The sequence below is a fragment of the Veillonella sp. ACP1 genome, from assembly GCF_000286635.1.
Classification (GTDB): domain Bacteria; phylum Bacillota; class Negativicutes; order Veillonellales; family Veillonellaceae; genus Veillonella; species Veillonella atypica.
In genome coordinates this window covers 115343-173013 of record NZ_ALKL01000007.1, presented here as the reverse complement: position 1 = coordinate 173013, position 57671 = coordinate 115343, and the positions used below count along the sequence as shown (strand labels likewise).

The following is a 57671-nucleotide window of genomic DNA, read 5'->3' as shown; positions in this document are numbered from 1 at the left end:
TGGCAGAACCTGTATTAGGATCTTTTGATGGCACAATTTTATTGTTGTGTGGGGATACGCCACTCGTAACTAAGGAAAGTTTAGAAGCTCTTTTAAAAGAACATACTGCATCTGGAGCAGCGGCTACAATTTTAACGGCCCATATGCCAGATCCAACAGGTTATGGTCGTATCATTCGTAACGAACAAGGTCATGTGGTACGCATTGTAGAACAAAAGGATGGCAAACCAGAAGAGTTAGCTGTACAAGAAGTTAATACTGGTATGTATGCTTTTGATAGTAAAAAACTATGGCCTTGTCTCGGCCAATTATCCGACGATAATGCACAAGGTGAACTGTATATTACAGATGTGGTTGGTATTCTCGTAAATGGCGGCGATAAAGTAAGCGCTTATATGACTGAAAATTTTGAAGAATCGTTAGGTGTAAACTCTCGATTGCAATTGGCTGAAGCAGAATCCATTTTAAAACATCGTAAAAATGTAGAATTAATGACCGCTGGTGTAACGATTATTGATCCTGATAATACCTATGTAGCACCAGAGGTTACTGTGGGGGCTGATACAATTCTACATCCTGGTACCGTTTTAGAAGGCAATACGGTGATTGGTGAAAACTGTGAAATTGGACCTCATACACGCTTGACGAATGTAACTGTTGGCAATAATACAGTAATTCATTTTACCTATGGCCATGACTGTGAAGTAAAAGATGGCGTAGATATTGGTCCATATGTTCATTTGCGTCCTAATACGGTTATTGGCAACAAGGTTCATATTGGTAATTTTGTTGAGGTTAAAAATTCCAATGTTGGGGAAGGCACCAAATTCCCTCATTTATCCTATATTGGCGATAGCGATGTAGGTTCTGGTGTCAATATTGGTTGCGGTACGATTACGGTAAATTATGACGGAAAAATCAAGCATCGTACAACTATCGGCGACGGTGCATTTGTAGGCTGTAACAGCAATTTGGTAGCACCTGTTACAATTGGTAATTATAGCTATGTAGGAGCAGGTTCTACGATTACTAAAAATGTTCCAGATAAGGCATTAGCAGTAGGTCGTAGCAAGCAAATTGTGAAAGAAAATTGGGTTACAGACGATACTTTCAAAAAGAAATAGGAATTTATTAAAAATTTTTCACACAAGATAGGAAAAATAGTATACAATAATAAGGCAATAAGGTTGTATATCTGTAATATTTCGTTACATATACATTGAGTAACTAACTAAGATTACGGAGAAATGAAAGGGTATCAAAATGGCATTTGAAGACGGCAAAAAACTTAAGATTTTCACAGGTAACGCAAATCCAGAGTTGGCAAAGGAAATTTGTGATTATTTAGGTTTGCCTTTAGGTGAAGCGTTTGTAGGTCGCTTTAATAATGGCGAAGTACAAATTATGATTGATGAAAGCGTACGTGGCAAAGATGTATTTATCATTCAACCAACTAGCTATCCTGTAAACGATAATTTAATGGAATTAATGGTTATGGCTGATGCGTTAAAACGTGCTTCTGCTCGTCATATTACAGCTGTAGTTCCTTACTACGGTTATGCTCGCCAAGACCGCAAAACTCGTGGTCGTGAACCAATTACTGCAAAATTAGTAGCAAACTTGATGCAAACTTCTGGTATTACACGTCTTGTAACAATTGACTTGCATGCAGGTCAAATTCAAGGCTTCTTCGATGTGCCAGTAGATCATTTATATGGTGCATCCATTTTAGCTAAATACATTAATGAAAAAAATCTTGAAGATGTTATTGTAGTATCACCAGATCTTGGCGGTGTTACAAGAGCTCGTGATTTAGCCGACCGCATTGGAGCGCCAATTGCAATCATCGAGAAAAAACGCCCTGAACCAGGTGTAGCTAAAGTTATGAACCTCATTGGTGATGTAAAAGGCAAAAACTGTATCATCGTTGATGATATTGTAGATACAGCAGGTTCTCTTGTAGAAGGTGCTAAAGCATTAAAAGAATTTGGTGCTAAATCTGTTATGGCTGCTGTTACCCATGCTGTATTAACAGATCCAGCAAGTGAACGCATTGCAAACTCCAACATTAAAGAGCTTATCGTAACAAACACAATGCCATTACCAGAAAATTGCAAATTAGACAATGTAACGCAACTATCTGTAGCGCCATTATTGGGCGAAGCAATTATGCGTATCTTTCATGAAGTTTCAGTAAGTAATTTGTTTGATAAATAATAGGTGATTCTTGAAGTTAGTAGTAGGCCTTGGTAACCCAGGCAAGCAATATGAAGCGACAAAACATAATATTGGATTTATGGTCATCGATGCCATTGCGGATAGCGTTTCTCACACTCCTTGGAGAGAAGAACAAAAGGCAGAGGTGTGCAGTATTAATGTAGCTGGTGAGAAGGTATTGCTTGTAAAGCCACAAACATTTATGAATGCAAGTGGCGAGTCTGTAGGTCCATTGATGCGGTACTATAAGATTGATCCATCTGATGTGTATTGTATTTATGATGATATGGATTTACCAGTAGGCAAATTACGTATTCGACCAAATGGTAGTTCTGGTGGGCATAATGGGATTAAATCTTTAATCTCCCATATAGGAACAGAAAATTTTCCGCGTTTTCGCGTAGGTATTGGTCGTCCGTTACCACAATGGACTGTCATTGACCACGTGTTAGCACCATTTAGTGAAGAAAATCAAGAGAAAGTACAAAAAGGTATCAAAGACACAGTAAAAGCTGTATTAGGCACCTTAGAGGTGGGCATAGACAAAGGGATGAATCAGTTTAATCCTAAGCGTCGTCCACAGCGATAAATAACATGCATAAGGGCATGAGTCTCATTGAGATTCATGCCCTTTTTACGAGGTATATATGAGCAATCAAGAAAAAATGCCTTTTGTAGAGGCTTTAGAATCATATAAGGAACAACATTTTGTGCCTTTTCATACACCTGGTCATAAGATTGGTGTTGAAGCACCTCAGTTACTAAAGGACTGGATGGGACCGGCACTGCCATATGATTTAGGGGTTATGTATGCTCTAGATGATCTACATGAACCTGAAGGAGAGTTAAAAGAGGCGCAAGACTTAACTGCTGAATTATATGGAGCTGATGATTGCTGGTTCTCTATTAATGGCACAACCGCTTTAATTGAAGCGATGATTATGGGGACAGTAGGTCCTGATGAAACGATTATCATTCCTCGAGAAGCACATCGTTCCGTTATTAGTGGATTAGTGTTATCTGGTGCAAAGCCTGTTTATATGGATTGCCAATTTGATAATCGGTGGGGTATCCCTTTAGGTGTATCAGTGGAGGATGCTATTAAAACCATGGATGCTCATCCAGAGGCTAAGGCGATTCTCTTAGTGTATCCAAACTATTATGGTGTAGGTGTAGATATTGTAAACATCGTACAAGAAGCACACAAACGAGGGATAATTGTTCTTGTTGATGAAGCGCACGGACCTCATTTACCATTTTCAGAAAATTTACCTGTTGAAGCCATTGCGTCAGGTGCAGACTTAGTGGCACAAAGCACGCATAAATCGGTAGGTTCTTTGACGCAAACCTCTTGGCTATTAGGGCAAGGCGATTTAATTAATAAACGCCGCATTACACAAATGCATCAGATGTTACAAAGTACGAGTCCTAATTATATATTTTTAGCATCCCTTGATATGGCGCGCCATCAGTTGGCTACGGAAGGTAGAAATTTGGTAAATCATGCTGTGTCATTAAGTTTACAACTACGACGTGCATTGGAAGCCATAAAGGGCATTTCTATCATGTCAAGCAAGGATGTAGATAGACCTAACTATGATGTAACAAAGGTGTTGATTGATGCCAAGGAATTGGGGCTTACCGGTGTGGATTTCGAAAAACGATTACGTGCTCACCATATCGAAGTTGAACTTGTGCAGGCGCATCATGTGTTAGTACTCATCACGATAGGTGATACAGAAGAATCTATCATGACTCTTGTAAAGGCTGTACAGGCTATAAGCGATGAGATTTGTAGTAAGTCATCCTTAACAAATCGTGCTGGTGAACAAATAGAGGAACGTACTGAGACTATTCAGTCAGCTACCATTCTGCCTACTCCTGTTGTACGTATGACACCGAGGGAAGCCCTTTATAAGGAGCGTAGATCCTGTATGTTCGAGTCGGCATTACATCATATTTGCGGTGAAACCATTGCTTATTATCCACCGGGAATTCCTTGTATAGCCGTAGGTGAAGAGATTACAGAATCTGTGTTACAATATATACAACAACGGCGTGTATTGGGGTATATGCCAAATGGTGCAGCCGATATGAACTTAGAAACGATACAAGTTGTAGAGGAGTAGAGATGGGGACTTTAATCATACTAGAAGGTGGCGATGGCAGTGGCAAAGCTACACAAACAAAGTGCTTGGTAGAACGATTACAAGCAGAAGGTCATCGTGTGCGCAGTGTTAGCTTTCCAAATTATGATAGTGATGCATCGATGCCGATTAAGATGTATTTATCGGGCCAATTTGGTACGGATGTAGACTCGGTTAATCCCTATGTAGCAAGCTCTATGTATGCTATCGATCGTTTTGCATCCTTTAGAATGGATTGGCAGTCATTTTATAATGATGGTGGCATCATTATTGCTGACCGGTATACGACGTCAAATATGGTTCATCAAATGGTGAAATATACGGATGCGGATAAACGTGTTCAATTTTTAGAATGGTTGGAAGACTTTGAATTTGTTAAGTTTGGTTTACCTCGTCCTGATGCGGTATGTTTGCTTGATGTTCCATTAGACGTGACGGAATCTTTGATGTCTGAGCGAACTGGTAAAACAGGGGGAGAGACAGGGGATATACACGAAGGAAATAGAGTGTATTTGCAAGCTGTTCACAATGCCTATGATGAATTAGTTGAACGTTATCAATGGCATCGTATTTCCTGTGCCCAACAAGATAAATCTGGAACTTTTACAATGCGCAGTATAGAATCTATACATAATGACATATACGATGTGGTAAAAAGGATATTGAGATAGATAAAATCACATATCTTAGGACATGGCGACTCTTTAAAAAGTCGCCATTTTCCTATATAATAGTAATATTGGACAGGATAGGAGGGATTATGACATATTTTGATAATGTAATCGGTCAAGATACGATTAAAAACCACCTAACTGAATTGGTAAAACGGCAAACATTACCACATAGCTTGTTGTTCTATGGAGAGGCTGGACTTGGTAAACTTGATATGGCTATAGGGTTAGCATCGTTGATTTTAGGACGGCAGGTATTTCCAGGCCATAATGGGGCTGAATATCTAGACGAGGTAAAAAATGCACGCCTTGCCAATGGTGAAAGTGAAAAGAAAATAGAAGCGGAAGGTTTACCTATTTATATGGATAAGGGAGATGCATTTTGGATTCGTCCTATGAAATCAACCTTAAAAGTAGAACAATGGTATTCCCTATTGCAAGATCATCTATCTGTTGCTGGTCTTGGAAACCGCGTCGTTATCATTGAAGACTTTCACATGGCCAATGCTATTATGGCGAATGCCATGTTAAAAACGATTGAAGAACCACCGGCACAGGTGTACTTCATTATTATTACGAACAAGATTAATCTTGTGTTGCCAACAATTATTTCACGGTGTATGGGTGTGGGCTTTCAATCCGTTTCGGATGAAAGTATTCGCTACGCATTGCAGCAACGTGGTATTACAGGAAACATAGATGAAGCTATTTCGATGGGCCATGGTAACCCTGCTGTTGTGGAAGCATTAGTACAACAGGGAACGATAGCCATGTTGGAATTAGCCATACAATGGATGCGAACATTAGGCTCTGATTCCCGATGGTTTTCAAAGATTGCCATATGGTGTGAGTCATTGACCCGTGATGATGCATTGGATTTAATGCATTGGTTACGATTGTTAAGTCGCGATATGATGGCCCTTAAATGTGGTGCAACCATAGAGCAACTACAAGTACCCATGCATAGAACAGTATTATTAGAATTATTACCGCATTGGCCAATGGCCGCTTTAGCAACTGTAGCTCATGAAACATTGCGCGCGGAACAGGCACTGCGGTTACACATAAAAATCGCTCTCGTGATGGACGGTCTTAGTATCGCCCTTCACGATGCTCGTGAGGAGGTTTAGATGGTAACCATCGTTGGCGTACGATTTAAAAAGGCTGGTAAGATTTACTATTTCTTACCTGGCGAAGAAACTCTAACAATCGATGATGGCGTCATTGTAGAGACAGCGCGTGGCGTTGAATATGGTACGGTTGTAATTGGACCAAAAGAGGTGGCAAAGGATTCTTTGGTGATGCCTGTTAAAGAAGTAATGAGAAAGGCTACACCTAAGGATTTACAACAATTAGAAAAAAATGAGGAACGAGAAGAAAAAGCCTTTGCGATATGCTTAGAAAAGATTGCGAAGCGCAAATTGCCGATGAAGCTAATTAATGTAGAATACACATTTGATATGAATAAAATTGTATTCTTCTTTACTGCCGATGGGCGCATAGATTTCCGTGAACTTGTAAAAGATTTAGCCACTGTTTTTAGAACGCGTATTGAGTTACGTCAAGTAGGTGTCCGTGATGAAGCTAAAGTGTTAAATGGCATAGGTGCCTGTGGCAGACCTTTATGTTGTTCTAACTTTTTAGGTGATTTCTCACCGGTATCGATTCGCATGGCTAAGGATCAAAATTTAAGCTTGAATCCGACCAAGATTTCTGGTGTATGTGGTCGACTTATGTGCTGTTTAAACTATGAAGACGATTTATATAAAAAGGGTGGAGACCTTTATGTGAAGAAGGATAGAACTCCTTCGCCTCGCGACGTAGAGCCACCAGGTATCGGTAAAGAGGTCGTAACTGATGAAGGTATCGGCAAGGTTCTTAAGGTAAATCATCATAAACATACCGTTAAGGTTCAGTTGGAGGCAGGTCGAACCATCGATTTAAAATGGTCTGATGTGGCATTGCCAGATGAATAATCAAGAGCAACTCGATGATTTGATTATCGATGATTTAAAGATATATCAGCGGCAAGATCAATTTCGCTTTTCCTTTGATGCTATTGCATTGGTTCATTTTTGCCGATTTAATCAGCGTCATCGATATATAGACTTAGGCACAGGTACAGGGGTATTACCGTTAATAGGTACATCTCTAGGTGCTGGTCATATTACAGGTGTTGAGATTAATGATGTAATGGCTAACATGGCTGAACGCAGTGTTCTATATAATCATAAATCCAATGTTGTATCCATAGTTCAAGGTGATTATCGCACTATGAATTATCAGCAATTTGGTTCCAAACCTTTTGATGGTGTTCTAGTGAATCCTCCTTATTTTGACCATCGACGAGGTGAAGTGCCTAATAATCATCATCTTAGCTTGGCATTACATGATGGTTGTACTTCTATTGATGATGTATGTACAGCGGCTTCTCGATTAATCAAAAATAAGGGGCGTTTATGGATGGTATATAGTGCACCTCGTTTATCAGAGCTCATACATGCATTAACAGCGGTTGGATTTACTGTTAAACGAATACGCATGGTTCATGGTATGATTCATAAACCGGCTAAAATCGTTTTGATTGAGGCTATAAAGGGCGGTGAACAAGGGTTAATCGTTGAGCCGCCATTAATCGTATATAGCCAACCTAATGTGTACACGGAGGAGGTGTCTCGTTGGTATGAACGAAAATAACAAGGGCACCTTGTATTTAGTGCCTACGCCCATTGGCAATCTAGAGGATATGACGTATCGTGCTGTACGGATACTGGGAGAGGTTGATGCTATTGCAGCCGAAGATACACGGCACACCGGTATATTGTTAAAGCATTTTGAAATTAGTAAGCCTTTGATTTCTTATCATGAACATAATAAGGAAGAAAAAGGAACTGTTATTATAGAGATGTTATTAGAGGGTAAGAATATTGCTTGTGTTAGTGATGCGGGCATGCCTGCTATATCTGACCCTGGTGCAGATCTTGCATCGAAGGCCATTGCACAAGCTATATCCGTTGTACCCTTACCGGGGGCTAATGCAGCATTAACGGCGCTTATTGCATCTGATTTAGATACTAAACAATTTACATTCTTCGGTTTTTTACCAAAGCGTGGGAAACATCGCAATGATGCTCTTCAGCTTATGGCGAAACAACGAGGAACGCTAATATTTTATGAGGCACCTCATCGTTTACAAGAGGTCCTCTGTGATATGTATGAGGCCTTTGGCAATCGACCGATTACGATTGCTCGCGAGGTAACTAAAAAGTTTGAAACCTTTTTACGCAGTGATTTAGCTTCTATTTGTGAGAACCTAAATCAAATTATCTATAAGGGCGAATTTGTCTTAGTGATAGGTGGTTGTGAGACGGGTGAACCGACTGATGATATGGAAGAACAACCTATATCCTATGAAGCAGCCGTAGCCGAATTAGTAGAAACAGGAGTACCAAAGAAGGAAGCTATTCGCGAAGTAGCAAAACGCTTTGGCGTTTCTCGCCGTGAGGTTTATAATATTGTAGAGCGATAACACTTTCACAAGTGATGAATAGAAGGAGATTATGATGGGCGATACAAAGAAGACATTTTATATTACAACTCCAATTTATTATCCTAGTGCTAAATTGCACATAGGTCATACATATTGTACATCTGTAGCTGATACAATTGCTCGTTTTAAACGTTTAGCTGGTTATGATGTACGATTTTTAACTGGCTCTGATGAACATGGTCAAAAAATTCAACGTGCTGCTGAGGCACAAGGTATTACACCATTAGAATATACGACTAATATTGTTAATGGATTTAAAGCATTATGGGAAAAAATGCATATTTCCAATGATGACTTTATTCGCACTACCGATGCACGTCATGAAAAGGTAGTTCAAGAATTATTTACGAAAGCTTACGAAAAAGGCGATATTTACAAAGCAGAATACGAAGGTTGGTATTGTACACCTTGCGAATCCTTCTGGACTGAACAAAAACTTGGTGAAAATCATACCTGTCCAGATTGTGGACGTCCTGTAGAGCGCGTTAAAGAGGAAAGCTATTTCTTTAAACTTGGTAAATATACAGACCAATGGTTGAAATTTATCGAAGAAAATCCTGATTTTATTCAACCTGAATCTCGTCGCAATGAAATGATTCAATTCGTAAAACAAGGGCTTGAGGATTTGGCTGTATCTCGTACCTCTTTTGACTGGGGGATTAAGGTTCCTTTCGACCCTAAACACGTTGTGTATGTTTGGTTCGATGCATTAGTAAACTATATTAGCGCATTATCTCCTTTCGATGGGGATGGTGAACTATATAAGAAATTCTGGCCAGCAGATCTTCATTTGGTGGGTAAGGAAATTGTTCGTTTCCACACTATTATTTGGCCTATGATGCTCATGAGCCTTGAGTTGCCATTGCCTAAAAAGGTATTTGGCCACGGATGGATGATTGTAGATGGTACCAAGATGAGTAAATCTCTAGGTAATGTTATTGATCCAAATCCATTGATTGATACATATGGTGCGGATTCTTTGCGATATTATTTGTTAAGTGAAATTACATTAGGCCATGATGGAAACTTCACATTGCCTAACTTTGTAACCAAAATTAATGCGGATTTATCTAATGATTTAGGTAATCTTTTAAATCGTACTATTGCGATGATTGAAAAATATCATGGTGGCATCATCACAAAAACTAATGATGTAGATGATTTAGATAAAGAAATTTCTTCCTTGGCAGAACAAACGGTTGCAGATTTTGAAGCCCAAATGGAAGCTATGGAATTAAATAAGGCCCTTAAAACAGTATGGGCTTTTATCAGCCGTATGAATAAATATATCGATGAAACTATGCCTTGGGTATTGGCTAAGAGCTCTGAAGAGGCGGATGTACTACGCTTGAAATCTGTTATGTATCATCTTGCTGAAAGCTTACGTATCATCGCTGTTCTCGTAAGCCCTGTTATTCCAGTAGGGGCTCCAAAAATTTGGGAACAGTTGGGCCTAGGTGGTTTTGAGCATGTCCAATTAGATGATGTACGTACATGGGGCGGCATCCAAACTGGTACAAAGGTCGTAAAAGGTGAGCCAATTTATCCACGTTTTGAAGTTCCAGAAATGGTAGACATCGCTGCTGTAGAAGAAAAAACTACAGAATCTGTTGATACGTCTAATATTCCACCTTTAAAAGAAAATATTAGCTATGATGATTTTGAAAAATTGGATCTTCGTGTCGCTAAGGTTGTAAGTTGTGAAAAGGTACCTAAGTCTAAAAAATTATTGAAATTTGTATTGGATATTGGTCTTGAAGAACGCACTGTATTAAGTGGTATATCTCAATATTACGAGCCAGAATCTATGGTTGGTAAAAAGGTAATTTACTTAGCAAACTTGAGCCCTAAAAAGATGATGGGCATAGAATCTTATGGTATGATTTTATCCGCTTCTGATTGGGAAGAACATTTAGAAGTTACCAATATTGAATCATTACCAGCAGGGAGCATTGTAAAATAATGAAACTCTTTGATACACATGCACATATTAACGATAATCGTTTTGATAACGATAGAGCTGATATGTTACAAGCTTGTTTCGATGCAGGCGTTGAATACATTATGATTCCTGGTGTTGATAGACAAACTGTTGAATCAGGTGTTGCATTGGCTGAAACCGATGACCGTTTATATGCAGCCGTAGGCACACACCCTCACGAAGCAAAAGATTTTACTGATGATGACTATGAATATTTTAAAGAGTTAGCATTACACAATGATAAGGTCCGTGCTATCGGTGAAATCGGCCTAGATTATTATTATGATTTTTCTGATAGACCAACGCAAAAGAAGGTGTTTATACGTCAACTCGAGTTGGCTCGAGAGGTAGATTTGCCTATTATCATCCATGACCGTGATGCCCATGGTGATATCATGGATATATTGCGCAACGAAGGCAAGGACAATTGGGGGATTTTCCATTGTTATTCCGGTAGTTGGGAGATGGCTAAAGAGGCTATTAAATTGGGATTCTATATATCCTTTGCTGGACCTGTTGTATTTCCAAAGTCTACGAAGTTAAAAGAGGTTGCTAAACAAGTGCCACTTGACCGTATTCTTATTGAAACGGATTCTCCGTATTTAACACCACCTCCATTTAGAGGCCGTCGTAATGATCCGAGTAAAACACAATTTGTGGCTCAGGAAATTGCATCGTTACGCGGTATGGATGTAGATGAGTTTGCTTCGATTGCTTATGAAAATGGCAAACGTGTATTTGGAATAAAATAAATACTGCTAGTTATAGGATATATGTGGACTAATTATGGTTTATACATATATCCTTGGTAGGACGCGATTCTTTCGTAGAAAGGATCGCGTTTTTCTATGGTATACTAACATATATAGTCTATATCGATTTGGGCTTATAAAGGATGATAAGATGGAACGCATTGCATTTATTGACTTAGGATCGAATTCCGTTCGATTCGTTATTTATGAAATATCAGATACAGGTAGTTATCGCTTAATTTATCAGGAAAAAAATTCCATTCGCTTAAGCGAAAATATGTGGGGTAATCATAAACTGACAGAACCTGCTATGAATCGTGCTTTAGTGTCGCTACAGTCTTATGTACATATGGCAAAAGCGCTTGAGGTAAATTCTACTAAAGCTGTTGCTACAGCAGCTGTTCGATTAGCTAAAAATGGTGATGAATTTATTGAAACCGTGAAACGTGAGACCGGGCTTGATTTAGAATGTATTTCAGGAGAAGAAGAGGCTCGTTTAGGCTTTTTGGGTGTTATTAATACGATTGGTCTCAAGGATTTTGTTATTTTTGACTTAGGCGGAGCCAGTACTGAAGTTACATTAGTAAGAAATCGTCAAATTGAACAGTCTGTTAGCTTACCTATTGGTGCTTTAACATTAACCGGAACCTATCAGAAGGGTGATGAGTTTACAGACAAAGAATACAATAAAATGATTAAGGCCATTAGAAAGGCCATAGAGGAACAACCTTGGCTTAAGAACACTAAAATGCCTCTGTTAGGTATTGGTGGTACTGCACGAAATATAGCCAAAATGGATCAACGTAAATTATCATATCCTATTACTAAATTACATAACTATGAGATTCCATACCATCGCTTTACAGAATTATTGGATGAGGTTAGATCTAAACCGTTAGGGCAACGCAAAAAAATAAATGGTCTTTCATCCGAGCGAGCTGATATCATAATTGCGGGAATGAGTATCGTCTATGAATTATTTAATTATGTGAATTGTAAAACCTTAGTCGTAGGTGGTTCTGGCCTTCGAGAAGGTTTATTTTATGATTATTATGGGCATAACTATTTAGGTGGTAATCCTATTATTCCAGATATATTGATTCACTCTGCAGAAAATGTTTTATTGGAGATGACACGTCATGAGCTCGTTCATGCTAAATATATTTGCAGATTAGCTGATACATTATTTGAACAATGGTGGTCCTTGCATAAGGGCGATAATGCGCTGCGCCGTTGTTTGCAAGTAGCATCATTATTGCATGATATTGGCAAACGTGTGAATTATTATAGTCATGCTAGACATGGTTGCTATATGCTGGTTAACAGTAATCTATACGGAATGACACATATTGAACAGGCTTTTAGTGCGTTTCTCGTTATGAATTCGCATGGTTTAACACCTAAGGAATATAAAAACTTCTTGTACGGTAAACTACTGGATGATGAGCAGCGTTCGATAGGGCAAAAGTTGTCAATTATTCTAGCTATTGCTGAGGCTCTTGATGAAAGCCATGAACAGCTGGTTATGAATTTAGATAGTCGCATTAGTCCAGATGAGGTGCGTTTGATTATACAGTATCCAAAGCATCGAGATATTGATATAACAAAAGGGGCTGTTGAAAAATTAGTGAAGCCTTTTAAAAAGGAATTTAAACGTCAGTTAGAAATTGAGTGGTCCCCTCAGTAGGAGGTAGGTATGACATTATCAAAAGTGCTCAGATATGCTATTTTACATGTTGGGTCTAGTAGCATGAGCATTACAATATTAGAATACAAAAGTATTGATGATGTACGTGTCATCGATTATGCAGCTCGAGAAGTGACCTTTGGAGAAGAATTATTTCAAACTTCACGTCTTAGCTTTAAAACGATTGAAGAGATTTGTGACATTCTTAAGGGCTATAAACAATTAATGGCTGATTATGGTGTGTCTAGATGCCGTTTATATGGCACTACCGTAATTCGGGAGGCCACTAATAGAAGAGCTATATTGGATCAGATTTTTATACAAACTGGCATGCGTGTTGAAGTGATAGATATGCCTAAAGAGGTATATTTTAAGTACGCTCTTGTATATTACGAAATGATGTACCATCATAAGGCGACAGATGAGGATACAGCTTGTCTCTTTGCAGATGTTACATCTGGAGGGGTTGGTCTAACAGCTTGGAGAGGAGCATCTTTGTTATTCCAACAAAACATGCATAGTGGTTCTCTCCGTGTTATGGAGTCTTTTAACAGAAATCAAAGGGCTTCTATATCGTTTAGCACTGCTATTACAGAATATTTGCATCGTATGATTAGTCCATTGCGAGAAGAATTGCAATTATTTAATATTAAGAATGTCATATTTTCCGGTGATGAAGCACGTTTAATCTTACAATTGATGGGATATAGTGATAGTGAACCTATTACAACAATTAACCCACAGCAATTTAAAGAGCTAGTAGACTCCTTTGATGGTATTACGGCTACCAAATTGATGAATCGGTATAAGATACCGGAATTTAAAGCTAATATTCTTATGCCTACAATGATTTTGTTTGCAGAAATCATTAATGCGATTCAACCAGAGTCTTTAATATTTAGTAGTTATTCTTTTTCACAAGGTATTAGTTGGTTTTACGGTGTAGAATCTGAAAATCATCCGTATATGTATCAGTTACGTGAGCAAAATGCTGACTTAGCACGTGCTATAGCGGCTCGTTATCACACCGATTCTATACATGATAGGGAGGTTGAACGTTTTAGTTTAGCCTTTTGTAATGCATTGCGTCATAAAGGCTTGCCAGAGCGGTGGGGATATTTGTGTCGCATAGCGGCAATCTTGTGTTCTGTTGGTAAATTTGTAAGCCTTAGAAATCATGGCGAGCATGCGTATCATATCGTCATGGGAACTGATATATTTGGACTTTCAGAGGAAGAAAAACAAGTAGTTGCGAATGTAGTTTATTACCACTATAAAGGGACACCTTCAGATGATGATGATTACTTTAGAGTGCTAACAGAATTACAAAAAATACAGGTTACAAAGCTTGTTGCTATCGTCCGTGTAGCCTGTTCATTAGATGCGGGAAGTAATCAAAAAATAGACGAGATACGATTAGAAGAGAAGGATAAAGAATTAATTGTTCACGTACGGACAAAGGAAAATATTTCTCTTGAATGGTGGACGTTTAATCGAGATTCTATCTATTTTAGCGAAATATTTGGTATGGAAATTTCCTTGACTATAGGGGGGGTATAAGTTGTTTACAAGTCCAAAGTACTATTTTAACCGTGAATTATCCTGGTTAAAGTTTAACCAACGGGTTGTATTAGAAGCGATGGATACGAGCAATCCCTTAATGGAGCGTTTACGCTTTATCGCTATTGCCAGTTCTAATTTAGACGAATTTTTTATGATACGCGTAGCGGGATTACGTCATCAAGCTATGAATGGTATTGTTAAATATGATGCTGCTCATATGGATGCCAAGGCACAGCTCAAAGCTATCGATGAATCTGTACAACGTTTAGTTTCGTTACAATATACATATTTACATCGCGTTTTAGCAGATTTAAAGGAAAAAGGGTTTAGTTTTTTTCATCCTGAAGAGTTAGATGTAAAGACAAAGGCCTGGTTACGTCATTATTTTGAGGAACAAATCTATCCTGTGGTCACTCCATTGGCCGTTGACTCAGGACATCCATTTCCTTTTTTGGCAAATAATACGATTAATGCTATTGTTCGCATCTTTCAAGTTCAACCAGATGGCACAAAGGATTATAAGATTGCAATTTTGCCAATACCGTCAGTATTAGATCGAATTATCGAGGTACCATCCTCCTCAAATAAGGTACATCGATTTGTGTATTTAGAGGATGTTATAAGTTATTATGCGATTCAATTCTTCCAAGGTTATGGTATTGAAGAGTCTATGATTTTCCGATTGACTCGTGATGCAGATTTGGAAATCGATGAAGAAGACGCAAAGGATTTATTGACAGAGGTAGAAGCTTCTTTACGGCGTAGACGCCGTGGTGATGCGGTTCGCTTAGAGGTTGTTGGAGCTGGTTCTCCTGAATTGTTGCGTACCGTATTGGCAAGTGTAGAGCTTGAAGAAAAAGATGTATACCATATAGATGGTCATTTAGATTGTCGTATGTATTTCGATTTTTCAAATTACCCTGGGTATGATAATCTGCGCTATAAACCATTTGAGCCTAAAATACCAAGCGATTTAATTGGATTCGAAGGAGAAAATTTACTCGATGTGATTCGTAATAGAGATATATTTGTACATCATCCTTTTGAATCCTTTAGTGTGGTTGAACAATTTGTAGCACAAGCTGCGGTAGATTCAAATGTCTTGGCTATAAAACAAACCTTGTATCGCGTTAGTGGAGAGTCACCCATTATTGCGTCTCTTATAAAAGCAGCGGATAATGGTAAGCAAGTTACTGTTTTGATGGAAGTAAAGGCCCGTTTTGATGAAGAGCATAATATTACTATGGCTCGTAGATTAGAAAAGGCGGGTTGTCATGTTATTTATGGGTTAAAGGGGTTAAAAACCCATTCTAAGATTACAATGGTAGTTCGCCGTGAAGAAGATGGTATACGCCGTTATGTGCATTTGGCAACAGGGAATTACAATGGTAAAACGGCCCGTATATATACGGATTGTGGCATTTTTACATGCAATGATGAATATGGTGATGATGCATCTCGCTTCTTCAATCTAATTTCAGGTTATTCGGACCCACCAATTTGGAATAAGTTTATTGTAGCACCATTAAATTTGAGAGAGAGAATTATGGATCTTATAGATGAAGAGATTCAATGTGCTAAACGTGGTGAAGATGCATATATTATTGCAAAGATGAATTCATTACTGGATAAAAAAGTCATTGCCAAATTATATGAGGCCTCTGCTAATGGAGTGCGTATTGATTTGATTGTACGGGGGATTTGTACTCTTAGACCTGGTATTGCAGGGGTTAGTGATAATATTACGGTACGTTCAATAGTAGGACGTTTCTTGGAACATCATAGATTGTTCTATTTCCGAAATGGAGGCAATGAAAAAATCTTTCTTTCTAGTGCGGACTGGATGCCTCGCAATTTAAATGAACGGGTTGAATTGATGATTCCTATTGAGGATAAACGTCATAAAGCAAGAATTAAAGGTATTCTAGACTTATATTTAGTAGATACATTAAAAGCACATCTTATGAGATCCGATGGTTCTTATTATAAGGTTTCTAATATAGAGGGGCCGTTATCTGCACAAGAAGAATTAATGGAGGCTGCTAACACACAAGATAGTAGGGAGCAAATGACAGTCATAGAACGATTTAAGCCAATGTTTAAGATGAAAGAATGATGAAATTTCAAAACGCTGTTATATAGATGTATAAATATAGATTATAAATACCCAATTTACGTATGTTTTAGTCGTTTTATTTACTGTAATATGAAATGTAAATGAAAATTTAGAACTTTAATATATTTTGTGGTAACAATAGAAAAACTCATAAATATTCATTGTCGAAATAATATATACATCATATACTATATATTGTAGTAGTATCTTATATACCTCTACAATTTTGCTTATGTAGTATGTTATCGAAAAACCTAGATATGTATTTATACAGTGGACAAAGTGTAAAAAAACAAAAGATTAAAAATAAAAAAAACCATATATTATGAGGGCTTATCGACGATTGTTAACCTTGTGTGTTTGACAGGTTATATCTAACTGTAGTAGAATATGATTGTTACAGGAGGTATTTCGTAATGAGAATTCAAAAGACGCACAAGCGATATATATCGTCTGTGGTTGCTGGATTGATGGTAACTGCAATAACCTTGACTGGTTTTTCTTACAACGATAAAACTGTTACAGTCATGGCTGATGGTGCAGCTCATACTGTTAAAACACATTTAAATTCGAATGAAGGTATCGTGCGTAACGCAGGTATTAAATTAAATCCGAAAGATAAAGTAATTAGCGATTCTAATTCTGTACAAGAAGGGACAACACTTACAGTAGTAAGAGCATTCCCAGTATCTGTTACAGTAAATGGAAAAACTAGAACTGTTTATACTACACAAACTACAGCCGAGGATTTAGCAGAAGAATTAGGCTTTAAAGCTCCTAATTATACCACTGCAGCTAGTGGTGCTATTCAAGCTGGTAGTACTGTGAATATTGTACGTGTTACAAGCCGTGCAGTGAATACTGTGGATCAAGAAATCCCAGTTCAAGTTATTCGTCAAAAAGATGACACAATGGCTCAAGGTGAAGAAGAAGTTGTTCAAGTTGGTCAACCGGGCACTGAACGCGTTCAGGTTGAGACATTATATAATAATGGCACCGCTATTAGAACGAATGAATTGTCTAAGTCTGTAATGACAAATATGGTACCTACAATTATTAAAGAAGGTACTCGTGAAGTAACGACATCCCGTAATGTATCTGGCCGTGCATCTCGTTCCATCGTTATGGAAGCATCTGCTTATTTAGCAGGTGATGGCGACGGTGCTGGTATTACTGCTACAGGCATTCCTGCAGTACGCGGTGTAGTTGCTGTTGACCCTGATGTGATTCCATTAGGTACGCGCTTATTTATTCCAGGCTATGGTGAGGCCGTAGCAGCTGATACAGGCGGTGCTATCGTAGGAAATCGTATTGACCTTGTTATGGACTCCTATGGTGAAGCCATGGACTTTGGTCGACGTGATGTAACAGTTTACGTACTCGATTAATTCATATTAATAATAAATGGAGATATCCAAGTGATATCTCCTTTTTGTATAATTAACCTAATGAGAAAAGGACGATAGTTTCCAACGAGGAAATGTATCGTCCTTTTATTGTATAGATATTAGTCGATATAAGGAATTAGGTATTCATACTTTGTTCCTAATAATTCATTTTTAGGTATAAATTTGAGCGCAGATCCATTGATACAATACCGTAATGATCCATTAGGTCCATCTTCAAAAACATGACCTAGGTGTGCATTTCCGATTCGACTACGCACTTCAATACGTTGCATACCATGGGAGTCATCTTTGTAATACCGAATAACATCCTTTGCTATTGGTTTTGTAAAACTTGGCCAACCACAGTGTGACTCGAATTTACGCGATGATCCGAATAGTGGTTCACCCGTTGTAATATCTACATAGAGTCCGGATTTAAACTCATCAGTCAATTCATGACTAAATGGTGCATCTGTAGCAGCATTTTGAGTCACTTCAAACTCTTGCGGTGATAAAGTTTGCAAGTCTTTTTCGGTCGGTTTGTTATAGGCGCTATCGTCTATAAGTGGCTCTTGGGATAGGCCGAGAGGAATGTGACAATAACCATTAGGGTTTTTGTCTAAATAATCTTGATGATATTCTTCTGCAGAGTAATAGTTATCGAGTGGTAATACTTCGATGGCGAAGGGCTTGCTTTCAAAGGATTGAGCACGTGCTAATGTAGTCTCGATAATTGCTTTATCAGCACTATCTGTATAGTATATACCTGTCCGATACTGAACTCCTTCATCCCCACCTTGTTTATTGATGCTAAATGGATCGATAGCACGCAAGAAATACTGAATTAAATGATCTAATGATAATATATCGGTATCATAGATTACTTTTAGTGCTTCTACATGGCCACTGTCATGACATACATCTTCATAACTTGGGTTGGTAGTAGGGCCGTTGGCATAGCCCACCTCAGTCGATACTATACCAGGAATTTGGCGAATATAACCTTGTAATCCCCAGAAACAACCACCACCTAAGTATATTGTGCGTTCTGTCATCTAATCACCCCATACTTCGTGTGCGATTTCTTTAACTAATGCTAATTTGGCCCATTGTTCTTCTTCGGTTAATTGATTGCCGATTTCGCAGGATGCAAATCCGCATTGAGGGGATAGGCAAAGTCTTTCGAGAGGAATGTATTTCGTAGCTTCCTTAATGCGAGCCTTAATCACTTCTTTATCTTCTAGTTCTGGACGTTTTGTTGTAATGAGGCCTAATACAACCTTTTTATTAGGTGATACTTCACGCAATGGTTCAAAGCCACCGGACCGTTCGTCGTCGAATTCTAAGTAATATGCATCTACGTTTTCTTTGGCAAATAGAATTGGTGCCACTGGTTCATAGCCGCCGCTAGCAGCCCAAGTAGAGTTGTAATTACCGCGGCATACATGTGTTGTAAAAGCTAGATCCTGAGGACGACCTTCAAGAGCCAAGTTATTTACACGCAAGTATTTTGCTGTTTCTCCTTCGATGGTTACACTTTTATCTTTTTGACGGCCAGTCCAATAGCCATGGTCGCAGCACATACCCCATGTACAATCATCAAATTGAATGTTGCGACAACCTGCATCGTATAAATCTTTTATAACTTGACGATAGGCTGCTGCAATATCTTGGATTAACTCCTCTAAATCTGGGTAGAAGGAACGTGTTACAGTACCATTATCTTCTCGGAATAATTCTGCTAAGAATTGAGATGGGGCAGGGATGGTTTGACGAGCTGTTGTATGTTCATCTTCGAATTGTTTTACGAATTTAAAATGTTCTACGAATGGATGATTAGTGCCTGTAATTTTGCCTGTAAGTGCAAGAGAACCTGGTGCTGTTTCTTGGCCGTGGAATTTGTAGCCATGTTCAAGTTCAATTTCTTTTACACCATTGAATCCCCACATGAAATCTAAATGCCAATATGCGCGGCGGAACTCGCCATCTGTAATCACAGGTAGACCTGCTGCTTTTTGCTTTTTGATAAGGTCTGTAATAAGGCGATCTTCGACGGCTGTTAAATCTTCACGACTGATTTTGCCATCTGTGAAAGCTTGACGTGCTTCTTTTAATTCTGCTGGACGTAGGAAAGAACCTACAATATCAAAATGAAATGGTGCTAAATGGTTAGACATAATAAAACCTCCTATAATAAACGGTATAACCGATAATTTCGATAGGTTTATTATAGCTAAGTCTAACTATATTTAAAAATATCTATATGTTAATGTTTGGTATAGATTAGAGTTATGGAGGCAACCATATAGTATGGCATTAGTTATAAAGAAAAAGTACATCCTTCTGTATAGAGGATGTACTGATTTAGTTTGTTATTTTGATTTGTAGAATCGAAAGATTTATTTTTCGGTGGGCAATTGAATATGTTTGCCATAATTGTTTACATATTGCTCTAAGGCATTAATATATCCTTGTCCTAAACGACTGCGCTGCATTTTATTGTTAGTAATGTAGCCGATATGCATGATGCCTTCTTCTGCTAGGGGCACGGAAATGATACTTTCACCATTGAACTCCTTATCGATAACGCCGCTTGATACGGTGTATCCATTGAGGCCGATTAATAGACTAAAGAGGGAGGCCCTATCACGGACGCGTATATGTTTTGGGCGCACAACAGTACTAAAAATTTCTTCGGAAAAATAGAACGAGTTATGGTCGCCTTGTTCAAATGATACATAAGGATATGGTTCCAATTCATTCATAGAGACCATTTTTTTAGTAGCTAATGGATGTTGTTTGCCGATAAAAATATGAGGGCTAGCCGTGAATAGCTCTGTAAAGGTTAATTCGTTAGTATGAATCAATTTTTCTAGAACAGGTCGATTAAAATCATTGTAATATAAAAGACCGATTTCGCTTTTCATATGCGCTACGTCATCAATGATTTCATAGGTTTGTGTTTCCCGTAACGAGAAATCATAAGAGTCTACATCGCTTTGATTGATAAGATCGATGAAAGCATTTACAGCAAAGGAGTAATGTTGTGTAGATATGGAAAATTGTTTTTTTCCACCTTTATTACTCTTATATTGTTCTTCTAACAGCGTAGCTTGTTCCAATACTTGGCGTGCATATCCTAAAAAACGCTCGCCCTCCTTAGATACAGTAATGCCCTTATTGGTGCGATCGAAGATGGTAATGCCCATCTCCTTTTCTAATTCTTTTATGGCTTTCGTCAAGCTTGGCTGAGATACGAATAAACGTTTTGCAGCCTCACTAATACTGCCGATGTTGGCAATTGTCGTTACATATCGCAATTGTTGTAATGTCACAATTATCTCCTTATTTTTATAGTTTTATATAATATTATACTAAACTATTACACCTATTTAAGCAATGCTATATATGTTACAATAATATAATAGATATAAGGAGGTCCTATGTTAAAAGAGGTTATTGTAGTAGAAGGAAAATCGGATATACAACGTATACATCAAGCTATTGACGCTGATTGTATTGCTACGGAAGGATTTACCTTGCGCAAGGGCGTTATTGAACAGATTCGCGTAGCCTATGAGAAGCGAGGCATTATTATTCTTACCGATCCAGATACGGCTGGCGAACGTATACGTCGCGTATTAACAAAGAAATTTCCTAATGCACAACATGCCTTTGTTCCTCGCGATGAGGCCTATGCAAATGATGATATTGGTATCGAACAAGCTTCGCCAGAGTCTATTATAAAGGCTTTATCTGTACTCCATACAGAATCATTGGTATCCAGCGAGGAATTTACGATGGCAGATCTTGTACGACATGGCCTTTCTGGATTTCCTAATAGTGCTGATAAACGAGCTGCCGTTGGTGCTGCTTTGGGTATAGGATATGGAAATGGCAAACAGTTCTTATATCGACTCAATCATTATGGCATCAGTCGTGATGAATATGAACAAGCCGTTTCAAGATGCTAATATACTTTCAACAAATATAGTATTAAATTCGTAACAAAATTTAGAATAGGAGTATTCATGATTGAATCTATCATTGCGAGTCCAGAAGTAGTTCATTATATCTGTAAACGTTTTGATATTAAAATGAGCAAAAAGTTGGGCCAGAATTTTCTGATTAAGCGTGGCATTGTTGATGAAATTGTAAAAGCTGCGGATTTACAAGAAGGAGAGCCTGTTTTAGAAATTGGTCCTGGTATTGGCACGCTTACACAAGGCTTAGCACAAAGTGGTGCTAATGTAACGGCTATTGAGCTCGATACGCGTTTATTAGAGGTTTTAGATACGACACTAGCTCAATATAGTAACGTGACTATTGTTCATGGGGATGTGTTGAAATTGGATGTACCGTCCATTATGCATCATGAACCGTTCAAGGTTGTTGCTAATTTGCCATATTACATTACAACGCCTATTATTATGTCTCTTTTGGAAAGTAGATTGCCTATAGAGCGCCTCGTTGTGATGGTACAAAAAGAAGTAGCCTTACGGATGGTGGCAAAGCCAGGTACGAAGGACTACGGTGCTCTATCGGTGGCTGTTCAGTATTATACTAAGCCCGATATCGTGTTAGATGTTCCGCCAAAATCTTTCTTGCCAGCGCCAGCTGTAACGAGTTCTGTCATTCGCTGTGTATTGCGTGATAAACCTCCTGTGGATGTGGTTGATGAAAAACTATTCTTCCGCGTTGTGAAAGCCGGTTTTGCGCAACGACGTAAAACATTTGCTAATACAATGAAGACGACAGGGCTTTCTAAAGATCGAATTGAAGAGCTTTTAGCAAAAGCCAATATCGATGGTCAACGAAGAGGAGAGACATTTACCCTCCAAGAATTTGCCGATGTAGCCAATGCGTGGGCGGCCTTAATTAAATAATATAATTAAAAGGTCCTAAGGATTATCCTTAGGACCTTTTGGCATAAAAAAGGACCCGAATGGGTCCTTTCATTTTAGTATAGAATGCCAGCCATTGTTGTAATAATAAAGGCATTAGCAAAGTCGATTAAGAATGCACCTACCAAGGATACAACGAGCCATGCACGAGGGGATGGGCCGTGTTTACTTGCTAAGGATAACATATTAACCAATGCGTTTGGCGTAGCACCTAAGCCGAAACCGATAGCACCTGCACCGAGCATAACGGAATCGTAGTTGCGACCAAATAGGAAGTAAATAATGTATGCGAATACACAGATAAGCGCCATTTGTGCAACTAAGATTGTAATAAGTGGTAATGCAAGGTCGATTAATTGTACAAGTTTCAAGCTATTGATTGCCATTGTAACGAATAGGGACAATGCTACATTAGATACAGCATCAAGGGCAGCATCGTTAATCTTGTAGGATTTTGTAAAGTCACCAAAGTTACGAATGATGGCTGCACAAATCATAGAGCCAATGTATGCAGGTAATGGAGTTAAGATAGATAAACCTGCACTTACGATGGTACCAATGCCAAGAGCTAGGCCAATCCACATACAAATCGTTAACAAATCTTGAGAGTTGAATTGCTTTCCGCCGCCTTCAACGTGATCTTCGATATAATCGATGTTGTCATCATCCATAGTTTCAGGGTTGTCGTAAGGTGTTTTTACCTTATGCATTTTGATGATGCGTTCTCCTACTGGAGCACCTAAAATCGTACCAGCTACCATACCAAATGTAGCTGCTGCTACGGCTGCAGATGCAGTACCTGGAATACCAAGTAATTGTTCATAGTATGGACCGAAGGCACCTGCCGTACCGAGACCACCAATCATGGATACGGAACCGGCCATGATACCGATAATAGGTTCAATACCCAATGCTTTTGCAATAGCGATACCTGCAGTATTTTGAACTACAATCCACACGGCACAAGCAAGGAAGAAGAAGATAATGAAAATACCGCCTTTTTTCAATACCTTTAAGGAAGCCATCAACCCGATGGTAGTAAAGAAGGCAAGCATTAAAAAGGTTTGCAAGGAACCTTCAAATTTAATATCCAAGATATGATAATAAGAAAGAATAGCAGTTAAAAATGCAAATGGTAAAGCCCCTACAGCTGGTGCTGGCATACACATGCGTTGTAAAAACTTGGAATGTTTATTAATCCAAGTACCTATGAATAAGGTAATTACAGCGAGGCCCACAGTTTGAATCATGGACAGGTTTAGTGTCCATACATCGTTGACTAACTTTAGGTCAATCAGTGGCATAAAATCACTCCTTTTAACAAATAAAAATAATTTATTACATTGTATCATGAACAACCAATTAAATACTATAGAATTTATCATGTATACAAAATATGTATAGATTATATATTCTACGTCTTCCTTATAAATTCCTCTAATGAGAATAGAAAAATTTTTGATTATATAAATGTGAGAATAAAATAGCGAAGGATCGATAGAAAGGACCTTCGCCATTTATATAGTGAACTAAGATTTAATTAAATCTCATTATGTAGTTTTGGTGTTGTTAAGAAAGTAACATCAGGATTACGCTCTAGAACCCAACCCATTTGCCATTCGTTGGCGATGAGTACAACGGTGCGGTCACGGTTATCCTTTACAATCATTGCATTATCTAGACCTTTTAGTGTGGATGTATCTACGTCTCCGTCAATCCAACGTGCTACACTGTATGGCAATGTATGATTTAATAAATCGACACCGTATTCATTTTTTAGGCGGTATTCCAATACTTCAAATTGAAGCATACCGACAGCGCCAACTACGAAGGAGTCAAGAGCACCTGGTTGTTCAAAGATTTGAACAGCCCCTTCTTGGGCAAGTTGTGTCATCCCTTTTTGGAATTGTTTGCGTTTCATCGTATCTTTTGGAGATACACGAGCAAAGAATTCAGGTGGGAAGACAGGGAAGTCGCCAAATGTAACCTTGTGCTTTTGTGTACATAGTGTATCGCCTACACCCATTGTGCCGGCGTCGAAGACACCGATAATATCGCCAGGATACGCATCTTCTACAATGGTACGTTCTGTAGCCAAGAATTGTTGTGGTTGTGATAAGCGAATCGTCTTATTCGATTGGCGATGCAATACAAACATGCCCTTTTCGAATTTACCAGAGCAGATACGCATAAATACGATGCGATCATGGTGATTAGGGTCCATATTGGCTTGAATTTTAAATACTAATGCCGAGAAGTCTTCGCTTGTAGGTTGTACAACCTCTTCGATAGCTTGACGTGGAGCTGGGGATGGAGCGAGTTCTAAGAATTTTTCTAAAAATGGTTTTACCCCAAAGTTTGTCATAGCAGAGCCGAAGAACATCGGTGTCAATTCGCCGGCGCGCACCTTATCAAAATCGAATGGGTCGCCTGCAACGTCTAATAATTCGATATCATCAAGCAATGCTTGATATACATCGTCACCTAATAATTCTTTCATGCGAGGGTCAGTTAATGCACCTTTTTCAGAGGCTAACTTTTCTTGACCATGTGTTTCATCCTTAGCAAAGAGCTCGATCGTTTCATGTTCTCTATCGTATACGCCCTTGTATTCGCCATTGATACCAATAGGCCAGTTCATAGGGCATGTACGGATGCCGAGAACGTTTTCGATTTCTTCCATCAAATCGAATGGACTACGACCAAAATGGTCAATTTTATTTACGAATGTAAAGATTGGAATACCTCGTTCTTTAGAAACGGCAAATAGTTTTTTAGTTTGTGCTTCCACGCCTTTTGCTACGTCGATAAGCATAACTGCACTATCGGCGGCCATCAATGTACGATAGGTATCTTCGGAGAAGTCTTGGTGACCAGGTGTATCGAGGATGTTTACGCGACATCCATCGTAGTCGAATTGCAATACGGAACTCGTTACAGAGATACCACGTTGCTTTTCGATTTCCATCCAGTCAGATACAGCGTGTTTTGCCGTTTTACGAGATTTAACGGACCCCGCTAAGTGAATGGCACCACCGTATAAAAGTAATTTTTCTGTTAATGTTGTTTTACCCGCATCCGGGTGAGATATGATAGCAAACGTACGACGACGTTGTACTTCTTCTAAAAATGTCATAATTCACCTCTGTTGTTTCGCTTGTGAAAGTTTAATTGTATTGTACAATTTTCACATCATTCATATCTTTAAAATTATACATGATTTTGGTAGTTATGACCACTAAATTGTAGTATAATGAGATTTCAAAGAGCGACTACGGGGATGGTCGTCATATGTACGTTAAGGAGGGGACCATGCGGTTATTTATTGCAGAAAAGCCATCCATGGCTCGAGAAATCAGTAAATGTTTGCCGGAAAATAAGAATATACAAAAGCGCAATGGTTATTTCATTCAAGGTGATGATATTGTTACATGGGTTGTAGGGCATGTATTACATCAAGCGGAGCCTGGTGACTATGACGATAAGTATATCCGCTGGCGCCCTCAAGATTTACCAATCGTACCTATTGAGTGGAAATTACTCGTAACCGATAGTAGTCGTCAACAGTTTGAAACTGTAAAAGAGCTGATTGGAAAAGCTGATATCATCGTCAACGCGGGAGACCCGGATAGAGAAGGTCAGTTATTGGTCGATGAGGTTTTGTATTTTGTAGGCAATACAAAACCGGTGCAACGGATTTTATTAAATGCATTGGACGAGAAATCTGTAAAATCGGCATTAGGTGATTTGCGCGATAATAAGGACTTTCACAATCTATATCAATCTGCATTAGCTAGAGCGCGTGCAGATTGGTTAATCGGGATGAATTTATCGAGGGCCTATACATTATCTGAACGGTATAAGGGGAATAAGGTAACATTGCCTATAGGCCGTGTAAAAACACCGACACTAGCACTCGTAGTACGTCGTGAGCGAGAATTAGCCGACTTTAAACCGGTTGATTATTTTACCGTTAAAATTTTATATACCCATGAGAATGGTACCTTTTGGGCAACGTGGCAACCTAAGGATGAACAAAAAGGATTAGATCCAGATGGGCGTCTCATTAATAAAGGGGTTGCTGAAAGATTAGTGCAACAGCTAGCATCAAGCCTTGATGGCGTGGTAAAATCCGTTACAAAATCCAAGAAGAAAGATTTACAACGGTTGCCATTATCACTATCGTCATTACAAGTGTTGGCAGGGAAGGCATACTCTTATGACCCTCAAACTGTACTTGATACGGCACAGAAATTATACGAGAAAAAATTGACCACATATCCTCGTTCTGATTGTGAATACTTGCCACCTAATCAATATGGTGATCGTATGGCTATTCTCAGCAATTTAGCGCAATCGGGGGATGAAAAACTTTCACAATGGGCACAAAATGCGGATAGAAATATTAAGAGTCGTGCATGGAATGACAAAAAGATTACTGCCCATCATGCCATCATTCCAACCACAGTTGCTTGTAATGTAAACAGCCTAACTCAAGCAGAACGTAATATTTACTTTCTCATCAGTCAGGCCTATATTGCTCAATTTTATGGAGAACATGTATATGAGCAAACAAGGATTGTAGTTGGTCAATGCGAGGAAGAATTCGTTGCCAATGGTCGCGTTGTTATTGAAGAAGGTTGGAAGTCCTTATATAAGCGTCAAAAGTCTAAGACTAACGCAGATGGTGATGAACCGGACTTAACCGATGAACGAGGTGCAGAATCGGGGCCTAAAAAGGATGCTATCGAAGAAGCAGATCATTTGCCATCGGTTAAAAAGAATGACTCAGTTCAATATACGGATTCAGCTGTAGAGTCAAAACAAACAAAACCGCCATCTCGATTTACGCCTTCTACATTATTACAAGCGATGAAGGAAATTCATAAGTTTGTTAAGAATGAAGAGTTGAAGAAACAATTGAAGGCCGTATCCGGTATTGGAACGGAAGCGACGCGGGCAAATATTATTGATGAATTAATCAGTCGTGGGTTTATGAAGACATCTGGTAAGAAACAGGTGTTATCTCCTACCGATACGGGATATCTTTTGGTAGATGCATTGCCTGATGAATTATTATATCCTGATGAAACAGCCATTTGGGAGGAACGTCTTGCTCTTATGAGTGAGGGGGAGGATACACTGGAGTCATTCCTAAAAGATCAGATTCAATTTTTACAACACTTAATTGATAAACTTGGTTTTGATAAACTGGTAAGTCGTGATCAAATGATGCCCAATGTGGTCCGTACCATTTCGAATCAAAATGCAAGACGGCCTATGGATGCCAATCAAGTAAATCTGAAGGATTTACCTGAGTGTCCATCCTGTAAGAAGGGGCGATTACAACGGCGGAGTGGTAAGTTTGGCGCCTTTTTAGGTTGTACTAATTATCCGTCTTGTCGATATACTCAACCTGTAGGTGGTGGTCAAAACGAGGATTCAAATCTGGAGGTTCCGGAAGAGTCAAAGCAATATATATGCCCTCGATGCAAAAAAGGATATTTTGTAAAGCAACAGATGAGAGGACGTACTACATGGGTTTGTAGTAATCGTTTAGCTTGCAAGACGCAGTGCATGGATGTAGAGGGTGTACCGAGTATCTATGCAAATCAAAATAAATAATTGCACATAAAAAATGCGTGTAGCTTATGATATGCTACACGCATTTTTGTGTTATCTTCGATTGCCACGTCGACCTGTTTGTGATGTAGAGGTACGGCGTTGTCGAGTATTGGAACCCTTATGGCCTCGAGCCTTATGGGCTTTTGCTTTTGTAGATTGATAGGAACTTGTGATTTTAGGTTTTGATGTTGATTTTTTGCGTTTTGGCGCAGTACTGGCATTACCTTTAGTTTTGATTTGCCCATCTTTTGTGTATTTTGTTAAGGTTGCTTGAATCGCACGTTCTATGCGTCGTAACCAAGATTCATCGGCTGGCGTAGCAAATGTAACGGCTATACCAGAATTACCTGCACGACCTGTACGACCGATACGATGGATGTAGTAATCTACATCATGAGGTACATCATAGTTGTATACATGAGTGATGCCCTCAATATCGATGCCGCGCGCTGCAATATCGGTAGCCACCAAAATTTGTGTTTTTGCCTTGGCAAAGTCTCGAAGTATTTGTGTGCGTCGGCCCTGTGTTAGGTCGCCATGCATTTCAGCAATGTTGAGACCTGCAGCTGTCAACTCGTAGGATAGTCGAATGGCGCCTTCTCGCTTGTTACAGAACACGATTGCCAAATATGGATTATCTTCTTGGATCATCTTGATGAGGCGAGGTGTTTTATCCTCTGGATTCATCATATATACGCGTTGGTCAATTGAGTCTAGTGTAATGTGTTTACCTTCCGCTGTTACAGATACCGGTTTTGTCATATATGCTTTTGCTAGGTTGCGTATCTTGTCCGGAATTGTAGCAGAGAAGAGTAACAATTGTCGATTCGCATCTGTTTGACCGATTAGATTTTCTATGTCTGGTAAAAATCCCATGTGAAGCATTTGATCCGCTTCATCTAACACTACGCGACGGATCGAATCGAGATGGAGTGAGCCGCGCTTAGCGTGGTCCAATAAGCGACCTGGTGTACCTAGGATAACGTGAGGACGTCTACCAAGTTGTTGTAATTGGGATTCAATCGTTTTACCACCGATGAGCGGAAGAATATCGACATCCAACACAGCGCCTAGCACCTTTGCTTCGTCGGAAATTTGTTTAATGAGTTCCCGTGTTGGTGCGATAATCAGTACTTGTTCTTGATGTACATCTGTGTGAATGCGTTGCAATATAGGCAATAAGAAGGCTAGTGTTTTGCCTGTTCCTGTTTGTGCCTTTGCAATAATATCATTGCCTTTGAAGACGATAGGAATCGATTGTTCTTGAATCGGCGTTGGTTCCTTGATGCCTTGTTTTTGTAAGGTGCTAATAAGTTCGTCGCAAACGCCTAAGGATTTAAAAGATTTCATGTGTCGTCCTTTCTTTAATACATATTATATTAATTATACCTAATCTATTAGAGTGGAGCAAATTTATATCATTATGGATTATTCTGGGGAGATAATGAGTGTTGAATAACATCTAATTAAATGAATAAAATTCAGAAAATGAGAATTTGAAGGATGAAATTGAGATTAGAAGTTTTAATAATGACAGGCAATTCTTAAAACGCAAGTATGAAAATGAGAATGAATATATAATAAATTGATAACAAGATAACCTTAATTATCATTTTCAGTAATGAGAAATCTTATTGTGTATATAATATTAAAATTGATAGACCCTTATTTTATAAGTATGTTTGGTATATTTTTAAAATAGGTATAATCATATTTAATAATAAGTATAAATATTTTGAATAATAAAATGATAATTATTGTTGAAATTATGAACTCTCATGATATAATAGTTTAAGATATTAATACGCATTATTATTTGGTGTGTTTAATATGAGGTTGTTAGGTACAATAATTAGGAGGTGTCGTATGGCTATCAAAAAGTTAAAAGACATGAAACCAGGTGAGTCTGGTCTTATTGTTACACTACATGGCAGTGGCAACGTTAAGCATCGTCTAATTGACATGGGTCTTGTACATGGTACAAAAATCCATGTTATGAAGTTTGCCCCTTTGGGGGATCCGGTGGAAATCAAAGTAAAAAACTTTGAATTAGCACTTCGTAATAGCGAAGCTGGCATGATTGATGTAGAGGTTCAATAGGAGGTTCACATGGCAGAAAAAGGGCAAATTCGAATTGCCTTAGCAGGTAACCCTAACTGTGGTAAAACTACAATGTTTAACAATATCACAGGGGCGAAGCAACACGTTGGTAACTATGCCGGCGTTACAGTAGAAAAAAAGGAAGGCTATAAGAAATTTGATGGCCATGAGTTATTGTTTATTGACTTGCCAGGTACATATAGCTTAACTGCACGTTCCTTGGATGAGTTAGTAGCGCGTAATGTTATCGTAAATGATAACCCAGATGTAATTGTTAATGTTCTTGATGCATCTAATTTGGAACGTAACTTATATTTAGCTGCACAATTATTGGAACTTGAAAAGCCAATGGTTATTGCTCTAAACATGTCTGATGTTGCTGAAGATATGGGCATTAAATACGACCTAAAAAAAATGGCAGAAATGACAGGGGCTACAATTGTTAGCACAGTAGGTCGTACTAATATTGGTACAAAAGAGTTGCTAGAAGCAACAGTTAGTGTAGCTGCTTCTCAAAAAGCTCCTGGTGTAACAATTAACTATGGTGATTTGTTAGAAGGCAAAATTAGTGAACTTGTAGAAGAACTAAAACAAGCTGGTACTGTTACATATCCACTTCGTTGGGTTGCTGTTAAGTTGTTAGAAAAAGATGCGGACGTTATTGGCAAAGTTATGCGCTTTGAAAATACAGAAGCTGTTATTGAAAAAGCGAAAGCGATTCGTGAAGAAATCAAAGATCAAGTCGATCTTGATGTAATATTCCAAGAATATCGTCACCGCTTCGCAGTAGAAGTATATAATACATGTTTAACACAGGCTCCTACACAATTAGAAACGCGTTCTGACCGTTATGATAAAATTTTAACTCACCGTATTCTTGGTTTGCCAATTTTTATGGTTGTAATGTGGTTACTATTTAACTTTGTAAATACTGTAGGTGCTATTCCTCAAGGTTGGATTGAAGATGGCTTTACCGCATTACAAGCATGGGTTGTAACAGTTATTCCAGAAGGTCAGTTACAATCACTTATTTCTGATGGTATCATCGCCGGTGTAGGTGCTGTATTATCCTTCGTACCATTAATTCTATTATTATTCCTTGGTATCTCTTTCTTGGAAGATACAGGGTATATGGCACGTGCTGCCTTCGTTATTGACCGTGTAATGCGCGCTTGTGGTTTACATGGTAAATCGTTTATTCCTTTATTATTAGGTTTTGGTTGTTCCGTACCATCCGTAATGGGTGCACGTATCCTTGATAACTACAAAGATCGTATGGTAACAATCTTAATTACTCCATTCATGAGTTGTTCTGCACGCTTACCTGTTTATACTTTGTTTGCAGCAGCATTTTTCCCTCCTGAATGGGCTGGTACTGTAGTATTTGCTGTGTATGCATTAGGTATTGTATTTGGTATCGTATTTGCTAAAATTTTCCGCAAATATTTATTTGCTGGCGAAGCAGAACCATTCGTAATGGAATTGCCTCCATATCATTTACCAACTTTAAAAGCTACATTAACTCATATGTTTGAACGTGGTATTATGTACCTTAAAAAAGCAGGTACTTTCATCCTTGCTGCTTCCATCCTCGTATGGTTCATCACAACATATCCAATGGATGTAGAATACTCCAAAGATTATGATGCATTGCATGATCAAGTAGCTCAAACATATGAAATGAAAGATGCAGAAACTTTGGCTCATTTTGGTATCGCTACAGATGAACAAAAAGACCAAGTTAATGAAATCGTAGATAATATGAAATCTACTGTAGCAGATGCTACTACACAAGCAGAGGATGCTGGAGAAGCTGCTCCTGAAATCGAAGTAGAAGATGATTCTGAAGCACCTGAATTGTTCAATGACATTAAAGAACAAAATGAACAATTATTCCCAGTAGCATGGGCTATGTATAAAAATAGCGCTAATTTAGATGATGAAAATCAAAAAATTGACGAAGAAAAAAATTCTGAAAAATTGGAACAATCCTATGCTGCTATGTTCGGTAAAGCAATCAACCCAGTTCTTAAACCATTAGGCTTTGACTGGAAAATCGGTGTATCTCTTGTGGCTGGTTTAGCGGCTAAAGAAGTTGTTGTATCTACATTGGGTACTATCTATGCAGTAGGTGGCGATACAGATCATCCTCAAGCATTGACTGATTACTTACAAAATGATCCACACTTTACACCATTGATTGCATTAACATTAATGCTATTCATCTTGATTTACCCGCCATGTATCGCAGCGCTAGCAGTTATTAAACGCGAAACTGGTTCTTGGAAATGGATGTTATTCATGTTCTGTTATGAAAATGCTTTCGCATGGATTGCATGCTTTATTTTCTACAATATTGGTTTGGCACTAGGCTTCTAATTAAAGCGTAGTTAATCACTATGGTTTACATTCCTTAGATACCTAGAACTAAATTGTATTGACATAATGTAATTTAATTATAGAAAAAATTTAAAATAGCTCTTGCCAATTATCATTATTTGTGGTTAAATGATAATGAGAAAAGGGAAATATCCAAATATATTGCTTTTAACTCATTTATCATATATCAATTTATGAAAATTTGGTGGATATTGAGAAAGAAGGAATTATAATGGATAACCTAATTATAGGACTCATAGTGATATTAGCATTGGCTTATCTTGGTACAAAAATTTATAAACAAGTGTCTGGTAAGGGTGGCTGCGGCTGTGGTAGCGGTGGCTCCAAAAAATCTTCTAGTTGCGGTGGTAACTGCAGCTGTGATGGTTCGAACAAGGCGCTTGGTATTAAACGTACCGCTAAGTAAGCTAATACGAATTCTGAATTTGAAAGAGGGGTCTCTATAATGGCTCCTCTTTTCAAATATAGTAAGTAAATTTTTATATATTTAGTAGAAAGGGATATTATCATGTTCAACTTCAATCAAAACAATCTTAAAAACGCTAACTTATTCGCAGCAGGTCTTGCATTGGGTACTGTAGGTCTTAAAGTGTTGACTTCTAAAGACGCTAAAAAAGTATATGCTGGTATCGTAGCAGCTGGCCTTCGCGCTAAAGAAACTGTATTGGAAACTGCTGAAAAAGTACAAGCTTCCGCATCTGATGTATTGGCAGAAGCTCAAGAAATCAACGAAGCACGCAACGAAGAAATCTTTGAAGAAAATAAATAATAGAAGGATTTAACTATGTTACAATTTTCTGTTGTACGAAAACTCAGAAATCGCTTGCATATTAAGGTAACAGGTCATCGCTTTACAGAAGCTGAAGCTGCTTATGTAGAGGATACATTATTACTTAATGATGCAATTTTAGACGTAACCTTCTATACACGTAGCAGTCAGATCGTCATTAAACATACTGGCGATTCTGAATCTGTACGTGATGCGGTGTTAGGTCTACGCGATTTAGATTTGTCCGAAGCTCCTGCTTTGAATGAATACTCTCCGCGCTTGGTAAATAAAAAATATCGTGAAATGATGATTAATCGCACTGCTATTTACTTAGGTAAAAAAGCAGTGTTACCTGCACCGATTGCGGCAGCATGGGCATGGTTTGACGGTATTAAATTTATCGGCAAAGCGATTAAAACATTGTGGCAACGTAAGTTAACCGTAGAGGTTCTCGATGGTGTTGCTATTGGTGCAGCTTTACTTCAAAAAGATTATCCTACAGCTGGTGCTGTTATGTACCTATTAGGTATTGGCGATATCTTAGAAGAATGGACTCACCGTAAATCTGTATTGAATCTTGCTCAAAGCATGTCTTTGAATGTTGATAAAGTATGGGTTTTAGTTGACGACATTGAAGTGAGCAAGCCTGTTAACGAAGTTGTGGAAGGCGATAAAATCATTATCCGTCAAGGTGAAGTGATTCCATTGGATGGCACTGTAATCGATGGTGTTGTTCTTGTAAATGAAAGCTCCATGACTGGTGAACCAGAAGCAGTTCGTCGCGATCAAGACAGTTCTGTATATGCAGGTACTGTTGTTGAAGACGGTAAAGCTATTGTAGAAGTACGTAGCACATCTAAATCTTCTCGTTACGAAAAAATCGTTAACCTCATTGAAGAGTCTGAACAAATGAAATCCGGTATGGAACAACAAGCATACCGCATGGCTGATAAATTAGTGCCTATTAGCTTTATCGGTGCTGGTTTAACATATTTGTTGACTCGAAATGTGATGAAAGCATTGTCTTTCGTTATGGTTGACTTCTCTTGTGCTCTAAAATTATCCATTCCATTGGCAGTACTTTCCGCTATGCAAGAAGCATCTAAACGCGGTATCACAGTTAAAGGTGGCAAATTCTTAGAACAAATTGCACAAGCAGATATGATTGTATTCGATAAAACAGGTACTCTTACAAAAGCAGAACCTGAGTTTGAACAAATCATTCCATTTAATGGTCATGATGCAGATGAAATGTTAAAATTGGCTGCATGTATTGAGGAACATTTCCCTCATTCCATGGCAAAAGCAATTGTACGTGCTGCTAAGGATCATTCCTTGCCTCACAAGGAAATGCACTCTGACGTAGAATACGTTGTAGCTCATGGTATTGCATCTAAAGTTGGCCGCTACCGTGTACGCATTGGTAGTGCTCACTACATCTTTGATGATGAAAAAACAAAGATTCCTGCAGATGAACAAGAAAAATTCAATAACTTGCCAAATTCATCTTCCCATATTTACCTCGCTATTGGCGGTACATTAGCAGCGGTTATTTGTATTAAAGACCCTGTACGCGATGAATCTAAACAAGTTATTGCTGATTTACATGCTTTAGGCATTAAAAAGATTGTCATGATGACTGGTGACTCCAAACGCAATGCGCAACGCGTAGCTGATGAACTCGGTATCGATGAAGTGCATGCAGAGGTATTGCCAGAGGATAAAGCAGCTTATGTAAAACAAGCAAAAGCTGAAGGTTATACTGTCATGATGGTAGGGGATGGTATCAATGATTCCCCAGCTATTTCTGAAGCACATGTAGGCATCGCAATGAATGAAGGTGCTCCTATTGCACAAAAAATTGCGAATGTTACGATTTCTTCTGATAATCTACAAGCTCTTGTAGAGTTACGCCGCATTTCTATGGCCTTGATGAAACGCATCAAGTCCAATTACAATGGCATTGTTGGTTTCAATGGTGCTCTTGTAGGTGGTGGCGTACTTGGTTTCATGCCTCCAAGTCAAACTGCTTGGTTACATAACCTATTCACATTGGGTATTGGTATTGAAAGCATGACTCCATTGTTGAAAGAAGAAAAACCTGAAGACAAACATACAATTGATATTACTGCAGAATCTACTGTTGCATAATACTTGATTGTTTCCTGTTTCGCACATGGATTTTATTAAAAGACCTCTTATAGAAAATTTCTATAAGAGGTCTTTTTTTGTGGCATTTTACTGGTGTGTAGTGTACAATATCAAGTGATTAATTATCTTAGGAGAACGTATATGAACACTATATTAGATATTTGTAAACGATCACTATATATGAATATATTTATCGTGGCCATTCCTGTTATTTCTTATATGATTCATAATGGATCTAGTGCTACAGTGGCATTGGTATGGTATTTATTGCTATCCTTGTGTATCCCTTGGGCCTATTTATCGTTTAAAGCTAGTACATTTGGCGCTGAAAACAAACGGATTAACCGCATTATATATGTGCTGGGTTGGGCTGTTATTCAGTTTGCTACCTATAAGCTAATGTTTCTTGGGTTGGATTTAAATTGGCTTTGGGGCTTGCCATCCGTTGGACGTGATATTATCTTCCTTGTCGGTATGTATGGTCAAGTTACCATTGTTCTCATTATAGCTTATTTAATTTCTCAATTGCTGGGAGGTTCACATGAATAAGCAATTTATTGTATTTACTTTAGTTAGTGCCTTTTTTGTAAGTGTAGTGACTGCTGTATTACATCAAACCGGTTTGGGATCTCCCTATCTCACATTCCCCGTTTTATCTCTATTGGTACCTGTTCTCTTACAACGGATGCGACAAGGACAATTTGGTGAATTGCCAATTCATATGGGGTACCATGTATACAGTTGGGCTATTTTTACGGTTATTAATCTATTCACTACGCCGTTCAATGTAACATTGGAAAATCAAGCGCTTATAGTACTAGTCTTTTTAGGTGTATATTTTTTTATACAGATTTTGCTTGAGTTGGTAGCTTTATTGATGACATTTTTCTTCAAACGTCGCCATAGATGGGGTGCGGTTGATGAAGCTTTAGATATGGCCGTGTATATTGTACCGATTCCATTTATCTATTTAGGTTCTATTTTTTACATCAATTTAACGGATCCTATCATGGCAGCTTATTTTGGCCCTACCATTAGTTTGAATGCTTTGGTGGGGGAATTCCTATTCATCATCATTTCGATGTTAGTCTTTGCATTCTATATGTACCCTCGAAATGGTGAATATAAAGGGACGAGATTATTGCGTATTGTCGTTACTGCTGCTATGCTATTAGCTATGAATGGTCATATATTATATGGTGGGTATATTCCGGAATTTGTGAAAGCAATAGCACCTACGGTATTTCCAATCTATCAAGGCAATCCACTTGTATTCTTTACACCAGGATTACTGGAATTTGTGTTTATTATCGTATCTGTATTAATTGGTAAATTAGTAGAGATAGGTGTAATAAAAGCTCTTACTAAGAGCAAAGGTTAATTTTATTTCTAGTTTCGACTCATATCCTAAGAGAATGAGAGCGGAGGAGGATTTTTATGAATGAAAATGTGAAGGATGGTAACCAACAGGTATCAATCCAAGAACAACAAGCGACACAATTGGAGCGTAAACAGAGTAAGGAAACCGTTACGAAATCGGGCTTAACATTGCGCGAATTAACCATTGTGGGTCTATTAGCGGCCATTACCATTATTCTAGGTCTTTCTGGCTATGGTATTATGGCGTTAGGACCATTGAATGTCACTACATTACATGTCCCAGCATTAATTGGTGCCTTAGTTGAAGGGCCTAAGGTTGGTGCGTTCGTAGGATTGATTTTTGGTGTCTATAGCTTCTGGCAAAATTTTACGGCACCAAATATTTTGTCACCACTGTTTATTAATCCGTTAGTATCAGTATTACCTCGGATTATATTCCCTGTATTAGCTGTTTTGGTATACAAAGCATTATGGAAGGTACCACAAGGTCCGCGCTTGATAGTTTCTGCATTTATGGGCACTATATTCCATACATGTATGGTAATGGGACTAATCTATGTGATATATGCGGATATGTTCGCACAGGCAATGCATCTTTCATCTGATCAAGTTATGGGAACTATTTTAGTATTGTCTGTTACTCATGGTATTCCAGAAGCCATCTTTGCAGGCGTTATCGTAACACCGATTGCATTGGCGTTGCGAAAAGCATTGCGTAAGGATGTACAAAAATAATTTATATTTTACATAGTTTGAATATCTATGATAAAATAACTGTAATACAATAAGTATTGAGGAGGATAATCATGGCTAAACGTATTCGTACAATCAACACTGAATCTTTACAAAAAACTGCTAAAACTGGCGGTTGTGGTGAATGCCAAACTTCTTGCCAATCCGCTTGCAAAACAAGCTGTACAGTAGGCAACCAAGTTTGCAAACAAAAATAATAAAAAGAGAGCCGATGGCTCTCTTTTTTTATGTATGTAATATATACATACTGTTTATGGTATATATTTATGAGGACTTTTAGCACGATGGACAAAAAATGTGGTACAATTATCTAGAAAGTTCTATATAGTTTAGCGCTTTCACATACACATAATTTGGAGGTACCATGTTAGAATTAAAACCAATGATCCATAAGTTTCGGATGAAAGATAACTACTATTGTTTAGATGTAAATAGCGGTATCATTCACGTTATTGATGAACTCATTGATAAAGTATTAGATATATATGACGGCACCAATCGTGATGCAGTCCATGCAGCGTTAGATAGCTCTCAGGATCCTGTAGAATTAAATGAAATCATGGATGAATTAGATGAGCTCATCGCTGCAGAACAACTCTTTGCTCCTATGAGCACCGAATTCAAGCTTGTAGTTGGGGAAAAACCAATCGTTAAAGCATTGTGTCTTAATATTGCCCATGACTGTAATTTAGCATGTAAATATTGCTTTGCTAGTCAAGGCGATTACGGCGGTGTAAAACGCGAATTGATGAGCTTTGATGTAGCTAAACGTGCTGTTGATTTTCTCATTCAAATGAGTGGCACTCGTCAACATTGCGAAATCGATTTCTTCGGTGGTGAACCCCTTCTTAATTGGGACGTGGTGAAACAAACTGTAGAATATATCGAGCAAGAGGCGCCAAAACATAATAAAATCTTTAAATTGACGTTGACTACTAATGGTATGTTATTGTCTCAAGAGAAAATCGATTATGTAAACGAACATAAAATGAGCTTGGTCTTGTCTCTAGATGGCCGAGAAGATGTGCATAATGCTATGCGCCCAGTCGCTGGCAGTGGAGCTAACTCTTATGAGTATATTGCTAAAAATCTTGTAAATGCTGTAAAGCAACGTCATGGTTTAGAATATTATGTACGTGGTACATATACGCATAAGAATCTTGATTTTACTAAAGATGTATTGGCTATGTCTGATTTAGGCTTTGAACACTTATCTATGGAGCCTGTAGTAGGTGAAGAAGGCGATTATGTACTTCGCGAAGAAGATTGGCCAACGCTTGAGAAGGAATATGAAACATTAGCAGATATATATTTGCAACGTCAAAAGGACGGGTGGGGTGAGAAATTTAATTTCTTCCACTTCCGTATGGACTTGTACCGTGGACCTTGTATGGCAAAACGTTTGCGTGGCTGTGGGGCTGGTCATGAATATATGGCGGTAGTACCAAATGGGGATATTTATCCATGTCACCAATTTGTAGGCAAAGATGGTTATATACTTGGTAATGTATACGAAGGTTTAAAAAATACTGAAATTCCAAAGGATTTCCGTAACACACATGTGTTTACAAAACCTACCTGTGCAGAATGTTGGGCTAAATTCTTCTGCTCTGGTGGCTGTCATGCCAATAACATTACATTGGGTGGAGATTTACAAACGCCTTATGAGTTTGGCTGTCGTCTACAAAAGAAACGAATTGAATGTGCTATCATGATTCAAGCTGAACTTGAACAAGCTGGCATCGATGGTAGTATTCCTGTAGCATTAGGATAGACATTTTAAATAAGATATATTTTGTAATAGGAGCCGCTATGGACACTAGATTGGATAAAAAACAAACTATTGAACGTTGGGGGATTCGATTTACAGGTATTGTACAAGGGGTCGGATTTCGACCCCTTGTTTCTATGTGGGCCCATCAATTAGGGATTAGTGGATTTGTATATAATGATAGTTCCGGTGTATATGTAGAGGCCCAATCCGACATAGATACATTGCAATTATTTGTTGATACGATTCAGGAAGAACAGCCGCGATTATGCCGTATCACACATGTGAGCATTACAAAGATTGATCCATCTGTAAATGATGATGATAAGGAATTTGTTATCGCTCAGTCTCCTGTGGATGGTACTGTAAACACGTTTATTAGTGCCGATACATCACCGTGTGATGATTGTTTGGCTGAAATGAAGGAATCTGGTAGGAGGTATGATTATCCTTTTATCAACTGTACCAATTGTGGACCTCGATATTCCATTATTAAATCCATGCCCTATGATCGAGAACGAACTACCATGTCTGATTTCACCATGTGTGAAGCTTGCCATGAGGAATACGTTGATGTGAATGGTCGTAGGTATCATGCGGAACCAAATGCTTGTGAACAATGCGGACCGAGCTACCAACTATTAGATAAGAATGGTAATCTCTGTATCGTTGATGATTGTTTTGAAACTGTTAGAGAAATGATATCAAATGGTGCGATTATTGCATTAAAGGGAATTGGTGGATATCACTTGGTTTGTGATGCTACTAATGATAAAGCAGTACAAACATTACGGGAGCGAAAACATCGTAAGGATAAGCCGTTTGCTATTATGGCCGGTTCCATTGATATCGTAGAAGATTTTGCCGTCGTTAGCGATGGAGACTTAGATGCATTAAGCTCTATGGCAAGGCCTATTGTTTTATTAGAGAAAAATGATAATTTTCATGCGTCTATAAGTGAGTTAGTAGCCCCTAATAATCATTTAATTGGTGTTATGTTACCGTATGCACCTATCCATCATGTGTTAGTACCACAGGATGCGAAATGGGTTATGACAAGTGGTAATGCAAGCGGTGATTCCGTTATTTATGATGATGAAAAAGCTTTTTCAGAATTGCAGACTATAGCAGATTATTTTTTGACGCATAATCGTCAAATTTATGCGCCTGTAGATGATTCGATTGTATCAGTGGTGGAAGATACACCTATTTTGATTCGGCGAAGTCGGGGGTATATTCCTGAACCAATTCATTGTGAGTCGATTACAGATCAACCAATACTCGCCATGGGCAGTGATTTGAAGAATACCTTTGCGATTAATAAAAAGCAGGAAGTATTGATAGGACCTCATATTGGTGATTTAGCAAGTGAATCAACTCATGAAACCTTTGAGTGGACCATCGAACGATATGAATGGCTGTTTGATGTGAAGCCGAAAGCAATTGTCATGGATAAGCATCCATCATTTTTCTCTTCTAATTATGGTCGACAATTAAGTAAAACGCTAAATCTTCCGGCTATAGAGGTCCAACATCATCATAGTCACATCGCAGCTGTTATGGCTGAATACGATTTAAAATATCCTGTTCTTGGAATTTGTTTTGATGGCACTGGGTATGGTGACGATGATACGATTTGGGGCGGCGAATTTATGCTGTGCTATGGGGCAGAGTATATGCGTGTTGCACATATTCACTTAGCGCCTTTGCCTGGTGGTGAAAAAGCGGTAAAAGAACCATGGCGTCAAGCTTTATGGTACTTACGGAATTATTATGGGGATGAGTTACCTAATATATACAAAAAATGGTTAACCACATTGCCTAAAGGCTGGCAAATTCTAGATAAGGCATTGCAATCAGACATGTCCATGATGATGACATCTAGTGCAGGTAGATTATTTGATGTAATTGGTTGTTTGTTGGGCTTAGGAAATGAACACTCTTTTGATGCACAAATCGCCATAGCATTAGAATCTGCATGTGCAAATGAAGAAGGTCGGTTGTTAGATTTTAACTATGATGGGCAAGTATTAGATCTCGTGCCTGCAGTTCAACAGATTATGGATGGCTATTCTCAAGGTGAAAGCGTATCCTCGTTAGCGGCGAGCTTCCATAAAACACTGGCCATTGCTATTTGTGAAGTTGGAGCTGATTTGTGTGAACGCTATGGCATCGATGATGTATGTATCGGTGGTGGCGTTTTTCAAAATCGCAGATTACTAGCCTCCTTACAACATAAATGGCACCATGGCACATTATATATTAATAAAAAAGTACCATGTAATGATGGTGGTTTATCGTTGGGACAATTGTGGATTGCTCATCAAAAAAATATATAAACGTATCATTGGTTACATAAGAGTTCTTAGTTTTGTGATACAATTAAATTAATCAAAATATTTGGATTAATAGTTATAAATAGATGTATAAGTATATTTACAAAAGGAGGGCGTATGTGTTTAGCAGTACCAGCACAGTTAATTTCTATTAATGAAGCCATTGGCACAGTAGAATTAACAGGTGCAACGCGCGATTGTAGTTTGCTTCTCGTGCCAGATGCAAAGGTGGGAGACTGGTTATTAGTACATGCCGGTTTTGCAGTTCAAATTGTAGATGAAGAAGAAGCGAAGGCAACCTTAGATGCCTTCCGGGAGTTGGAAGAACTTGAAGAAGCTTACTTTGCAGGAAAAACAGAAAACAGCTGATGCTTTATTACGCCGTATTAGCGAACTACATACACCTGGCGAACGGGTGCGACTTATGGAAGTTTGTGGTACACATACAGTATCTATTTTTAGAGAAGGGTTACGACAATTATTGCCATCGGGAATAGAATTAGTTAGTGGTCCTGGATGTCCTGTGTGTGTAACTGATCAAGTGTATATGGATAAAGCTCTAGAGTATGCTAAACGTGATGATGTTATTATTGCAACCTTTGGGGATATGCTAAAGGTACCAGGGAGTTATAGTAGTCTTAGTGAAGCTCAAACACAGGGTGCCCATATTCATGTTATCTATACGCCGTTAGAAGTGTTGGAACTAAGTAAAAAACATCCTGATAAATATATAGTATTTTTAGCTATAGGGTTTGAAACGACGATTGCTGTCATCGGTGCCACTGTGAAAGCTGTAGCACAGGCTGGTGTAAAAAATGTATTATTCTTGGTGTCTCATAAATTGGTTCCGCCTGCATTACGCGGCTTATTAGACCGACAAGTAGGACAAATTGATGGCTTTATCTTGCCTGGGCATGTAAGTGTTATCATTGGCGAAAAACCGTATCAATTTTTACCAGATGAGTATAAAATTCCATCCTGCATTGCTGGGTTTGATGGGGTAGAAATATTATCTGCTATCGTCAATATTTTAGAACAACGGAAAAGTGGTCATTTTGAAGTAGGTAATACCTATCACTCTGTTGTTATGAAGGCAGGCAATCCTGTGGCTGTGCGTATGATGAATGAAATATACGATGTTTGTGATGATGCATGGCGTGGTATTGGTATAATTCCAAGTTCTGGGTTACAGCTTAATGATGACTATGCATTTCTAGATGCAGAAAAGGTGTTACCTATACAGTTAGAAAAACCATCTCTTGATCCTAAAGGGTGTCAATGTGGGAGCGTATTACAAGGGTTAATCAAACCTAATGAATGTCCGCTTTTTGGAAAAGCATGTACACCGGATCATGCAGTAGGTGCTTGTATGGTATCTGTAGAAGGTAGTTGCGCTGCATGGTATAAGTATGGCTTTTCTAGTGGCGGATTAGCCTGGGAGGATTAATGGAACGAGTTCGTTTAGTTCATGGCAATGGTGGCCGTTTTAGCCACGAATTGACAGAACGATTTATATTAAAATATTTTACTAATGATTTGTTAGCTCCCTTACATGATGGGGCACAATTTCCGGTAGACTCAGGGCGAATGGCTTTCACAACGGATTCCTATGTTGTACAGCCCACTTTTTTCCCGGGTGGTAATATCGGTAAATTAGCTGTATGCGGTACTGTTAACGACCTAGCTATGAATGGCGCTGTTCCACAATATCTTAGCTGTGGTTTGATTTTAGAAGAAGGCCTTCCTTTCGACGAATTAGAAACAATTTTAAGCACTATGTCTGATATGGCAAAGCTTGCGAATGTACAAATTGTGACGGGTGATACGAAGGTCGTAAAAAAAGGTGAAGTTGATAAAATTTATATCAATACAGCCGGCATTGGTATGATTCCAGATGGCATAAATATAGGTCCGAATTTCGTAAAACCTAATATGGATATTATTCTGTCCGGATCTATTGGTGATCACTCTATAGCTGTCATGGGACAACGATTTGGGCTAGAATTATCAGACTCTGTTAAGACTGATTGTGCTCCATTGAACCATATGGTTCATGCTGTTTTAAATGCAGTAGGGCCTCAGGTTGCACTATTGCGTGATCCTACGCGCGGTGGTGTGGGTACTGTTCTTAAAGAGATTGCCGAACAAAGTCAAGTGGGGATAAAGGTTGAGGAATCTAAGCTTATTATTCATGATGAAGTTCGTTCCGTTTGCGATATTTTAGGTTACGATCCTTTATACTTAGCAAATGAAGGTAAATGTATTTTCGTTGTAGAGCCGTCTGTAACAAATGATGTGCTAGATATTTTACATAGTTATCCAGAAGGCCGTGAAGCGACTCATATCGGTGTAACCATGGATAAAAATATTGGTAAAGTAGGCCTACAAACATCGATTGGCGGTGTTCGTCTAGTAGATTTATTGGGTGAAGATCAAGTGCCTCGAATCTGTTAAGTCTTCTGGTTATAATTGTATGATTTGCGGTTAAAACATAGCTAAAAATTAAATTGCATAAAATTCATAATAAACTCATTGTATTTTTATATAATTTTACTATCTTTAAGTGTAAGTATTTATACTTTCACTAGAAACTATGTATAGAATTTGTTAAAATATAAGTATCTATTAGGAGGCTTATCATGAAAAAGAAAATTATGACCGCTGTTCTAGGAATTTGTTTAACTACAACTGCATTTGGTGGCATTTTAACTACTCAAGCTGGCGGCTTAAGTAGTATCCTTGGTGGTGCTGCTAAAATTGGTGGCGTTGGCATTCTAGTTAGTAAATTTGGTCCACAAATTGATTCTTTCTTAAATAAATTACTAAAACAAAATAATTTGAGTACTGAATATACTACAAAGGTTGTACCTATCATTAGTATTGGTACAAAAGGGTACATTGGTGCTGCTCAAGTAACAGGCCCTGCATCTAGTATCGAACAAGTTAAGGCTGTTGCTCAAGTTGAAGGTAGCTTTAACGGCATGGTTCGTGTTAAAGGTTTAGTACCAGTAGATAGTACAAATCCAGTGGGCGCTTCCCGTGTTCAAGGTGTAGGTGTATCTGCACTTATTGATTTAAAAATTTAATGGCCACTGAGATACTTCCTTAGAAGTACTCAGAAAATAAGCACGGTCTTAGGCCCGTGCTTATTGTGCTGTTTAACGTATATGTCCCATAGCGGATAAATTGTGGAGGATTATATGAAGAAGCAAGTACTTACACTTTTGATGGCATCTTTATTGACAGGTACCGCATTTGCTGCACCTGGTACAGTAACGGAAAAAACACAAGTATTAGAAAGCACCGTATATGGTGCACCTCAAGATGGTGCCGTTGTAGATCGTATTAATCAATTGGATGAAACTGTATACGGCAACGGATTTTCTGGCAATACTGCTACATTGAGTAAACGTGTAGATTCTTTATATGATTCCGTTGAAGGTAGTGGTACTAATATTTCATTGCGTGAAGAAATGGACGCACTTGAATATACATACCAAAACAGCATTAATGATGGTTCCTTGGTAGAACGTGTTGAAAAGATGGAACGTAGTGTGAATGGTAGAATTTCAACAGGTTCATTACAAAAACGTATTATTAGCTTGAAAACCAAGGTATATGGTAGTAATGTAACTCTTACAAATCAAGTAGGAACACTATCTTCTGATCACGTGTTCAAGGTAACACTAAATGATGCGGTATCCACAAAAACAAGTCATGAAGGAGATACAATTAAATTCACTGTTGCTGAAAATGTAATGGATGGCAATGTATTGTTGGTGCCAGCTGGTACTGTAGGTTCTGCAACGATTACATCCTTGAAAAAAGCGCGCTCTTTTGGACGTAATGGTGCATTAGATATAACTTTTGACTCTGTTCCTGCTATTGATGGTACAGAATTTACTGCTGTACAAGGTAATGAGGCTAAGGAAAAAACAAAGGGCGAAATTAAAGCAGCTGGTGCCTCTGTGGCTGGTGCAGTTCTACTTGGCCCTGTTGGTTTAGTAGGTGGTGCTTTCATTAAGGGTAAAAATATTGATTACCCAGTAGGCTCCACTGTATTTATTCAACCTCAAGACTCTGTATCGATTCAAGGTCTTGTTATTGGTGGTGATGGGTTAGCTCATAGTGATGATGAACTAGCTGAAGCCGTGACAGTACCGACTGCGAATGATGATTCCGTAGATAGCACTGTGGATGAAGCAGATGATTCAACTGTGAACACTGACGAAGAAGACACAAACACTGCTGATTCAGAAGAAGTAGAAGATACAAATGATACAGCAGAAAATGTTTCACAACCAATCGTCGTAGTAAAGCGTAACCAATAGAGGAGTTTAGTAACCATGAGGAAACAAAGAGTACAATGGCTCGTGGCAGCATGCTTGCTTTGTTTAGCCCAGCCAGCGTGGGCTGCTTCAGACTCAATTACATATCAAGATAGTTTAGATAGTATATCTGAATCCTATCCAGGTGAACTGCAACAACCTTCGACACCTGAACGCAGCAATATTCGTGTTGTTCGTCGTGGTGCTTCACCGATTACTGCACCGACAGAAAAGTTACCAACTCGTGTAGATGCAGATAAGATGACATATTCCGGTAGTACTGGCGATGTAAATGCTTTTGGTAATGTAGTGGTTACACAAGGTAATCGCACATTACTAGCTAATCGTATCACTGGTAATACAAAAACCACAGAGTATCGAACTGCTGATGGTCCGTATCGCTATTTAGAAGATGGTGGTAAAACAAAAGATCTTACTGGTGATGTTATGACCTATCGTACCAGTGACCAACATTTTGATGCCGGTCATACGCAAGGCTGGTCTGATCCGTATTATGTGAAGGGGCAGAACTTATCCTATGATGGCCAAACCGGTTCCATCGAAAAAGGTATGATTACATCTAAGCATGCGATGGCATTCAAACATACACCTGATTACCGCATTGAAGGGGAAGACATTAAAATTTACCCTGGTGATAAGGTGGTTATTCAACATCCAAGCTTTTACATCAAGAATTTTAAACTTTTTAGCTTGAAATCTTACACCAAATCTATACGTGGAGATAAACAAGGTAAAGTAAGTGCATTTTCTATTATGCCTCGTCCTATTTATAATAGTGATGATGGCATTGGATTGCGTGGTAATGCGGAAATACCAATGGGTAAATCTGGTGAAGCATATTTTGATTACAAATGGTATTCAAAATCTGGATTTAAGCCTCAAATTGGATATCGCTATTTCTTACCTTGGGGAACCGCATCCATAGGGTATAGTAAAGTATCCAATGAATATAATGATGAAACTGTATGGGTAGAAAAAATCGGTGAATTACGTCTTGATACACATACGTACCATATTGGTAAATCTCCATTTACTGCACGTGGTGAAACAAGCATTGGTTATTGGAAGGAAGGCTCTGTAAAGGGTGTCCATAAGGATTATAAGGTAGAAGTATCCCATGATCCTATCAATCTTTGGAAAGATGGTACTTTGCGATTCTTCGGCGGTTATCAACGCGATTATTATGGCTATGATAAGTCGATACGTAGCATGCCGTACTGGGGCGCTCAATTCCGTACAGCTGTAGGACCTAGAGTTAATGCGTGGGTATCGTATAATCAACGCAATATTAGCTATAACAACTCGCCATATCGCTTTGATAGTACAGAGCTTCCTAAGGAGCTCATCTATGGTGGTTCCTTTAAATTGACACGTCTCGATGATATTTCGGTGAGTGTTAAACAAAATATGATGAGTGGCGATGTGGATTCTATCTATTATACATACCATCGTGATTTGCATTCCTTTGATATGTATTTAACATATAAAGATTCTCATAAAAATAACAATAACCAATGGAAAATCAAATTCGTTGGTAAAGATTTCTAAGGAGCATACACATGAAGTCTATTCGTAAGGCTGTCATTCCAGCAGCTGGTTTCGGTACACGTTTTTTGCCAGCTACGAAAGCACAACCAAAGGAAATGTTGCCTATTGTTGATACACCGGCGATTCAATATATTGTAAAAGAAGCACTCGATTCTGGTATCGAAGAAATTCTTATCATAACAGGTCGTAGCAAACGCGCCATAGAAGATCATTTTGATAGCAGTGTCGAGCTAGAAGAGCTATTACAAAAGCAAGGTAAAAATAAACAATTAGCCATGGTAAAAGATTTGGCAGATATTAAAATTCATTTTATTCGTCAAAAATCACCGCGTGGTTTAGGTGATGCCGTATTATGTGCTAAAGCGTTTATTGGTGATGAGCCATTTGCTGTATTATTAGGTGATGACATTGTTTATAATCCAGAAAAACCATGCTTACAACAGTTGATGGATTGTTATGAACAACATCCAGGTATCATATTAGGTGCTCAATTTGTACCGAATGAAAAGGTAAGCTCCTATGGTATTGTGTCCGGAGAACCGTTGGCAGATAACTTGTATCGTGTTCATGGATTAGTAGAAAAACCAAGTGTTGATAAGGCACCGTCCAATTTAGCAGTTCTTGGTCGATATATTTTAACGCCTGATATTTTTGATATCTTAGAGAATACAAAACCAGGTGTAGGTAATGAAGTACAACTAACAGATGCATTAGCTGCATCCAAAACAGATACTTACGCTTTAGCCTATGAAGGTGTTCGCTATGATACAGGTGATAAATTAGGCTATTTGAAAGCTACCGTGGAATATGCGCTTCGGAATGAAGAATTAGGTTCAGCATTTAAGGAATATTTAAAAGGATTGAAGTTATAAAATAGCTTATATATTCTTTGGATTTAAATATAAAATTGAGGCCACCATTGATTATCAATGGTGGCTTTTGTTGTTAACTCGTATGTCATACTAGGTTGACTATAGTGTTTCCGTTGATTATAATTTAATAGTAATGGTATAAAACTATTATTATACTGATTAAATTATAAGGAGTAATATGCGAGATCTATTAGCTCTTTTAACGGATGAAGAAACGTTAAATTTACCTACTAATTGCGTTATTACGAAGGCTTATTTTGATACGCAAGGCACAGATGAAACTGTGTTTCATGGTGTAGAGTATAAAGGCAATCATATATCCGTTTGTATGTCCAATACAAGTGGTACGTTATGGGTTAATTTATTACAACTAACAAGACCTTTACTAATTCGGGAGACTCCTAAAGTTGATGATTCACTTAAACGTATTACATTTACAAATGATGAAATTATACAATTTGTAGAGGATGTAAATGATCGCAATCGTATTCATCGTGAAGTTCCTTATATTGTGCCAGGGTTACTTATACTTGAGTATCTTTGGATGCATATGATAAATAGTAACACAAAGGTAGGCATGTCTATTCGTTTTTTATCTCCTATGCTTGCTAATGATTGTGTTTCTATTGAAAGCCAACGTGAAGGTAATGTCTTAGTTGGCGCGTTAGATGATATGATTCTTTTTAAGGCTCGTCTCTATGATGAGCATAGAATGAATTAAGATTTTATGTGAATGAGGTATATTATGGAAGCAAGACGTTTAACAAAAATGGCTTTATTAACAGCTCTTTTGTGTGTATCAGCATGGATTTCATTTCCATTGCCATTTAGCCCTGCTATGGTGACAGCATTAACATTAGTTGCTACTTTGACGGGTCTATTACTATCCCCTAAGGATACATTAATTGTATTTATCGTGTATGTACTACTTGGAACCGTAGGATTGCCAGTCTTTGTAGGCGGTACATCTGGATTGGGTAAATTACTCGGACCTACTGGCGGTTTTATTTTCTCTTGGCCCATAGCGTATACATTGTTAAGTATCTGTAAAGGTAAATCTAGAAGTTTCTTATCCTATAGCTGGCGTTCAATAGTTATCACAATCCCTGTAGTATATATTTTTGGTGTTGCTGGATTTATGATTGTTACAGGTACTCCATTTGGGGCATCTCTACCTATTGTGATGCTTCCATATATTCCTGGTGACATTGTTAAATGTTTAGTTGCCTCTTGGTTAGCTACAAAAATTAAAATATGATGATATGTGTAGGAGGTGTTATTAGTACACCTCCTTATTTATATGGAGTAATGCTATGCCTGTTTTCATTCATAATGGATTACGCACCCCCATTGGTGTCGTTAACGGACAATATAAATCAATACGCCCTGAATTACTTGGCGCCAAGGTATTAAATCAGCTATTTGACTCAAAAAAAGCATCTTCGTTGGATGCCATTTTTTGTGGCAATGCAGTTGGTACTGGTGGGAATATTGCTAGATTGATGGGGCTTTATAGTCATTTACCTAATACGATACCAGCAGTTACAGTAGACATGCAATGTGCATCAGGTATGATGAGCGTTGAGATGGCCTATGCTCATATTGCATCAGGAATGATGGATACAGTCATTGCTGGTGGTATTGAAAGCTCATCTTTACAACCACTAAGGGCATATGCCGACCATGATGATCGCTGTGGTGATTATATGGTGGCACAATTTGCACCAAAGGAAATATCGCCTTTAGCAATGTTAGAAGGGGCTGAACGTACCATGATAAAACATTGTGTAGGTGTAGAGGAGTTAAATCCTTACATTATTAGGAGCCATCAATGTGCACAACATGCTCGCGAACAAGGAATACTTTCACCATATATACTGGACATTGAAATAGACGGAAAGCGCTGTATTGATGAATCGATACGACCATCTATAAATGAAAAACTGTTAAATCGTATGAAGCCCTTATTAGGACCTAATTCTATCACAACTGCTGGGAATGCATGCCTTACTCATGATGGTGCAGCCTTTGTTACATTGAGCAGTCAAGAAGGACCATTTAGGATTGTGCATGCCATGCCTTGGGCGGGAGAGCCTCTATATAGTCCAGAAGGTGCTTTGTTAAGTACAAAGAAAATATTAGATGTTACCGGTCTTTCTCCAACTGAAATTGATATATTTGAATGGAATGAAGCGTTCGCTGTCATTTCTGCTTTATTTGGACGAGAATACCCGAATCTTATTGATAGATATAATATGCTTGGTGGTGCACTAGCCTATGGGCATCCGTATGGTTGTTCTGGTGCTATGCTTTTGATACATTGCATGGCAGCTCTAGAGTACTGTAATGGTCACTATGGACTATGTGCCATTGCTGGCGCCGGCGGTACGGGAACCGCTATGATTATTGAGCGTATGTAGATAAGGATTTTACGATGAATATGATATTACAGGCTATATTTAACCATGGTCATAAGCAGAAATTGAATACTGCCATTATAGTAGATGGGGTTGAACATACTTATAGGGATTTATATGATGATGTTGTTAAAAGAGTACAAGAGATAGAGAATGACAACTGTATTACATCAATTATAAACGGTAAACGTCATATTATTTTTATAGATACAGAGTCTGTATATGAACAATTGATATTGTGGTTAGCTGCTTTACATCGTGGATATATTCCTATTGTTTCTCATCCACACATGGATAATACATATCGCAGTCGATTAATGCGTCTACTTGGTTCCATAGATATTCCGATAGAAGCGCAGTTTGGCGTCCTTACATCTGGAACAACAGGCATGCCAAAACCTTTGTGGCGAACTGAAAAATCCTGGGCGGATTATTTTGATATACAAAATGATATCTTTCATATTAATCATGCTACGCGTATATTTGTACATGGCAGTTTTAGTTTTACAGGCAATACGAATATGATGTTAGCTGTCTTATGGGCTGGCGGTCAAATCGTAACGAGTGATAAAATGCAACCGAAGAGATGGCAATCATTGATTCATTCTTATCAATGCACTCATATTTATATGTTGCCTACAAAACTGCGTTTACTATTACGATGGAATAGCAGTACTTGTTCTTGTGTACAATATATTATTGCAGGCTCACAAGTTGTAGATAGAGAATTATTACATTCTCTACACATGCTATATCCAACGATGGAATTCATTCTGTACTATGGAGCATCAGAGCTAAACTATATTAGCCATTGTACTGGTGAAGAATGGCATACGTATCCTGGTACCGTAGGTCGTCCATTTCCAGGAGTCACTGTTGACATAAAAGATGATTATATTTATGTATCCACACGGTTTGGTATATGCGGACTTGATGGGATGGTAACAGTTGGTGACAAGGGCCATTGGTGTGGAGATTACATTATATTTGATGGTCGTAATGGAGATATTATTAACCGAGGTGGTTATAAGATTGCTGTATTAGATTTAGAATCGCAGTTACAAGTCTTATCAACTATAGAGGATGTTGCAGTCATAGGTGTGCCTGATCCATTACGAGGGGAAGAGGTTGTGGCCTTTATCGTACCTGCAGAGGGCGTTACAGTGTCTGAGGTAGAATTCGATGTGCGTAGAGCTATTCCTCATGAGGCGCAACCTAAATATTTACGATATATTGATGCCATACCATTAACAGATTGTTCAAAAATAGACAAAGAATTGCTAAAAGAATGGTATAATAAAGAGTAATATTTTTATCCTTTAGGAGTTATCATGCAAATTAATAAAGCAGCCCTAGAGATTTTTGATTTTACATCATCTTTAGCGGTCTATTCTGAACATGAATTAAAAATAGGTGAGCAAGACATACATGACTATATTGCAGGCCATGTAACGAAAGCTTTTAAAGATCCCGGTGCGAGAACAGGGACGTTACATGCACATAGCCCTATGGGAAAGCGAATCGGTGAATATAAATCTGGTGAAATCTCCTTTATCACGTTAGCAAAAGAGTTAGGGGAGAAAACCTTTGACTATATGAAGCAAGCCACAGTAGGCGTTGTCATTGATACTATTGTATGCGATGTGGTGACAGACACATCCTATATTTGTATGCTATTATGTCAGGCTCATGATGCCTTTACGCATCAATTGTTTAGTGAAGATGATGGCTCCTTATCGACAGAACTTGTACCACATAAGGCGGTATTGCCGATGCCGACACAAAAGTTGCGAGCTTTTGTTGCCATAAATACATTGGATTTATCTGTTCGTATTTTTGAACCAAAAGGTGAATATGACGGTGAAGTTTGTTATATCTTAGCAGATAAGGTGTTACAACTCGGTACAGATCAATCCTCTAGAGATACTGTTAAAAAGGTAAAAACCATTATAGATAAGGTGGCTCAAGCGTACGAATCCGATGGTGTAGCAGAGCTGACGATGGCAAAGTCTATGATTGCTAAAAATGCAGAAGTATCTGATACGGTTAATCCTGTTCGCATTGTGGAAGAGGTATTTAAGTCTAACCCCATTCAACAAGAAGCTGCTAAAAAGGAGTTAGCTGAACAGGATATGATGCGGCCTTTACCGGTAAATCGTGAATTTGCTACGAAGGTAGGCGAACATCATAAGATTAAAACCGATACAGGCATAGAAATTTCGTTCCCAGTAGAATATATGCAAAATCGAGAGTTTATCGAAATTAAAACTAATGATGATGGTACTTTACGTATTGAATTAAAGAATATAAATAAAATTGTTAATAAATAGGAGGCTCTTGTATGAGTAAGGAAAAGCATAAAAAAACAAATGCATTACGCATATTAGATACTCATCACATAGCATATACGATTGATGAATATGAATGGTCTGAAGAACGAGGTCAGGGTATTCATGTAGCTGATGAACTAGGTCTTGATGAAAAAGAAGTATTTAAGACTTTAGTTGGCAAGGGTGATAAAACAGGATATGTAGTATTCTGTATTCCTGTAGCTGAAGAACTAGATATGAAACAGGCTGCTCGTGTCAGTGGTAATAAATCAGTTGAATTAATTCATGTTAAGGACTTATTAGGTATAACTGGTTATTTACGAGGTGGTTGCTCGCCGGTAGGTATGAAAAAGCTATTTCCTACATATTTTGATGAAACGATGCAAGCTCAAGAGGCTGTATATGTTAGTGCTGGTTTACGAGGCATGCAGATGCATGTTAATCCACAAGATTTACAATCTGTAGTAAATGCTGAATTTGTACCGCTTACCATGAAGCATTAGGAGGTTGTATGGCGAAGAAATTTTATGCTGTAAAAGCAGGCCGTACGCCAGGTATTTATGAAACTTGGAGCGATTGTGAAAAACAGGTCAAAGGTTTTGGTGGTGCTATCTATAAATCGTTTCCTACAAAAGCAGAAGCTCAGGCTTTTATAGGTGATGAAGGGATGAGCATCGGAGACTATCTTGCAGCATCAAAGACATCAAAAATAACTGATGCAAAAAAATCTATAGCTCCTGATTTTTCAGAATTCAATCATTTAATTGCTTATATCGATGGTAGTTATGATAAATATAACCAATCCGTAGGTTCCGGAGGTATAATGTTTCTAAACGGTAATAAAGAAACATTTTCGTTCGGCACACAGGATGCGAAATATACAGAGTTTTGGAATGTGTCTGGTGAGTTACTAGCCGCTATGCATGTTATGCAGTATGCTTTGACTCATGGAATTCCAAAGTGTTCCTTATATTATGATTATATGGGGATAGAAAGGTGGGCCACGAAGAAGTGGAAACGAAATAATGTATTAACCAACGAATATGCAACATTTTGTGAAGGTATATTTCCACATGTGAAAGTATGCTTTCACAAGGTACATGCTCATACAGGTGATACATATAATGAAATGGCTGACCAACTCGCGAAGGCAGGGGCAGCTAAAGGTAAATAATATAAAAGGGGAAAACAATGCGTGTTTGTGTAACGGGGGGCGCCGGATTTATAGGGTCCCATTTAGTAGATCGACTCATAGCATTAGGTCATACAGTATTAGTAATAGATAATCTTTCCACAGGGGTACGGGAGTTTGTCAATCCAGAGGCTACATTCGCTGAGGTAGATGTAAGAGATTCTAACATAGACTCTATTTTTGCAGATTTTAAACCTCAGGTAGTATTTCATGAAGCGGCACAAACGATGGTACCAGCATCTATGGAAAATCCTAAGATGGATTGTGATGTGAATCTAATAGGATTAATCAATATGCTCGAAGCAGCTAGAAAGCATAAGGTAGAACATTTTCTAATGCCGTCCTCTGCTGCAGTGTATGGTGATCTCGATACATTACCTTTAACAGAAGAGATGTCTGGTAAACCAACATCATTTTATGGCCTTACTAAATTGACAGCTGAAGGGTATTTACGTATTTATGAACAAGCTTTTGGATTAAAAACAGTGTGCTTTAGATATGCCAATGTATATGGGCCACGTCAAGGTGATGGTGGCGAAGGCGGTGTAATTAGTATTTTTAACCGTCTCGTTAATGAAGATAAACCGCTTACCATATTTGGGGATGGTGAGCAAACACGTGACTTTGTATATGTGGCCGATGTTGTTGAAGCTAATATTAAAGCCATGAATCATCCTGATTTAACAGGCATTTATAATATTTCTACTAATACGAGTACATCTGTAAATGAACTGGTAGCTTATTTTACATCTATCAGTGGAAAACAAATTGTAACTAATTATGAACCAGAACGAGTTGGCGATATTCGCCATTCTCGTTTATGTAATGAAAAAGCTAAAAAGGATTTTGGATTTGAAGCCACTGTTGGGTTGGAACGTGGATTGGGTGATACCCTCTCATATTTTAAGGGGAAATAAAATATAGTATTATGAGTGAAACGTATTTTCTGATTACCATGGCCGTATGGAATTTTATTGTCTTTTGTATATATGGATATGATAAGTTTTCCGCTATAAAGGGGTATGAGCGGATTTCTGAATTTACATTGCTATTTTTAGCATTTGCCTTTGCAGGGATAGGTGCATTATTAGGCATGGTACTATGTCATCATAAAACAGCAAAATTGAAATTTAAGTTATTGATTCCCATCGCTATTCTTTGGTCCGTATTTGGTATCGGTTATGGCTATGGTTGGATTGGTGCATAAAGGAGATACTTGATGTTACAGTTAGATTCTGGATTTGAGCTAGATTATAACAATATCTATAATGAAAGCTGCATACAGGCAAGGGACATACAAAATTTTGAACGGGCCATTCAAAATGTATGGCGTCATACTAATATTTTGCGATCCACAGGTTATGAAGAAGGCCACCTTTCTAAAGATGGTCAACCAGAACCAATTTTGTTTTATCAGTTGCCATATATATCGGAAAACGGTATCAATACACCGGATATGATGGCTCGTTTATATGATTTAGGTGAGTATGCTCGTCAACATATCGATACAGTTGTATCCATTGGCATTGGTGGATCCTACTTAGGTAGTAAGGTACTATTTGATGTGCAATGTGGTTCATTCTGGAATAACTATACTGATGAAGAACGAAATGGCTATCCAAGATTTTACTTTGCCGGTTTTAATGTGGATGGACCGTATTTGGAAGGGCTTATTAAAACATTAGTATCTCAGGCTGATGAAAAGGGTAGTGACTATAAGGTCATGCTTGTAGTTACATCAAAATCTGGTTCTACCATTGAACCGATGGCTAATTTTATGATTCTTCAAAAAGCGCTTGAAGACAACCATATTAATTATGAAGTTACTGTTGTTACAGAAACAAATGATGAGGCGCATCCTACCATTCTTCATGATATGGCTATCAAGCATCAATGGAGAACATTCTCCGTTCCCTATGGAGTAGGCGGCCGATTCTCCGTTTTTACTGAGGTCGGATTTGTTACAGCTGCTCTTGTGGGCTTTGATATCGAAGGCTTCTTGGCTGGTGCTGCATCGATGGATATGGCTTGCCAAGAAGAGGATGTTTATAAAAATCCTGCACTATTTAGTGCATTATTGAAATATATTGCGTCTGAGCGATATGGACGTATTATCGAGGTATTCATGCCCTATGGTGAGTCTCTACATTCACTATCTGATTGGTATGTACAACTCCTATCCGAATCATTAGGTAAAATGAGTAATACATGTCTCCCTTATGGTCGTACACCTGTTCCTGCAGTAGGCACGATGGATATGCATGCTCAAGTGCAAGAGCATCAAGAAGGGCGACTCAATAAGGTAGTTCAATTTATTAAGGTACGAGACTGGAATACATCACTAGTTGTTCCTAATTTATATAGTGAATATGATAAACTGGATGCCATAGGGGATATTCCTATTAGCGATATATTAAATAGTGCGCTCGATGCGAATCGTGAGGCACTATCGATAGATAATCGTTTTAATATGACCATATCTGTACCAACATTAAATGCATTCCATTTAGGGGAAATCATGTTCATGCATTGTTGGGCTGTGTATTTTGAATCGATTTTAGCCGGTGTTGATGCCTTTGATCAACCTGGTGTTGAAGTTTATAAACGCTTGATTGGTCCAAAACTTCAAGCCATGAAAAAGTTGTAGTTATTAAGGGGGAGTAAGTATATGAATATCTTAGTAACAGGTGGTGCTGGTTATA

At 38.3% G+C, this 57671-nt stretch carries 53 protein-coding genes (2 of these 53 running past the window's edge); 47 read left to right on the top strand and 6 right to left on the bottom strand.

Going from position 1 to position 57671, the window contains the following annotated elements; all coding sequences use genetic code 11:
* The 15 genes from glmU to HMPREF1151_RS02470 form a co-directional block, all read left to right on the top strand.
* Positions 1-1124: the 3' portion of a bifunctional UDP-N-acetylglucosamine diphosphorylase/glucosamine-1-phosphate N-acetyltransferase GlmU gene (gene glmU / locus HMPREF1151_RS02540; protein WP_009660899.1), read on the top strand. Its footprint begins 250 nt before the window's first position; the window shows 1124 of its 1374 coding nt (coding positions 251-1374); its start codon lies off the left edge, out of view; it ends in the stop codon at positions 1122-1124.
* A gap of 139 nt (positions 1125-1263) precedes the next feature.
* Complete coding sequence (locus tag HMPREF1151_RS02535; protein WP_005378517.1) at positions 1264-2217, top strand: ribose-phosphate pyrophosphokinase; 954 nt, start codon at positions 1264-1266, stop codon at positions 2215-2217.
* A gap of 10 nt (positions 2218-2227) precedes the next feature.
* Positions 2228-2806: an aminoacyl-tRNA hydrolase gene (gene pth, locus HMPREF1151_RS02530; RefSeq protein ID WP_005378490.1), complete on the top strand. Its 579-nt coding sequence runs from the start codon at positions 2228-2230 to the stop codon at positions 2804-2806.
* Between the two features lie 58 nt (positions 2807-2864).
* Positions 2865-4346: an aminotransferase class I/II-fold pyridoxal phosphate-dependent enzyme gene (locus HMPREF1151_RS02525; protein ID WP_009660948.1), complete on the top strand. Its 1482-nt coding sequence runs from the start codon at positions 2865-2867 to the stop codon at positions 4344-4346.
* Between the two features lie 2 nt (positions 4347-4348).
* The gene (locus tag HMPREF1151_RS02520; protein WP_009660925.1) at positions 4349-5035 is read left to right on the top strand and encodes a thymidylate kinase; all 687 of its coding nucleotides are present in this window, start codon (positions 4349-4351) and stop codon (positions 5033-5035) included.
* A gap of 89 nt (positions 5036-5124) precedes the next feature.
* Positions 5125-6165 (top strand): hypothetical protein, encoded by a 1041-nt coding sequence (locus HMPREF1151_RS02515; RefSeq protein ID WP_005382481.1) that lies wholly within the window; start codon positions 5125-5127, stop codon positions 6163-6165.
* Positions 6166-7011, top strand: a complete 846-nt coding sequence (locus tag HMPREF1151_RS02510; RefSeq protein ID WP_005378472.1) for a stage 0 sporulation family protein — start codon at positions 6166-6168, stop codon at positions 7009-7011.
* Entirely contained in the window at positions 7004-7732 is a 729-nt protein-coding gene (locus tag HMPREF1151_RS02505) for a tRNA1(Val) (adenine(37)-N6)-methyltransferase (RefSeq protein ID WP_005382479.1), read from the top strand. Before HMPREF1151_RS02510 ends, HMPREF1151_RS02505 begins: the two co-directional genes overlap by 8 nt.
* Positions 7719-8564 (top strand): 16S rRNA (cytidine(1402)-2'-O)-methyltransferase, encoded by an 846-nt coding sequence (gene rsmI / locus HMPREF1151_RS02500; RefSeq protein ID WP_005380853.1) that lies wholly within the window; start codon positions 7719-7721, stop codon positions 8562-8564. The genes HMPREF1151_RS02505 and rsmI overlap by 14 nt, the downstream gene beginning before the upstream one ends.
* 34 nt (positions 8565-8598) lie before the next feature.
* Positions 8599-10548 (top strand): methionine--tRNA ligase, encoded by a 1950-nt coding sequence (metG, locus tag HMPREF1151_RS02495; RefSeq protein ID WP_009660901.1) that lies wholly within the window; start codon positions 8599-8601, stop codon positions 10546-10548.
* On the top strand, positions 10548-11318 hold the full coding sequence (locus HMPREF1151_RS02490) for a TatD family hydrolase (RefSeq protein ID WP_009660911.1): 771 nt from the start codon (positions 10548-10550) through the stop codon (positions 11316-11318). Before metG ends, HMPREF1151_RS02490 begins: the two co-directional genes overlap by 1 nt.
* 151 nt (positions 11319-11469) lie before the next feature.
* A complete protein-coding gene (locus HMPREF1151_RS02485; RefSeq protein ID WP_009660954.1) occupies positions 11470-13005 on the top strand; it encodes a Ppx/GppA phosphatase family protein in 1536 nt (511 codons plus the stop codon).
* Between the two features lie 9 nt (positions 13006-13014).
* Positions 13015-14565 carry a Ppx/GppA phosphatase family protein gene (locus HMPREF1151_RS02480; protein WP_009660900.1) on the top strand — a complete coding sequence of 517 codons (1551 nt, stop codon included), beginning with the start codon at positions 13015-13017 and terminating at the stop codon, positions 14563-14565.
* A gap of 1 nt (position 14566) precedes the next feature.
* A complete protein-coding gene (ppk1, locus tag HMPREF1151_RS02475) occupies positions 14567-16684 on the top strand; it encodes a polyphosphate kinase 1 (protein ID WP_009660866.1) in 2118 nt (705 codons plus the stop codon).
* A 416-nt stretch (positions 16685-17100) separates the two neighbouring features.
* Positions 17101-18072 carry a 3D domain-containing protein gene (locus tag HMPREF1151_RS02470; RefSeq protein WP_005382472.1) on the top strand — a complete coding sequence of 324 codons (972 nt, stop codon included), beginning with the start codon at positions 17101-17103 and terminating at the stop codon, positions 18070-18072.
* 119 nt (positions 18073-18191) lie between these two features.
* Here HMPREF1151_RS02470 and msrB read toward each other — a convergent pair whose 3' ends face one another.
* From msrB to HMPREF1151_RS02455, 3 genes are all read right to left on the bottom strand, one after another.
* Positions 18192-19127, bottom strand: a complete 936-nt coding sequence (gene msrB / locus HMPREF1151_RS02465) for a peptide-methionine (R)-S-oxide reductase MsrB (RefSeq protein WP_009660887.1) — start codon at positions 19125-19127, stop codon at positions 18192-18194.
* Positions 19128-20249, bottom strand: a complete 1122-nt coding sequence (locus tag HMPREF1151_RS02460; RefSeq protein ID WP_009660955.1) for a 5-methyltetrahydropteroyltriglutamate--homocysteine S-methyltransferase — start codon at positions 20247-20249, stop codon at positions 19128-19130.
* A 222-nt stretch (positions 20250-20471) separates the two neighbouring features.
* On the bottom strand, positions 20472-21407 hold the full coding sequence (locus tag HMPREF1151_RS02455) for a LysR family transcriptional regulator (protein WP_009660886.1): 936 nt from the start codon (positions 21405-21407) through the stop codon (positions 20472-20474).
* 108 nt (positions 21408-21515) lie between these two features.
* On the opposite strand from HMPREF1151_RS02455, the gene rnmV reads away from it, so the two are divergent.
* Both rnmV and rsmA read left to right on the top strand, forming a co-directional pair.
* A complete protein-coding gene (gene rnmV, locus HMPREF1151_RS02450) occupies positions 21516-22046 on the top strand; it encodes a ribonuclease M5 (RefSeq protein WP_005378514.1) in 531 nt (176 codons plus the stop codon).
* A 57-nt stretch (positions 22047-22103) separates the two neighbouring features.
* Positions 22104-22958, top strand: a complete 855-nt coding sequence (gene rsmA, locus HMPREF1151_RS02445) for a 16S rRNA (adenine(1518)-N(6)/adenine(1519)-N(6))-dimethyltransferase RsmA (protein WP_009660889.1) — start codon at positions 22104-22106, stop codon at positions 22956-22958.
* 74 nt (positions 22959-23032) lie between these two features.
* On the opposite strand, the gene HMPREF1151_RS02440 is transcribed toward rsmA, so the two are convergent.
* Together HMPREF1151_RS02440 and HMPREF1151_RS02435 are read right to left on the bottom strand one after the other, a co-directional pair.
* Positions 23033-24280, bottom strand: coding sequence for a sodium/glutamate symporter (locus HMPREF1151_RS02440; RefSeq protein WP_005378508.1), 1248 nt, complete (start codon positions 24278-24280; stop codon positions 23033-23035).
* Positions 24281-24516: 236 nt separating this feature from the next.
* A complete protein-coding gene (locus HMPREF1151_RS02435; protein WP_009660946.1) occupies positions 24517-26112 on the bottom strand; it encodes a peptide chain release factor 3 in 1596 nt (531 codons plus the stop codon).
* Between the two features lie 176 nt (positions 26113-26288).
* Here HMPREF1151_RS02435 and HMPREF1151_RS02430 point away from each other — a divergent pair, with 176 nt between their 5' ends.
* On the top strand, positions 26289-28601 hold the full coding sequence (locus tag HMPREF1151_RS02430; protein ID WP_009660877.1) for a DNA topoisomerase 3: 2313 nt from the start codon (positions 26289-26291) through the stop codon (positions 28599-28601).
* Positions 28602-28652: 51 nt separating this feature from the next.
* On the opposite strand, the gene HMPREF1151_RS02425 is transcribed toward HMPREF1151_RS02430, so the two are convergent.
* Entirely contained in the window at positions 28653-29951 is a 1299-nt protein-coding gene (locus tag HMPREF1151_RS02425) for a DEAD/DEAH box helicase (protein WP_009660950.1), read from the bottom strand.
* Positions 29952-30467: 516 nt separating this feature from the next.
* On the opposite strand from HMPREF1151_RS02425, the gene HMPREF1151_RS02420 reads away from it, so the two are divergent.
* The 29 genes from HMPREF1151_RS02420 to galE form a co-directional block, all read left to right on the top strand.
* Positions 30468-30701 carry a FeoA family protein gene (locus tag HMPREF1151_RS02420; protein ID WP_005376797.1) on the top strand — a complete coding sequence of 78 codons (234 nt, stop codon included), beginning with the start codon at positions 30468-30470 and terminating at the stop codon, positions 30699-30701.
* A 9-nt stretch (positions 30702-30710) separates the two neighbouring features.
* The gene (feoB, locus tag HMPREF1151_RS02415; RefSeq protein WP_005376789.1) at positions 30711-33080 is read left to right on the top strand and encodes a ferrous iron transport protein B; all 2370 of its coding nucleotides are present in this window, start codon (positions 30711-30713) and stop codon (positions 33078-33080) included.
* A gap of 232 nt (positions 33081-33312) precedes the next feature.
* Entirely contained in the window at positions 33313-33507 is a 195-nt protein-coding gene (locus tag HMPREF1151_RS02410; RefSeq protein WP_005380969.1) for a FeoB-associated Cys-rich membrane protein, read from the top strand.
* A gap of 102 nt (positions 33508-33609) precedes the next feature.
* On the top strand, positions 33610-33870 hold the full coding sequence (locus HMPREF1151_RS02405; RefSeq protein WP_005376730.1) for a DUF6110 family protein: 261 nt from the start codon (positions 33610-33612) through the stop codon (positions 33868-33870).
* Positions 33871-33885: 15 nt separating this feature from the next.
* Positions 33886-36021, top strand: a complete 2136-nt coding sequence (locus HMPREF1151_RS02400) for a heavy metal translocating P-type ATPase (protein ID WP_005376720.1) — start codon at positions 33886-33888, stop codon at positions 36019-36021.
* Between the two features lie 141 nt (positions 36022-36162).
* Positions 36163-36570 (top strand): hypothetical protein, encoded by a 408-nt coding sequence (locus tag HMPREF1151_RS02395; RefSeq protein WP_005376838.1) that lies wholly within the window; start codon positions 36163-36165, stop codon positions 36568-36570.
* Complete coding sequence (locus HMPREF1151_RS02390) at positions 36563-37402, top strand: hypothetical protein (RefSeq protein ID WP_009660868.1); 840 nt, start codon at positions 36563-36565, stop codon at positions 37400-37402. The genes HMPREF1151_RS02395 and HMPREF1151_RS02390 overlap by 8 nt, the downstream gene beginning before the upstream one ends.
* Before the next feature lie 56 nt (positions 37403-37458).
* Positions 37459-38136, top strand: coding sequence for an ECF transporter S component (locus HMPREF1151_RS02385; RefSeq protein ID WP_009660884.1), 678 nt, complete (start codon positions 37459-37461; stop codon positions 38134-38136).
* Positions 38137-38207: 71 nt separating this feature from the next.
* Positions 38208-38351, top strand: coding sequence for a six-cysteine ranthipeptide SCIFF (scfA, locus tag HMPREF1151_RS09625; protein ID WP_004693318.1), 144 nt, complete (start codon positions 38208-38210; stop codon positions 38349-38351).
* A 167-nt stretch (positions 38352-38518) separates the two neighbouring features.
* Positions 38519-39928 (top strand): thioether cross-link-forming SCIFF peptide maturase, encoded by a 1410-nt coding sequence (gene scfB, locus HMPREF1151_RS02380; protein ID WP_005376804.1) that lies wholly within the window; start codon positions 38519-38521, stop codon positions 39926-39928.
* 38 nt (positions 39929-39966) lie between these two features.
* Complete coding sequence (gene hypF, locus HMPREF1151_RS02375) at positions 39967-42264, top strand: carbamoyltransferase HypF (RefSeq protein ID WP_009660952.1); 2298 nt, start codon at positions 39967-39969, stop codon at positions 42262-42264.
* A gap of 114 nt (positions 42265-42378) precedes the next feature.
* Positions 42379-42630 (top strand): HypC/HybG/HupF family hydrogenase formation chaperone, encoded by a 252-nt coding sequence (locus HMPREF1151_RS02370; RefSeq protein ID WP_005376745.1) that lies wholly within the window; start codon positions 42379-42381, stop codon positions 42628-42630.
* The gene (hypD, locus tag HMPREF1151_RS02365; protein ID WP_038141171.1) at positions 42590-43708 is read left to right on the top strand and encodes a hydrogenase formation protein HypD; all 1119 of its coding nucleotides are present in this window, start codon (positions 42590-42592) and stop codon (positions 43706-43708) included. Before HMPREF1151_RS02370 ends, hypD begins: the two co-directional genes overlap by 41 nt.
* Positions 43708-44715: a hydrogenase expression/formation protein HypE gene (hypE, locus tag HMPREF1151_RS02360; protein ID WP_009660895.1), complete on the top strand. Its 1008-nt coding sequence runs from the start codon at positions 43708-43710 to the stop codon at positions 44713-44715. The genes hypD and hypE overlap by 1 nt, the downstream gene beginning before the upstream one ends.
* Before the next feature lie 185 nt (positions 44716-44900).
* Positions 44901-45347, top strand: coding sequence for a hypothetical protein (locus tag HMPREF1151_RS02355; protein WP_005376809.1), 447 nt, complete (start codon positions 44901-44903; stop codon positions 45345-45347).
* 114 nt (positions 45348-45461) lie between these two features.
* Positions 45462-46592: a hypothetical protein gene (locus tag HMPREF1151_RS02350; protein WP_009660849.1), complete on the top strand. Its 1131-nt coding sequence runs from the start codon at positions 45462-45464 to the stop codon at positions 46590-46592.
* A 15-nt stretch (positions 46593-46607) separates the two neighbouring features.
* Positions 46608-48158 (top strand): LptA/OstA family protein, encoded by a 1551-nt coding sequence (locus tag HMPREF1151_RS02345; protein WP_009660922.1) that lies wholly within the window; start codon positions 46608-46610, stop codon positions 48156-48158.
* 11 nt (positions 48159-48169) lie between these two features.
* On the top strand, positions 48170-49030 hold the full coding sequence (gene galU / locus HMPREF1151_RS02340; protein WP_009660847.1) for a UTP--glucose-1-phosphate uridylyltransferase GalU: 861 nt from the start codon (positions 48170-48172) through the stop codon (positions 49028-49030).
* 178 nt (positions 49031-49208) lie between these two features.
* Entirely contained in the window at positions 49209-49751 is a 543-nt protein-coding gene (locus HMPREF1151_RS02335) for a hypothetical protein (protein ID WP_009660905.1), read from the top strand.
* Positions 49752-49775: 24 nt separating this feature from the next.
* Entirely contained in the window at positions 49776-50288 is a 513-nt protein-coding gene (locus HMPREF1151_RS02330) for a biotin transporter BioY (protein ID WP_009660949.1), read from the top strand.
* A gap of 55 nt (positions 50289-50343) precedes the next feature.
* Positions 50344-51450, top strand: coding sequence for a thiolase family protein (locus tag HMPREF1151_RS02325; protein ID WP_009660913.1), 1107 nt, complete (start codon positions 50344-50346; stop codon positions 51448-51450).
* A 14-nt stretch (positions 51451-51464) separates the two neighbouring features.
* Positions 51465-52754: an AMP-binding protein gene (locus HMPREF1151_RS02320; protein ID WP_009660858.1), complete on the top strand. Its 1290-nt coding sequence runs from the start codon at positions 51465-51467 to the stop codon at positions 52752-52754.
* Between the two features lie 24 nt (positions 52755-52778).
* Positions 52779-53777, top strand: coding sequence for a nucleoid-associated protein (locus tag HMPREF1151_RS02315; protein WP_009660937.1), 999 nt, complete (start codon positions 52779-52781; stop codon positions 53775-53777).
* An 11-nt stretch (positions 53778-53788) separates the two neighbouring features.
* Positions 53789-54280 carry a Cys-tRNA(Pro) deacylase gene (gene ybaK, locus HMPREF1151_RS02310; protein ID WP_009660892.1) on the top strand — a complete coding sequence of 164 codons (492 nt, stop codon included), beginning with the start codon at positions 53789-53791 and terminating at the stop codon, positions 54278-54280.
* Between the two features lie 8 nt (positions 54281-54288).
* Complete coding sequence (locus HMPREF1151_RS02305) at positions 54289-54951, top strand: viroplasmin family protein (protein ID WP_009660942.1); 663 nt, start codon at positions 54289-54291, stop codon at positions 54949-54951.
* Positions 54952-54968: 17 nt separating this feature from the next.
* Entirely contained in the window at positions 54969-55886 is a 918-nt protein-coding gene (locus tag HMPREF1151_RS02300) for an NAD-dependent epimerase/dehydratase family protein (protein WP_009660875.1), read from the top strand.
* 11 nt (positions 55887-55897) lie between these two features.
* Positions 55898-56176, top strand: a complete 279-nt coding sequence (locus HMPREF1151_RS02295; RefSeq protein WP_038141168.1) for a DUF1294 domain-containing protein — start codon at positions 55898-55900, stop codon at positions 56174-56176.
* A 12-nt stretch (positions 56177-56188) separates the two neighbouring features.
* Positions 56189-57616: a glucose-6-phosphate isomerase gene (locus HMPREF1151_RS02290; RefSeq protein WP_009660857.1), complete on the top strand. Its 1428-nt coding sequence runs from the start codon at positions 56189-56191 to the stop codon at positions 57614-57616.
* 21 nt (positions 57617-57637) lie between these two features.
* On the top strand, positions 57638-57671 hold the start of the coding sequence (galE, locus tag HMPREF1151_RS02285) for a UDP-glucose 4-epimerase GalE (protein WP_009660880.1). 956 nt of this gene lie beyond the right edge of the window; 34 of the gene's 990 nt are visible here — the first part of the coding sequence; the start codon lies at positions 57638-57640; its stop codon lies off the right edge, out of view.

Excerpts from the sequence above, each read along its gene's own strand:
- HMPREF1151_RS02535 (WP_005378517.1), top strand. The coding sequence starts at position 1,264 with ATGGCATTTGAAGACGGCAAAAAACTTAAGATTTTCACAGGTAACGCA.
- HMPREF1151_RS02525 (WP_009660948.1), top strand. The coding sequence starts at position 2,865 with ATGAGCAATCAAGAAAAAATGCCTTTTGTAGAGGCTTTAGAATCATAT.
- HMPREF1151_RS02520 (WP_009660925.1), top strand. The coding sequence starts at position 4,349 with ATGGGGACTTTAATCATACTAGAAGGTGGCGATGGCAGTGGCAAAGCT.
- HMPREF1151_RS02515 (WP_005382481.1), top strand. The coding sequence starts at position 5,125 with ATGACATATTTTGATAATGTAATCGGTCAAGATACGATTAAAAACCAC.
- HMPREF1151_RS02510 (WP_005378472.1), top strand. The coding sequence starts at position 6,166 with ATGGTAACCATCGTTGGCGTACGATTTAAAAAGGCTGGTAAGATTTAC.
- HMPREF1151_RS02505 (WP_005382479.1), top strand. The coding sequence starts at position 7,004 with ATGAATAATCAAGAGCAACTCGATGATTTGATTATCGATGATTTAAAG.
- rsmI (WP_005380853.1), top strand. The coding sequence starts at position 7,719 with ATGAACGAAAATAACAAGGGCACCTTGTATTTAGTGCCTACGCCCATT.
- metG (WP_009660901.1), top strand. The coding sequence starts at position 8,599 with ATGGGCGATACAAAGAAGACATTTTATATTACAACTCCAATTTATTAT.
- HMPREF1151_RS02490 (WP_009660911.1), top strand. The coding sequence starts at position 10,548 with ATGAAACTCTTTGATACACATGCACATATTAACGATAATCGTTTTGAT.
- HMPREF1151_RS02485 (WP_009660954.1), top strand. The coding sequence starts at position 11,470 with ATGGAACGCATTGCATTTATTGACTTAGGATCGAATTCCGTTCGATTC.
- HMPREF1151_RS02480 (WP_009660900.1), top strand. The coding sequence starts at position 13,015 with ATGACATTATCAAAAGTGCTCAGATATGCTATTTTACATGTTGGGTCT.
- HMPREF1151_RS02470 (WP_005382472.1), top strand. The coding sequence starts at position 17,101 with ATGAGAATTCAAAAGACGCACAAGCGATATATATCGTCTGTGGTTGCT.
- msrB (WP_009660887.1), bottom strand. The coding sequence starts at position 19,127 with ATGACAGAACGCACAATATACTTAGGTGGTGGTTGTTTCTGGGGATTA.
- HMPREF1151_RS02460 (WP_009660955.1), bottom strand. The coding sequence starts at position 20,249 with ATGTCTAACCATTTAGCACCATTTCATTTTGATATTGTAGGTTCTTTC.
- rnmV (WP_005378514.1), top strand. The coding sequence starts at position 21,516 with ATGTTAAAAGAGGTTATTGTAGTAGAAGGAAAATCGGATATACAACGT.
- rsmA (WP_009660889.1), top strand. The coding sequence starts at position 22,104 with ATGATTGAATCTATCATTGCGAGTCCAGAAGTAGTTCATTATATCTGT.
- HMPREF1151_RS02440 (WP_005378508.1), bottom strand. The coding sequence starts at position 24,280 with ATGCCACTGATTGACCTAAAGTTAGTCAACGATGTATGGACACTAAAC.
- HMPREF1151_RS02435 (WP_009660946.1), bottom strand. The coding sequence starts at position 26,112 with ATGACATTTTTAGAAGAAGTACAACGTCGTCGTACGTTTGCTATCATA.
- HMPREF1151_RS02430 (WP_009660877.1), top strand. The coding sequence starts at position 26,289 with ATGCGGTTATTTATTGCAGAAAAGCCATCCATGGCTCGAGAAATCAGT.
- HMPREF1151_RS02425 (WP_009660950.1), bottom strand. The coding sequence starts at position 29,951 with ATGAAATCTTTTAAATCCTTAGGCGTTTGCGACGAACTTATTAGCACC.
- HMPREF1151_RS02420 (WP_005376797.1), top strand. The coding sequence starts at position 30,468 with ATGGCTATCAAAAAGTTAAAAGACATGAAACCAGGTGAGTCTGGTCTT.
- feoB (WP_005376789.1), top strand. The coding sequence starts at position 30,711 with ATGGCAGAAAAAGGGCAAATTCGAATTGCCTTAGCAGGTAACCCTAAC.
- HMPREF1151_RS02410 (WP_005380969.1), top strand. The coding sequence starts at position 33,313 with ATGGATAACCTAATTATAGGACTCATAGTGATATTAGCATTGGCTTAT.
- HMPREF1151_RS02405 (WP_005376730.1), top strand. The coding sequence starts at position 33,610 with ATGTTCAACTTCAATCAAAACAATCTTAAAAACGCTAACTTATTCGCA.
- HMPREF1151_RS02400 (WP_005376720.1), top strand. The coding sequence starts at position 33,886 with ATGTTACAATTTTCTGTTGTACGAAAACTCAGAAATCGCTTGCATATT.
- HMPREF1151_RS02395 (WP_005376838.1), top strand. The coding sequence starts at position 36,163 with ATGAACACTATATTAGATATTTGTAAACGATCACTATATATGAATATA.
- HMPREF1151_RS02390 (WP_009660868.1), top strand. The coding sequence starts at position 36,563 with ATGAATAAGCAATTTATTGTATTTACTTTAGTTAGTGCCTTTTTTGTA.
- HMPREF1151_RS02385 (WP_009660884.1), top strand. The coding sequence starts at position 37,459 with ATGAATGAAAATGTGAAGGATGGTAACCAACAGGTATCAATCCAAGAA.
- scfA (WP_004693318.1), top strand. The coding sequence starts at position 38,208 with ATGGCTAAACGTATTCGTACAATCAACACTGAATCTTTACAAAAAACT.
- scfB (WP_005376804.1), top strand. The coding sequence starts at position 38,519 with ATGTTAGAATTAAAACCAATGATCCATAAGTTTCGGATGAAAGATAAC.
- hypF (WP_009660952.1), top strand. The coding sequence starts at position 39,967 with ATGGACACTAGATTGGATAAAAAACAAACTATTGAACGTTGGGGGATT.
- HMPREF1151_RS02370 (WP_005376745.1), top strand. The coding sequence starts at position 42,379 with ATGTGTTTAGCAGTACCAGCACAGTTAATTTCTATTAATGAAGCCATT.
- hypE (WP_009660895.1), top strand. The coding sequence starts at position 43,708 with ATGGAACGAGTTCGTTTAGTTCATGGCAATGGTGGCCGTTTTAGCCAC.
- HMPREF1151_RS02355 (WP_005376809.1), top strand. The coding sequence starts at position 44,901 with ATGAAAAAGAAAATTATGACCGCTGTTCTAGGAATTTGTTTAACTACA.
- HMPREF1151_RS02350 (WP_009660849.1), top strand. The coding sequence starts at position 45,462 with ATGAAGAAGCAAGTACTTACACTTTTGATGGCATCTTTATTGACAGGT.
- HMPREF1151_RS02345 (WP_009660922.1), top strand. The coding sequence starts at position 46,608 with ATGAGGAAACAAAGAGTACAATGGCTCGTGGCAGCATGCTTGCTTTGT.
- galU (WP_009660847.1), top strand. The coding sequence starts at position 48,170 with ATGAAGTCTATTCGTAAGGCTGTCATTCCAGCAGCTGGTTTCGGTACA.
- HMPREF1151_RS02335 (WP_009660905.1), top strand. The coding sequence starts at position 49,209 with ATGCGAGATCTATTAGCTCTTTTAACGGATGAAGAAACGTTAAATTTA.
- HMPREF1151_RS02330 (WP_009660949.1), top strand. The coding sequence starts at position 49,776 with ATGGAAGCAAGACGTTTAACAAAAATGGCTTTATTAACAGCTCTTTTG.
- HMPREF1151_RS02325 (WP_009660913.1), top strand. The coding sequence starts at position 50,344 with ATGCCTGTTTTCATTCATAATGGATTACGCACCCCCATTGGTGTCGTT.
- HMPREF1151_RS02320 (WP_009660858.1), top strand. The coding sequence starts at position 51,465 with ATGAATATGATATTACAGGCTATATTTAACCATGGTCATAAGCAGAAA.
- HMPREF1151_RS02315 (WP_009660937.1), top strand. The coding sequence starts at position 52,779 with ATGCAAATTAATAAAGCAGCCCTAGAGATTTTTGATTTTACATCATCT.
- ybaK (WP_009660892.1), top strand. The coding sequence starts at position 53,789 with ATGAGTAAGGAAAAGCATAAAAAAACAAATGCATTACGCATATTAGAT.
- HMPREF1151_RS02305 (WP_009660942.1), top strand. The coding sequence starts at position 54,289 with ATGGCGAAGAAATTTTATGCTGTAAAAGCAGGCCGTACGCCAGGTATT.
- HMPREF1151_RS02300 (WP_009660875.1), top strand. The coding sequence starts at position 54,969 with ATGCGTGTTTGTGTAACGGGGGGCGCCGGATTTATAGGGTCCCATTTA.
- HMPREF1151_RS02295 (WP_038141168.1), top strand. The coding sequence starts at position 55,898 with ATGAGTGAAACGTATTTTCTGATTACCATGGCCGTATGGAATTTTATT.
- HMPREF1151_RS02290 (WP_009660857.1), top strand. The coding sequence starts at position 56,189 with ATGTTACAGTTAGATTCTGGATTTGAGCTAGATTATAACAATATCTAT.